This window comes from Mycobacterium sp., assembly GCF_004298145.1.
Taxonomy (GTDB): domain Bacteria; phylum Actinomycetota; class Actinomycetes; order Mycobacteriales; family Mycobacteriaceae; genus Mycobacterium.
Genome location: NZ_SCRH01000038.1, coordinates 1 through 56,418, shown reverse-complemented (window position 1 = coordinate 56,418; position 56,418 = coordinate 1). Strand labels below are relative to the sequence as shown.

Here is a 56,418-nt window from a genome sequence, read left to right as displayed (position 1 = left end):
CGATGAAGAACGGAACCCAGCCCGCGCCCGCTTCGAGGAAAGCGACCCGCAACTCCGGGTGGCGCTCGAAGACGCCGCCGGAGACCAAAGCGGTCATCGCGGTCATCTGGTCAAAAGGAAAACTGATGCAGTGCACCTGAATGTAATTCGTGAAACGGTCCACCCCGATCTTGGGCAGATGGATACCCGGGGCGCCATGCACGCCCAGCGGCATCCCGAGCTCGACCGCGGCGGCGTAGAACGGGTCGAGGTCGGGGTGGTCGAGGTTGCGGGTCTTGAGCGCCGGCGGCACCAAAGTCGCCACCAGCCCAAGGTCCTTGGCTTCGGTCATGACGTCGATCGCCAGCTGTCCATGCTCGATCGGAGTTACCGCGACGCCTCGTAGCCGCCCGCCCGACGAGGCGCAGTAATCGGCGATCCACTCGTTGTAGAGGCGGGCGAATCCGGCGGCGAAGTCGGGATCCTCCAGACTCGGCGCGCACAGGCCGAGGCTGGGGTACAGCACCATCGTGTCGATGTGATCGCGATCGGCGTCGCCCAGCACGCCTTCGGCCGACCGGCAGTTGATATCGGGTGCCTTACTGATCCCATGTTCGGGCGGACAGCCGGCGCCCGGCCCACGGTCCTCGGGATAGTTGCGGCCTTCGACCGTCAACCCGAGCCGCCCGTGCGTGCTGGGCCTGACATGTTCCGGCCATCGTTTGATCGCTTCGACTGCCAGCGAAGAATTTTCGGCGACATGGCCGTCGGCGTCGATGATCCGCATGTATCCGGAACTTACTCTCGGACGGTGCGTGGCGAAACAGGTCGCGCCGGCGGGCCCGGTAGGCCACGATGCTGACGTGACCACACCGAGTCCTCAACAGAAGTTGACCGCCGATCAGCGAAACTCGTTCATCGCGGCGTTGTTGGGCTGGACGATGGACGCCTTCGATTACTTCATCGTGGTGCTCGTCTACGCCGACATCGCAAAGACGTTCCACCACAGCAAGGCCGAGGTCGCGTTCGTCACCACGGCCACCCTGATCATGCGTCCCGTCGGCGCGCTGCTGTTCGGGCTGTGGGCCGACCGCGTCGGTCGGCGGCTGCCCCTGATGGTCGACGTCATGTTCTATTCCGTCGTGGGCTTCCTGTGCGCCTTCGCGCCCAACTTCACCGTGCTGGTCATCCTGCGACTGCTGTACGGCATCGGCATGGGCGGTGAATGGGGGCTTGGCGCCGCGCTCGCCATGGAGAAGGTTCCCGCCCAGCGACGCGGATTTTTCTCCGGGCTGCTGCAGGAGGGCTACGCATTCGGCTACCTGCTGGCGACCGTCGCCTCCCTGGTGGTGATGGATTGGCTCGGGCTGTCCTGGCGCTGGCTGTTCGGCCTGAGCATCGTCCCCGCCCTGATCAGCCTGGTCATTCGCTACCGGGTGGAGGAGTCCGAGGTGTGGGAGGCCGCCCAAGACCGGATGAAGCTCACCAGCACCAGAATCCGCGACGTGCTGCGCAACGGCGCGATCATCCGGCGATTCGTCTACCTGGTGTTGCTGATGACGGCCTTCAACTGGATGAGCCACGGCACACAGGATGTCTACCCCACGTTCTTGGGTGCGCACGCCAATCAAGGCCCCGGCCTGTCCAGCACGACGGTCAAGTGGATCGTGGTGGTCTACAACGTCGGCGCCATCATCGGAGGCCTGGTGTTCGGCACGCTGTCGCAGCGATGGGGTCGCCGCTACACGGTCGTCTTCTGCGCGGTTTTGGCGCTACCGGTCGTGCCGCTGTTCGCATACTCACGCAGCGCGGCCCTGCTGTGCCTGGGTTCGTTTGCGATGCAGCTCTTCGTGCAGGGCGCGTGGGGCGTGATCCCCGCCCACCTCACCGAGATGTCCCCCGACGCCATCCGCGGCCTCTACCCCGGCGTGACCTACCAACTGGGAAACCTGTTGGCGGCGTTCAATTTGCCGATCCAGGAACGTCTCGCCGAGACCCACGGCTACCCGTTTGCGTTGGCGGCGACGATCGTGCCGGTGCTGATCGCGGTCACGGTGCTGACGCTGATCGGGAAAGACGCCACGGGAATCCGCTTCGGCACGACGGAAAGCGCTTTTCTTGCAACCGAAGTGAGGTGAAGTTATTCGGTGTCGCTCAGCAAGCGCAGCAGCAGGTGCATGGCCACCGTCGTCGAGCGCTCCCGGATATCCGACCGGTTGCCGGGAAGACGCAGTGTGCGGGTATCCGTGCGGCCCGCTGAACCGGGCGGACCCACCGTCACGCTGAAACAGACCGTGCCCACCGGCTTCTCCTCCGTACCCCCACCCGGTCCGGCGATTCCGGTGATCGCGACCGCGGTGTCGGCGCCGAAGCGTTGCAGCGCGCCCGCGGCCATCGCCTCGGCCACCGGCTCGGACACCGCGCCATGCGTCTCGATCAGCGCCGGGGCGACGCCCAGCAACTCCGCTTTCGCCTCGTTCGAGTACGACACCACGCCGCCGGCCACATAGTCCGACGATCCGGGCCGGTCGGTCAGCCGCGCCGCGAGTAGCCCCGCGGTGCAGGACTCCGCCGTCGCAATCCGGTGGCCGGCCAGCAGTTGGGCAACCAGATCGTCGACGCGCGAGCCGTCCTCGGAGTAGAGCTGACGCCCGTGCCTTTCTCGCAGTAGCTTGGTGAGCCGGGCGTACGCGTCGGCGGCGTCCGGCTCGTAGCGGGTGACCATTTCGATCTCTCCCCGCCGCAGGCAGGTGGTGATCTCGAGTTGCCCGAAGCCGGGCACGACCTTTTCGGCATCGCGCAGCGTTTCGGCCAGCCCCGATTCGGGCAGCCCGAACATCCGCAGCATCTGCTGCCGATAGATGGTCCGGCCGGCGATCGCGTCCTGCGCCGCCGATGTCTGGATCGCCGTGTGCCACATCGGCTGCAGTTCGCGCGGCGGCCCCGGGAGCACGACCACGGTGGGTCTGCCGGGCACGACCACCCCGGGCGCGGTGCCAACCGGGTCGAGCACCTGCGCCCCGGCCGGAACCATCGCCTGTTTACGATTGGCGGCCCGCAAAGACTCGAAAGTGCCGGGATCCAAGGTGGATTGGAACGCGGGATTGCGCGCCATCAGCTTTTTGAGGATGTTCGCGATCTTCTCTTCGACCTCGGCGTCCAACACCAGCTCCCGCTCGCAGAAGCGCGCCACCACCTCGACGGTCATATCGTCGGCCGTGGGCCCCAGGCCGCCGCTGGTGACGATCAGGTCCACACCCTGATCAGCGAGGAAACGCAGCTGGGCCTCGATGTCGGCCGGGCGGTCGCCGCAGATCGTGATGTGCGCCAGCTCGACACCCAGCTCCAGGAGGCGATCGGCGATCCAGGGACCGTTTGCGTCTTGGACACGGCCGGTGAGGACCTCTGTTCCGGTGACAACGATGCCCGCGCGTGCGCTCACCGGGATGAGCCTACGCACGGACTGCGGGACGCTTTTGGGAGCCTAAGAGCCGATGATCGGGTTAGAGGTACTTCAGGCCGGCGTGACCAAGCTCGAAGTCGACACGATCACCGACGGGGCCGAGCGAGCGTTTCGGGCGGCGGTGCGGGCCTAGCCGTCAGAGAGGTAACGCTCGACCGAGGCGACCTTCCGCGTCATGGCGTCGGTGGCGCCGGTGCGCCAGTCGACCTTGATCACGGTACTGACCCTGGGCGCGCGGGCGGCCACAGCCTCGACCGCGCGCTGCACGACGGCCATGACTTCTTCCCACGTTTCACCCTCGATCACCGTGAACATCGAATCGGTCTTGTTGGCCAGGCCGGACTCGCGCACCACCCGAACCGCGTCGGCGACGATTTCGCCGACACCCTCGCCGACCCCCATCGGGGTGACGGAAAACGCGACGAGCACGGACACTCACCGAGCGTACCCAACCGGGTGCCGGCCGGTCTGGCAGCATCGAGGCCCATGCGGGTGTTGGTGCAACGGGTCTCGTCGGCAACGGTGTCGGTCGGCGGCGCGGTGGTGGGCGCGATCCGGCCGGATGGGCAGGGCCTGTTGGCGTTCGTCGGCGTCACCCATACCGATGATCACGACAAGGCACGGCGGCTCGCCGAGAAGCTTTGGAACCTAAGGATTCTCGCCGAGGAGCGGTCCGCGTCCGACGCCGGCGCCCCCATCCTGGTCGTCAGCCAGTTCACCCTCTACGCCGATACCGCCAAGGGCCGCCGCCCGTCATGGAATGCGGCCGCGCCGGGGGCGGTCGCCGAGCCGCTGGTGGCGGACTTCGCGGCGGTGTTGCGGGAGCTGGGCGCCGACGTACAGACCGGGGCGTTCGGCGCCAACATGCAGGTCGAGTTGGTGAACGACGGTCCCGTAACGGTGTTGCTGGAACTTTGAGACCGGCCCGCGGGTACGTTGGGAAAGCCGGCTTTTCCTGGCCGCGGCGACGGGAGGGCGACCTTGGGCGCGACACCTGAATTCGGATCGATGCGCGCCGACGATGACAACTGGGACATCGTCACCAGCGTCGGTTACACCGCGCTGCTCGTGACGGGTTGGCGGGCGCTGCATGCCGTGAGCCCGCAGCCATTGGTGCGCGACGAATACGCGAAAGTCTTCATTGCCGCCTCGCGCGACCCGTATCTGGCGGGGGTGCTCGCCAATCCGGGTAGCTCCGAGGATGAGATGGCCTTCCCGCGCCTGTACGGCGTGCAGACCCGATTCTTCGACGACTTCTTCGTCGCCTCCGCGCAGGCGGGCATCCGGCAGGCGGTGATTGTCGCCGCCGGGCTGGATTCGCGCGCGTTCCGCCTGGAATGGCCCGAGGGCACAAAGGTCTTCGAAGTCGATTTGCCGAAGGTGCTCGAATTCAAGGCACGCGTGCTCGGCGAGCAGGGCGCCGCGCCGAAGGCGCACAGAATCGCGGTCGCCGCCGATCTGCGCACCGACTGGTCGCGGCCGCTCGAGGCGGCCGGATTCGACGTCGAGAGCCCGAGCGCCTGGTCGGTGGAGGGGGTGCTCCCCTACCTGACCGACGAGGCGCAGCACGCGCTCTTCACCCGGATCAGCGGGCTCAGCGCGCCGGGCAGCCGGGTCGCGATCGGCGCACTGGGGTCGCGGCTGGACCGCGACCAGATCCACGCCTTGGAGGCGACTCACCCGGGGGTCAATGTGTCCGGCAATGTCGACTTTTCGGCGCTGACATACGAACCGCAGTCCGACCCCGCGGAGTGGCTCGCCGCGCACGGATGGGCCGTCGAACCCGTCCGCAACACGCTCGTCCTACAGGCCGGTTACGGAATGACCCCGCCGGATGTCGACGTGAAGATCGACGGTTTCATGCGGTCCCAATACATCACGGCCACCCGGTAACCACTCAGGACGCGGCTCGCGCGATGTGGCGACGGTAGTACCGCCGGCCATGCAGGCGTTGGTAGTGCCATGTCATCGTGGCCAGCGCGCCGCGCCGGTGCAGCCAGAAACCCTTGGGGGCGTGGGCAATCGGGGCGCGGCGTCCCACCTCGACGTCGGCGACCGCGATGCCTTCGCCGTCGGTCCGGTCTCGGCAGGCCAACACCGTGCCGTCGGCGGCGACGATCATGGTGCCCCCCTCGAACCGGCCGGCGTAGTCCAACGGTAGCCACGGCATGCGGCAGTGCAGCGCGCCCGCGTGCGCCGCGTGCAGCACAGGGGCCCCGACATAGCCCGCGAACGAGGCTGCGGCACGCGTGGCGGTCGCCGCGTTGCGCGCCTCCATCCGGCGGAAGCTAGCCCTCGGCCACCAGTCGGGGATCGACCACCAGCCCGAACCGGTCATCGCCAGATCGATACGTCCACGCAGGCGGCGCACTGTTTGGGTGCGCATCAACTCCCAACAGACCGCCGCGCCCACTGTCAAAGTCCCCGTCTCGATCACGCCGTCGTCGTGGCCGCCCACGTAAAACGCGTTCTCCCACATCGTCGGCAGGTCTTTGTCGTGGCGGCCGGCGACGCCCTCCGCGGTGACGAGAAGGTAGGCATTGCGCACGTTTCCGTCAGGATCCCGGATCAGCAACGAACCGCCGATCATGACGCCGTGGCGCTGCGCAAGGCTCAGCAGAAGTTCGGTGGCTTTGCCGTCGGGCGGTAATGCGGCGTCGGCGAGTTCGGGCCAGAAGCCGACTCCGGTGGTGAAGAACTCCGGCAACGCGATGGTCTCCGCACCCGCGGCAACCGCCTGTTCGACGAGACGTTCGGTGGTGGCCAGGTTGGCGTCGACGTCGGCGGGCACGGCTTCGAGCTGAATTGCGGCACAACGCATGATGATCATGCTGCCATAAAAAGCTAAGGCTTCAACAGGATCTTCACATCATCGCCCGTTCGCGACTCCGCGGTCGCGTAGCCTTTGGCCGCTTCGTCCAAGCGCATTGTCGTGGTGAAGATGCCGTCGACATCGAGGCGGCCGGACTGCAGCAGCGGGATCAATTCCGGCCAGGTGCGCTGCACCGGCGCCGTCGTCATTCGCAGCGTGATGCTGCGAATCAGGCAGCCCAGGGCGTTGAGGGGAAACGGATTCATATCGTGCACACCGACGACCGAGACGGTTCCACCCGGCCGTACGGCGTTCAGCGCCTCGGTGAGGGACGCGTCCGTGGCGACGGCGTCGATCACCGCGTCGGCGCCGCGGCCCCCGGTGACGTCGAGGATGGCCTCGAGCGCCGGCGCTTTGACGGGCGTTGCCCCCCACTGGGCGGCGCGCTGCAACCGGCCGTCGACCTGGTCAACCGCGAAAACTGTTGCGGCGCCCTGAAAGATCGCGCTGCGTAGTGAGCACAGGCCGACCGCCCCCAGGCCGATGACCGCCACGGTGCCGCCGAAGGGAATGTCGGCGCGCTGCGCCGCGGCCCAGCCGGTGGCGAGATTGTCGGTGAGCAGCAACGCCTGTTCGGTGCTGATCCCCTCGGGCATCTTGCACAGCTGGAAATCGGCGGCGGGCACTGCCAGCAGATCGGCCTGCGCGCCGCCGAGCACGCCGCCGCCGAAGATCTGAAAGCCGGAGTGGCACATGACCGGATCGCGGGTGGCACACCCCGCGCAGGTGCCGCAGCCCGCGACCGACGACACCATGACCTGATCGCCGACCTTGACGTTGCGCACCTGAGGTCCGGCGTCCACGACAGTGCCGACGGCTTCGTGGCCGAGGGCGATCGCGGCGGGCATCGGAAAGTCGGCCTCGTAGAAATGCAGGTCGGATCCGCAGATTCCGGCGGCACTCACCTCGACGATCGCTCCGTCGGGACCGGGAAGCCCCGGATCGGGGCGGGTGTCGACCCGGATGCTACGCGGCCCATCGACCACTACCGTGCGCATATTTGCGTGCTCACTTCCCTTGTCGCGCTTGATCTTTCTGTCGCACCACGAATTGCGACCAATCGGGCTCACGCACCGCCGACCAGTACTCGTTGAGACGCCACGGGCTGACGGTGTGGATCTCGCCGTCGGGGTTCTTGAAATACGAGTGCCTGACCGCCGGATGCGACCACACCATCTTCTTGATCTGGGTCTGCGTCCGTCGGTGCCAATCCGTGGCGGCGTCGGGTTTCGGTTCGATCGAATGCACGTCGGTCTCGGCCAGGTGCGCCAGGCACTGGTCTATGTAGCGCATCTGCAGCTCGGACTGGAAGATCAGGCTGCCGCCGTGGGCGAGGTGGGTCCCGGGCCCGTAGACGATGAAGAAGTTCGGGAATTCCGGAACGGTGATCCCGAGGTAGGCATAGGGCCTGCTCCCCCACATCTCGTGCAGGTCGACCCCGTTGCGGCCGGTCACATTCAGCGGCCACAGCACATCGGTGTGCCGGAATCCGGTGGCGTAGACGATGACGTCGACGTCGTGTGCCACACCGTCTTCGGTGACAATGCCGCGCGGCGTGATCCTCTCGATGGAGGTGCGCACCAATTCGACGTTGTCGCGCTGCAGTGTCCTCAGCCAGCTGCCATTGTCCTGCAGGGTGCGTTTGCCGCAGGCGGGATAGTCCGGCATCACCTTGGCCAACAACTCCGAGTCTTCGCCGACCTGGCTGGTGATCCACTGGGAGAACATCATGTGCGCGGCGGCATTGATGTCGCTGACGGCGTGGTCCTGATCGGCGTAGTCCGGGTCGCCTTCGGCGGCGTCGAGACCCTTGTCCGAGCCGGGCCACAGCACCAGGAAGCGGTACCACCTCCCATAGAACGGCAGGTGGCGGATCGCCCAGCGCACACCGTCGCCGACCTCGTCGTGATACATCGGGTTGGGGAACATCCACTGCGCGGTCCGCTGGAACACGGTGAGGTGCTCGACGTCCCCGGCGATCGCGGGGGCGATCTGGAACCCGCTGGCGCCGGCGCCGACGAGCGCGACCCGCTTGCCTTTCAGATCGACCGAGTGATCCCAGGCCGCCGAATGAAACGACGGGCCCCCGAAGGTCCGCGCTCCGGCGAAGTCGGGAATGTTGGGCCTGTTCAACTGGCCCACTGCGGTGATGAGCGCCCGTGCGCGCAGGGTGGTGGTGTCGCCATCGGCCGATCGCAGCGAAACGTTCCACGTGCCGTCGTCGTCGTTCCATTCGGCCGCGAGAACCTCGGTCTGCCAACGCACCCCGCCGGCCAGGTCGTGGTCGTTGATGACCTTGGTGAAATAGTCCCGCAGCTCGTATTGCTCGGCGAAGAAATGGGTCCAGTCGTTGTTGGGTTCGAAGCTGTAGCAATAGAAATGGTTCGCCACATCCACCCGGGCACCGGGATAGCTGTTCTCCCACCATGTTCCGCCGGGTCCCGCGTTCTTCTCGACGATGGTGAACGGAATGTTGGCTTGCTTGAGGCGCACGCCGGCGAGGATGCCCGATTCGCCGCATCCGACGATCAGCACCGGAAGCTGTGCCGCGCGCTCGGCCGGCAGGGCGGCGGGCCGGCGGGGGTCGACGCCGTCGAGATCCAGCTCCTCGCAGACCAGCGACAGGTAGTCGTCGGGAACGTGCTCACACGCCGCCCAGTCCAGCATTTCCCGGATGAGTTCGGGGCTCAGCGGCTCCGGTTCGGGGCAACCGCGATCCCGATACTCGGTGATCACCGATAGCGCCTCGGCGCGCGCCCGGGCCTTGTCCTCCTCCGACATGAACCCCTGGACCTCGTTGAGGAAGACGCCCATCTGCTTGAAGTCGCGGATGAATCGTGGGTCGCCGGTGATATGGACGAGCGAGAGCAACAGCGTGGGGACGCTGACATCCTCTAGCGCGGCGGCGATCTCGGGTGTGGAAGTGGTGAAGGGATCGCCGGCGTAGCGGCTGCGCATCAGGGAGATCCTCTCGGTGGCCTGGAGGCCAATTACGCTACGCATAGTTTCGTAATTGGCAGCACTACGCTACCCGGTTGCTCGGCGCGGGATCAAGGGATCCGGCAGGCTCGCGGTCCGTCGGCCTCGCGGCGTTGCAGTGGTGGAAGGCGCCGGTACGTGGTGGGCACCGATTTACTCGAGCCCGTATCCGCCACGCAAGTCCTTGTGCGCGGCCTCCAGAGTGCGGTCGCAGAGATCCACGAGTGCGTCGAGATCGAGACCCGATTCCCTGCCCAACCTCTCCAGCCAGACCGTCTCCACCTTCCTCAGCTCGGACCACTTGAGTTCGCCCTCGTAATACACGGTCACGTCCTCACGTGGGGCGGGGCAGGCCGTGGTCTGCGCCAATTCCCGTTTGCACGAATCCAATTGGGTCAGCGAATAGCCATGCTCGCGAAACTGACGATCCCACTCGTCGAGTAGCAGACTCACCAGGTCGCGCACCGGTGGCGCGGCGTAGACCAACAGCTCGGCTACCCCGTCGTCCAGGCCCAGGCGCATGCGGAAGTCGTAGAGCTCCCGGATGGCCTCGGCGCGCCGCTGGCTCGCGATCTCCTCGGCGGTGCCGGCCCCTTCATATTGGGCCGCGCGTTTGACGTATACGGTCGCGGAGATGAGCGACTTCAACACGGCTTTCTTGTCATCGGCCGCCCGCTTCTCGAAGTCGAGCACGCGTTCGTGGCGGCGGTCTTCCACCTTGTTCTTGGCGTCGATGCGCTTCGTCCAGATCGCGACGGTTGCGCTCGAAATCACGGATGCAAGCGGTACGACGGCGTTGACCACCAGCGTCATCCAGTTCATTCGTCGACCCTAGGCTCACGGTCGTCGGTCCGCATGCGAATCGCGACGAGCGACCCCGGGCTTTGCCGGCGCCCCGATGCCGCTTGCGCCGCCGGGAACAATGGGTCCCAGTGGCGACTGCGCTGCCGGCGCGGAGCCGGGGATGGATCGGAGGGGTGAGTGCCATGGCCTCGTTGCTCATGGCCTGCGGCGGGTTCCTGCTCGCCGTGTTGTGGATGGATTTGATCTTTGACGTCCAGGTTCTGCGCCACCGAAAGGCAACCGAGCTGCCCGAGTCCGTGCTCGCGTCCATCGCGGGTTATTACCACCGCGCGACGACGTCATCGCGACCGATGAGCTATGTGATCGCGCTCGTCATGGCCGCGTTGCTGGGAACGCTCGTGCTGGGGGCCGCGCGCGGACACGACCCCGGGTGGTTGCTGGTGACGTCGGCCGCGCTTGCCGGTATTCCGGTCATGCTGGCAATGACGCACACGGTGCCCAACGCGGTGCGACTCGGCCACCGTGAGGACAGCCCGCCCGAGCAGACGCGATTGGCCCGGTCCGTCTGCCGCGACCATCTGCTGTGTGCGGGCTGCATGCTCGCGTTCCTCATCCTCTGGATAGCCAGCAGCACCGCAATCTGACGTCAGCGACGGGTCGTAGTAGTGGGGTGGAGGTCAGGACCGGCTGGCCACGTCAGTGCGCCCCGTACTAAACTAGAACACGTTCCAATTCGGCGAGCATCCCAGGAGTTGTAATGCACACCCCTATTTGCGACGAACTCGGCATCGAGTTCCCGATCTTCGCCTTCACGCACTGCCGCGATGTCGTGGTGGCGGTCAGCAAGGCCGGGGGGTTCGGCGTGCTCGGGGCCGTCGGCTTCACGCCGGAGCAGCTGGAGATCGAGCTCAACTGGATCGACGAGAACATCGGCGACCACCCCTACGGCGTCGACATCGTCATCCCCAACAAGTACGAGGGCATGGACTCGCACCTATCGGCCGAAGAGCTGACCAAGCAGCTTCAGGCGATGGTTCCGCAGGAATACCTGGACTTCGGAAAGAAGATCCTCGCCGACCACGGCGTCCCGGTCGAGGACAGCGACGGCGACACCCTGCAGCTCCTCGGCTGGACCGAGGCGACGGCGACGCCCCAGGTCGAGGTGGCGCTCAAGCACCCGAAGGTGAAGATGATCGCCAATGCGCTCGGCACGCCGCCGGCCGACATGATCAAGCACATCCATGACGCGGGACTCAAGGTGGCCGCGCTGTGCGGCTCCCCCTCGCAGGCCCGCAAGCACGCCGACGCGGGCGTCGACATCATCATCGCCCAGGGCGGCGAGGCCGGCGGCCACTGCGGCGAGGTGGGCTCGATCGTGCTGTGGCCGCAGGTCGTCAAGGAGGTCGCCCCGGTCCCGGTGCTGGCCGCCGGTGGCATCGGCAGCGGCGAGCAGATCGCGGCGGCGCTGGCTCTCGGCGCGCAGGGCGCGTGGACCGGATCGCAGTGGTTGATGGTCGAGGAATCCTCGAACACGCCGGTTCAGCAGGAGGCCTACGTCAAGGCGGGTAGCCGCGACACCGTCCGCAGCCGCTCCTTCACCGGGAAGCCGGCCCGCATGCTGCGCAACGACTGGACCGAGGCGTGGGAGCAGCCGGACAACCCGAAGCCCCTCGGCATGCCGTTGCAGTACATGGTGTCCGGCATGGCGGTGCGGGCCACCAACCGCTACCCCAACGAATCCGTCGACGTCGCGTTCAACCCGGTCGGCCAGGTGGTCGGGCAGTTCACCAAGGTGGAGAAGACGTCGACGGTCATCGAGCGCTGGGTGCAGGAGTACCTGGAAGCCACGAACAGGCTCGACGAGCTCAACGAGGCCGCCTCCGTCTGACGACGAAGGCTTGCCTGGCCAGCCGGGCTAGACGTCGTCGACGTCCTCGCGGCCGGTGAACACTTCCTTCGTCCGGTCCAGCGCATACGTGCCGATGTCGATGGAATTCGCGACGATGCCGCTGGCGCCGCCGGCGATGTCACCCCGGATGATGTCGCTGGCGTGCTCGACGATGTCGGAGGCTTTCTCGACGGCGTTGGTCGCGATGTCCTTCGCCGCGTCGACCGCATCTTTGGGATTGAAGGCCATCTCGAGTCTCCTTTTGTTGCGGGTTCGTTACTTCGACTCTAGACGGGGCAAGCCACCTTTTCTCGCCGGCGCTAAGGCTTAGTAGTGCACCAGGGAGCGCCAGTAGTCTTCGGGAATTTCGGCCCCGGAGCGCATTATTCGGGCCAGCCCCATGGCCATCGCGATGCCCAGCAGCCCCAGCCCAAGCCCGGCCAGCGCGATGATGACCCACAGCACGGTGGTGACTGTGGGCCACGGCGAAACCACGGCCAGCACCGGCGCGAAGAAAAATCCGGCGCCGATGTACCACGCCGACCCGACGCGATCCGAGGCCAGGACGAAACGTAGCCAGCGGGGCACGGGTGACGCGCCGGGCTCACTACGCTTCATCGTCGTACCGATCAGTCGGAGGGCGGGAAAAATCCTGCCCCGGTAAACCATCCGGGTTGCCACCCCTGGTCTCCCAGACACACCATCGGAAGCCCGTCCGGGGTCTGCGCGGCTGCCTGCGAGCCCGGGCATTTCGCGCCGGTCTGCTGGGTTCCATACAGCGGGTAGGAAATCACCCAGTACCCGACGGTGGCCGCCGGGAACTGATTGGGCGGCGGGAAATGACAGGCCTCGGCCTGTCCGCTGGGGCCTCGCCCGAAGATGAAGCGCTCGTAGTTGTCGCACGGAGCGCCCAGCGAAGCTTGGTAATTCAAGCCCGGAACGTCGCCCTCGTAGTGCGGGTCGGCAGCCGCGCACGGCGCCATGCCGATCGTGATGCCCGCTATCGAAGCGGCGCTCAGCAATTCCCGAATCATGTTCCACCCCGCCTGTCGTCACCGGTGACCTGCACCAAGAGCATATCGGTCGGGCCGTCAGCCACAAGGTGGTTTCGGCGCGCGGCCGCGATCCCCGGCGGCGGCCCGGTGCGCACGAAGACGCCCCGGTGAGGAACACGTTCCAATTTGCCCCCGCCGATGTTGTGTCAATGCTTCCCAACCGTGGTGCAGCAATGGTTTCCTAGCACAAGGACGACTAGACCACTTCGTCATCGAGGAGCGGGCCATGCCAACCGTCGAGCCAACCACCACGCCGGTCCCCAACCTGCCTCCCGGCTTCGACTTCACCGACCCGGACATCTACGCCGAGCGGCTACCGGTGGAAGAGCTGGCGGAAATGCGCCGGACAGCGCCGATCTGGTGGAACGAACAACCGCTCGGGGTCGGCGGGTTCGACGACGGCGGCTTCTGGGTGGTGACCAAGCACAAGGACGTCAAAGAGATCTCGCGGCGCAGTGACGTCTTCTCGAGCCTGGCGAAGACCGCGCTGCCGCGCTACAAGGACGGTACGGTCGGCGAGCAGATCGAGCGTGGCAAGTTCGTCCTGCTCAACATGGACGCGCCGCAGCACACCCGGCTGCGCAAGATCATCTCGCGGGCCTTCACTCCCCGGGCCATCGAGCTCCTGCGCCCGGACCTCGCCGAGCGTGCCCGCCGCATCGTCGAGGAAGCGGCCGCCGAGGGCCGCGGCGACTTCGTCGAACAGGTGTCGTGCGAGCTGCCCCTGCAGGCCATCGCCGGGCTGATGGGGGTGCCGCAGGAAGACCGCAAGAAACTCTTCCACTGGTCCAACGAGATGGTCGGCGACCAGGACCCCGAGTTCGCCAACAACGACGCCATCACCGCCTCGGTCGAGCTCATCATGTACGGCATGCAGATGGCCGCCGAGCGGACGAAGAATCCGGGGGACGATCTCGTCACCAAGCTGGTCCAGGCCGACATCGACGGCCACAAGCTGTCCGACGACGAGTTCGGCTTCTTCGTGATCCTGTTGGCGGTGGCCGGCAACGAGACCACTCGCAACTCGATCACCCAGGGCATGATGGCCTTCACCGACTTTCCGGATCAGTGGGAGCTGTTCAAGAAGGAGCGTCCCGGTACCGCGGCCGACGAGATCGTCCGGTGGGCCACCCCGGTCACGTCGTTTCAGCGCACCGCGCTAGAGGACTACGAATTGTCGGGCGTGCAGATCAAGAAGGACCAGCGGGTCGTAATGGTCTATCGCTCAGCCAATTTCGACGAGGAAGTGTTCGACGACCCGTTCACCTTCAACATCCTGCGTGATCCCAACCCGCACGTCGGGTTCGGCGGAACCGGCGCGCACTACTGCATCGGAACCAACCTGGCCCGGATGACGATCGACTTGATGTTCAACGCGATCGCCGATGGCATCCCGGACCTGGAATCGATCGGCAAGCCGCAACGGCTGCGGTCGGGTTGGCTCAACGGAATCAAGCACTGGCAGGTGGACTACCACACCGATGGGTCGGCGAAACCCCCTGTCGCGCATTAAGCTAAGCCGATGCCCACGCATCACGCCGTCCGGATCCAATCCGTAGGCGGCCCCTTAGAGCTGGTCGAGGTCGAGACTCGACCACCGGGCCGGGGCGAGGTGCGCATTGCGGTCACCGCGTGCGGCGTGTGCGGCACCGACCGCGCCTTCGTGCACGGGGGCTTTCCCGACATGTCGTGGCCGTTGACGCCCGGGCATGAAATCGCCGGCAGGATCGCCGAACTCGGCGACGGCGTCCAAGACTTCGCCGTGGGCGATCGAGTCGCGGTCGGGTGGTTCGGCGGCTGCTGTTACCGCTGCGACCCTTGCCGCAGAGGCCTTTTCATCCACTGTGTGAATGGGAAGGTCCCGAGCTGGCACTATCCCGGTGGCTACGCGGAATCCGTCACGGTGCCGGCCAGCGCCATGGCCCGGATTCCGTCGGAGCTCTCCGATGCGGAAGCGGCCCCGATGGGCTGTGCCGGGGTCACCACGTACAACGCGCTACGCCACACCAAAGCGTTGCCGGGCGACCGGGTGGCCATCCTCGGCATCGGTGGGCTGGGACACCTCGGCGTGCAGTTCGCCAGGGCGATGGGGTTCGAGACCATCGCGATCGCCCGGGGCGCCGCCAAAGCCGAGGACGCCCGGAAGCTGGGCGCCCACCACTACATCGACTCCACCAGTGGCGACGTCTCCGAAGCGCTGCAGGCGTTGGGCGGGGCGGCGGTGGTTCTGGGTACCGCCGGCAACGCCCAGGCTATGGCCGACACGGTGGGTGGGCTTGCGCCCCGGGGCGAGTTGCTCACCATCGGCGTCACCCCAGATCCATTGCCTATCAGCCCTGTACAGCTGATCACCCCGGGGCTCAGCATCGTCGGTCATCCCTCCGGCACGGCCAAAGAGGTCGAAGACACCATGGGTTTCGCGGTCCTGTCCGGTGTTCGGGCGTGGATCGAGGAGCTGCCGTTGTCGCAGGCGGCCGAAGGCTATGCGGCATTGGAGCAGGGGCGAGCGCATTACCGCACCGTTTTGACCGTGTGACACAGTCGGTTCGTGACTCCTGACAAAGGCCCGGCATGGACGATCGGCCCCGCCGACGGCGAATTATTGCTCCACACCGGCGTTGCCGGCAGAGCGGCACGGATGGGCCATCGTCTCACCATCGCGATGTCGCGCTGGCGTGCCACGGTGAGCTGGGACGGCTCCCGACCCGTCAGCGCGGAGCTTGCCGTCGAGGTCGATTCGTTCGAGGTGCTGCGCGGTGCGGGCGGCGTCAAAGGGCTGTCTGCGCTCGAGAAGACCCAGGTGCGCTCCAATGCATTGAAGTCGTTGAACGCCAGCCGATTCCCCGAGATACGCTACACCGCGGACGCGATCGAGGAGGCCGACCACGGATACCGCCTCACCGGCACCCTGGAGATCCGCGGCGTCTGCCGTGATCACGTGATCGACTTGCGCACAGAGGATCTCGGAAACTCATGGCGGATGTCGAGTGAATCCACGGTCCGCCAAACCGATTACGGCGTCAAGCCCTACTCGCTGCTGATGGGCTCGGTCCAGGTCGCCGACGACGTGTCGTTGACCTTCACCGCGGTTCACGCCAAGGACGGTTGAATTTCAGCTCGGGAGGAATCAGGGCTGCGGCTCAGCCGCTGAATGCGGCGCCGAATCGACCGCCGGGTCGCCGGTGTCACCGGGAATGTGCTCGAGCACCCGGGTCAGGTAGGGCTGCTGCCGGTTATCGGTATCCAATTGCCGTTCGCCACCGGCGCCCGGCTGGTCTGCCGGAGCGGCCGGTTCGCCGGCCTGCGGCCTGGCCTGTGCCGCGGGCCGCTTGACCGGTGGGGCCGCCGGAAGCGGCGCGACGGCCTTGACGGCCTCGGCCGCCTGCGGCGTGGGCGGATGGGTGGCGTGCTTTGACGCGGTCGCGCTGGCCGGACCCACGTGAATCCCCACCGCAAGTGATACCGAGCCGACGAAGGTGATCGCACCGGCGGCCAGCGCGGTGAGGGCTCCGGCATAAGACAACCGCCGTTGCCGGGCGGGCGCTGATGAAATGGGTTCGCTGTGGCGCGCCACCAGCCGTTCGTCGGTGAACTCGGTGCTGCGGGCCGCGGACAGCGCCGCACCCCGCGCGATCGTCACCTGGGCCATCGACTGTACGAAAACCGGTACCGGCAACGTCTTTTCGAGTTGCCACGAGAAGCCGTCGATGTCGCTGTGTGCGCCGACGACGACAACGCCGCCCGGCTGCCATCCGTTACGGTCGAACATGCCGGTCAGCCAGCGGGTCAGGCCGTCGAGGCCGCCGCGCACGTGCTTGGTCGCCGTCTGGGTCTTCCCGTCGTGGGTGTCGACCATGACGACGGTCGTGACGTCACGGTCGAAAACGCAGACCGCGGTCTGTTCGTGACCGATGACGGGTGCAATGGCCTGCGCCAAAGTCTCGATGGCCTCGAGGAACCGGACCGGCACGACGTTGTCGAAACCCGCGTCGGTCAACGCCTCCAACACGAGCGCAGCCTGTGCGGACGCTTCGTCGTTCCAGGTCACTCCGATGACACGCAGGCGATGATCGTCCGCGGTCGCCGCGGTGTCGACCCGCAATACCTCGTCTACCACTTGCTCCGCGGTACTCACGGCGCGGACACCCCGGCCGGCGCGCAGCGCCAACTCCTGGTGATCCAGGATGGTGCCGTCTGCGCCGTGTCCTTCAGCGAGGACCCACCCAACGGCGGTCGGCGTCACTGACAGGCCAAGTACCGTGTCCAAATCTATGCCCCAATCGGTCCCGCGCCTCGGCTCTCAGACACACCGACGCGCACCATGAAACCGCAGGTGCGGAGGTTCGTGAGAGCCGGAACAGACCCGGGATAGCGTGGTCTTCATCGGCTTGCTTCGACAGAGCCTACGCGGTCGGCGCAAGCCCGGCCGCCCCGGTCGGCATCAGCCCCGCGACACGCGGGGGATCCACGTTCGTGGTTGAACAGCGCTGGGCACCGCGTCGTTTTATCGGTGATGCGAACAATTGCCGCCCTCGGGGGCGCATCGACGGCGCACCGTCCAGCGGTCGAAGGCGCCACGAGTTGTTCATCGCTTACCGTCGCGCCGAAATCCCGGTCCGGGTTCATTGGGGGCGCTCTCTATCGTGCTCTATCACGTGCGCTTTCGGCGCTCCCCCGCTAGACGGCGCCGCTGCCTGTCAGTTTTCGCGGAAGACCGGTTGGTCGGACGTTGAGCGGGTACTCGCCGATCGTCGCCGCCCGGATGTCCGGGTGGCGAAATTGCGAGGTTAAAAGCGATGCGAAACCGAGACGCGTTCGCGTCCTAATCGACATTTGACGGACTGACACGGTAAATTCCTGTGAGACTGCGATCACATCCGACAAGGGGCAGGTATGACAGATCTGAGCGAGATGGTCCGGGCCTGGGGGCGTCGACTTTTGGTCGGTGCAGCAGCGGCTGCAACCCTGCCCGGCCTGATCGGTATTGCCGGCGGCGCGGCGACCGCGAATGCATTTTCGCGGCCGGGCCTGCCCGTGGAGTACCTGCAAGTGCCGTCCGCGGGAATGGGCCACGACATCAAGGTCCAGTTCCAAAGCGGCGGCAACGGCTCCCCCGCGGTTTATCTGCTGGACGGGCTGCGGGCTCAAGACGACTACAACGGCTGGGACATCAACACCCCGGCGTTCGAGTGGTACTACCAGTCGGGCCTGTCGGTCATCATGCCGGTCGGCGGTCAATCCAGCTTCTACGCCGACTGGTATCAGCCGGCGTGTGGAAAGGCCGGCTGCTCGACCTACAAGTGGGAGACCTTCATCACTAGTGAACTGCCGCAGTACCTGGCCTCTAACAAGGGCGTCAAGTCCACCGGTAGCGCCGCGGTCGGCATCTCGATGTCCGGCTCCTCGGCGATGATCCTGGCCGTCAATCACCCCAACCAGTTCGTCTACGCCGGATCGCTATCGGCACTGCTGGATCCGTCCCAGGGCATGGGCCCCTCGCTGATCGGGTTGGCGATGGGAGATGCCGGTGGTTACAAGGCGGACGCCATGTGGGGCCCGTCGAGCGACCCGGCCTGGCAGCGCAACGACCCCAGTCTGCAAATCCCGCAGCTCGTCGCCAACAACACCCGGCTCTGGGTGTACTGCGGTAACGGGACACCGTCGGAGCTGGGCGGGGCGAACATGCCGGCCGAGTTCCTGGAAAACTTCGTGCGCAGCAGCAACCTGAAGTTCCAGGATGCTTACAACGGGGCCGGCGGCCACAACGCCGTGTTCAACTTCAATGCCAACGGAACACACAGCTGGGAGTACTGGGGAGCTCAGCTGAACGCCATGAAGCCCGACCTGCAAAGCGCGCTGGGCGCTTCCCAGGGCGGCGGCGGATAACCTATCGCCCACCCGCGGCCACTACTGCGCTTGACGACAACACCGTCAGGCGCGGTGGTGCGTTAAGGGGCGCGAATCACGTCAGAATCGTCGTCATGCCCCGCAGCACGCGTGCGCGCCGCGTCAACCTCCTTCCGATTTGCGGTGTTGTGGCCGGCAGCCTGGCGATGCTGGCAGCCCCGGCCCGGGCCGACACCGTGAGCCCGCTGGCTCCATTGGTCGACGCCGCCGCGCAACGGTTACACGTTGCCGAGCCGGTGGCCGCTTACAAGTGGAATACGCACGGGGCCGTTGAAGACCCGGTACGCGTCCGGCAGGAGTTGGCCAAACTGGGCGAGGAGGCCGTCGCCGAACACATCGACCGCGACTACGTCTCCCGGGTCTTCGGTGACCAGATCAGCGCTATGGAGGCCATCGAGTACAGCCGGTTCGCGGACTGGAAACTGAACCCGGGTGACGCTCCGGTCGACTCGCCGAACCTGTCGGCGTCACGGTCGGCGATCGATGGCCTCAACCGGGCGATGCTGACTCAGATATCGGCCAACTGGGCCCTGCTGCACTCGCCGGCGTGCGCGCTGCAGCTCGACGCCGCGAGGAGCGGCATCATCGCGGAACGCCAACTCGACGGCCTTTTTCAACGGGCCCTGTGGTCAGCGACACACTCGTATTGCCAGCAATAATTTAGTTTTTCCTCACCAATCTCTAACCGTTTCTTTCGGCCTCGCAATATGGCGATTCCCGCAGATAGAAGGCATATCTCGCGCCATTTTCGAATAGGTAACGCTTTGGCCACACGCGCCGAAAAGCTTGACATGAAGAATCTCTGCAAGCTTCTCGTCAAGTCCGTAGCGGTCGGCGGGTTCGTTGCAGCATCGATGGCTTCGTCCACAGGTGTGGTGAGCGCGGACGCCGCTCCCAACTGGGACGCGATCGCTCAATGCGAATCCGGTGGCAACTGGCACGCCAACACCGGCAACGGCAATTACGGTGGACTGCAATTCAAACCAGGCACCTGGGCCCGCTACGGCGGCGCCGGAAACCCGGCGGCCGCATCCAGGGAGCAGCAAATCGCTGTGGCCAACCGGGTTTTCGCTCAAGAGGGCGTGGAGCCCTGGCCAAAGTGCGGTGCGCAGTCAGGCCTTCCGATCGGTTGGTATTCGCACCCCGCCCAGGGCATCAAGCAGATCATCAACGGGCTGATCCAGGCGGCCATCCCGCGCTGACGAAACGCCCGCGTGGTCTATGACCCAGCACGAAGCTGTGTTTGGATCAGCCCATGGAAGGTTCGGCGACTGTTCACATGGCGGCGCCCGCGGCCAAGATCTGGGATCTCATCGCGGACGTGCGCAACATCGGACGCTTTTCCCCGGAAGTTTTCGAAGCCGAGTGGCTGGGCGATGCGACCGGCCCGGCCCCCGGCGCGAAATTCCGCGGTCACGTCCGGCGTAATGAAATGGGACCGGTGTACTGGACGACCTGCAAGGTCACCGCGTGCGAACCGGGTCGCGAATTCGGCTTTACGGTTCTGCTCGGCGATCGGGAGGTCAACAACTGGCACTACCGACTGGCGCCCAGCGGTGGCGGGACGGACGTCACCGAGTCGTTTCGGCTCAACCCGGCGCCATGGCTCGGCGTGTACTGGTTGTTCGGCGGCTTTCTGCGCAAGCGCCGCAACATCCGCGATATGACCAAGACGCTGAACCGCATCAAAGACGTGGTCGAGGCTGACGCGTCGTGAAATCGGTCTTCATCACCGGCGCGGGCAGTGGCATGGGTCGCGAGGGCGCAAAGCTGTTCCACGCCAAGGGTTGGCGGGTCGGGGCGGTGGACCGCAACGACGACGGCCTGGTCACGCTGAAGGAAGAACTGGGTGACGATCGGCTGTGGACCCGCGCCGTCGACGTGACGGACAAGGCGGCCCTCGATGGCGCCCTCGCCGACTTCTGTGCCGGCAATACCGGTGGCGGGCTCGACATGATGTGGAACAACGCCGGAATCGGCGAATCCGGCTGGTTCGAGGACGTACCCTATGACGCCGCGATGCGCGTCGTCGACGTGAACTACAAAGCCGTGCTGACCGGTGCGTACGCCGCGCTGCCCTACCTGAAGAAGGCCCCCGGCAGCCTGATGTTCTCGACGTCGTCCTCCTCGGGGACCTACGGCATGCCCCGCCTCGCCGTCTACTCATCGACCAAACACGCGGTCAAGGGGCTGACCGAGGCCCTGAGCGTGGAGTGGCAGCGACACGGCGTGCGCGTCGCCGACGTGCTGCCCGGTCTGATCGACACCGCCATCCTCACCACGACGACCAACCACTCCGACGACGGCGGCGCGCCGAGAACAGCCGAAGAGTTGCGCGCCATCGCGCCCAAAAAGGGCATGCTCCGGTTGATGCCGGCAAGCAGCGTGGCAGAGACGGCGTGGCGGGCCTACCACAATCAGAGGCGGTTGCATTGGTACGTGCCCAAGAGCATTCGCTTGATTGATTTGTTCAAGGGCCTGAGCCCGGAATTCGTGCGACGCAGTATCGTCAAGTCCCTACCCGCGCTGATGCCAAAGCGGCAGTAGGGAGTCGGCTGGTGCAAAACCGCTTGTGCACAGTGGCTTTGGCGATGGCAGCGGTTGTCGTCGGCGTCGCGGGGTGCAGCGCGGCGCAGACGACACCGCGTCGGGCCGCCCGTCTGACCATCGATGGCGCCACGCACATGACGCGTCCCCCGGCGTGCCGGCAAGACCAGATGTATCGGACCATCAACATCGGCGACCACGATGGCGGCGTCGAAGCGGTGGTGCTGCTCAGTGGTTACCGGGTCATGCCGCAGTGGATCAAGATTCGTAATGTCGACGGCTTCACCGGCAGCTTTTGGCAAGGGGGGGTGGGCGATGCGCATGTCGACCTCACCAACGACGCGTACACCATCACAGGTAGCGCGTACGGCATCAACAGCAGCAACCCCAACAAGGTCGTGACCACCGACTTCAAAATCGTTGCGGAGTGCTGATTCTCTCGACGCTCGAGGCCTACGCTCGTAACGACACCTGAGCGAAGGAGGGGCCGGTGAAGGAGCGACTGCACTGGTTCGCGATGCACGGCTTCATCCGGGGCGTCGCCGCGTTCGGAGCCCGCCGCGGTGACGTCCAGGCCAGGTTGATCGCCGATCCGGCGGTGGCCGCCGACCCGGTGCGCTTCTACGACGAAGTACGGGCCCGGGGCAAGCTGGTGAAGGGCCGTGTCGCGTACCTGGCGGCCGACCACGCACTCGCCCACGAGCTGCTGCGGTCCGACGACTTCCGGGTGCTGATCTTCGGATCGAATCTGCCGGCACCGTTGCGATGGCTGGAGCGCCGCACCCGCGACGACCTTCTGCATCCGCTGCGGGCGCCGTCCTTGCTGGCCGTCGAGCCGCCCGACCACACCCGCTACCGCAAGACCGTGTCGGCCGTGTTCACGCCCAGGGCGGTCGCCGCGCTGCGAGACCGGGTCGAGCGGACGGCCACCGACCTGCTGGACCAGTTGACCGGCGAGTCCGGCGTGGTCGACATCGTCGGACGCTATTGCTCGCAGCTTCCAGTGTCGATCATCAGCGAGATCCTCGGCGTGCCCGAGCCGGACCGGCCGCGTGTCCTGGAATTCGGTGAGCTGGCCGCGCCGAGCCTTGACATCGGATTGCCGTGGCGGCAGTACCGCAGCGTGCAGGACGGGATCGCCGGCTTCAGCTCCTGGCTCACCGAGCATCTGCGGCGGCTGCGCCTGGACCCCAGCGACAATTTGATGAGCCAGGTGATCCAGACCGCCGAAAGCGGCTCTGCGGAAACCTATCTCGATGAGAACGAGCTTCAGGCGATCGCCGGACTGGTGTTGGCGGCCGGCTTCGAGACCACGGTGAACCTGCTCGGCAACGGGATTCGCATGCTGTTGGACGCGCCCCAGCACCTCGAGACGCTACGACGCCGCCCGGAATTGTGGCCCAACGCGGTCGAAGAGATCCTGCGGCTGGAATCGCCGGTGCAGCTGACCGCGCGGATGGCGCTCGACGATGTCGAGATAGCGGGGCGGCAGCTCGCACGCGGCGACCTGGTGCTGGTGTATCTGGCTGCCGCCAACAGGGATCCGGCCGTGTTCGAGGATCCGCACCGCTTCGACATCGAAAGATCGAATGCTGGAAGGCATCTCGCATTCTCCGGGGGTCGGCACTTCTGCCTGGGTGCGGCCCTTGCCCGCGCGGAGGGCGAAGTCGGGCTGCGCACGTTCTTCGACCGCTTCCCCGAGGTGCGCGCGGCAGGTGCCGGCAGCAGGCGCGAGACCCGCGTGCTGCGGGGATGGTCGTCGCTGCCGGTGCGCTGGGGCCGGCCCGGTCGATGGCCGCCACCGAGAGTTAGCCGTCCGCGCGTCTCAGCACGGGCCGACGCGCGCGGGTCGACGCAGGTGGTTGACACCGACGCGGTAACCGAGTTTATTTGCCCGTATGACAGAGGTATCTATGATCGCGGTCGAGGATGTCGTACGTGGGCTGTGGCAGGCCCTTTCGAGGCGCGATTGGGAAGCGATCACGACGTTTCTGTCCGACGACTGCCTCTATGTCGACATGCCGGTCCCGGCCTTGTCGGCCCGCGGTCCGGAGGACATCGTCAAACGCCTCAAGATGGGGCTCGAGCACCTCGCGGGCTACGAGAACCACACCGGCGTGCTGGTGTCCAACGGTTCCGATGTGCTCTACGAGCACTCTGAGACATGGACATTCGCGACCGGAGAGCAGGGCGTGCTGCGATTCGTGACGGTCCACAAAGTCGTCGACGGCAAGATCACGGTCTGGAAAGACTATTGGGACATGAACAGCCTGGTGGCCTTCGCTCCCCCGAACCACTTCGAGGGCTTGGCAAATGGGGATACCAGTTGGGTATTCGACGCGTCGGCGCTGGTCTGACAATTCCCTTTTTCAGGGAGTGGGCTGCGCCGGTTCGATACGCGGTGCCGTGGAATGCCGGCATGGCCACCCCTCATGGGCCATTCCGGCGATCCCTCGGCACAAACTGCGCTAGGGCTTGACTACAACCTGCCCTGTGGGGGATATGGCACGCAGCCACCAGGACTGGCGGTGTAGCAACCGCCACTGGGTGACGTGTAGGCCGGAGGCGCCAAGGCGGCGGCGACGGGAACGACGGCCGCGGTGACCGCAGCACGGGACAACATGTGCCCAAACCTCCTTGTTGCCTCAGTTTGGTGACGTCGCCCGATTCGTCTTTGGAAAGCCTATGCGCACGGACGGTTGGTTACATCGGATTTTGTGAAAAATTTGTGCCCGAATCCCTTCTCATGGCCGGTTGCCGGGCTACGTGAGGTTGTAGATACGCTCGGCGTTCTCGCGGGCGATGAGATCGACCACCCGGATTGCGTCGGCCTCGCTCCAGTCGCCGTTATCGACGAATTCGCAAAGCACTCGGTGGATACCCCGGCGCCACAAAACCGCTCCGAGAAAGTGCAGTTCCGCGGGGCCGAATCCGTCTGACGAGTAGAGGATCTTGGAGAAGGGCGCCATCTCCAGCAGTCGCGCGAGGAACGCCGGCGACCGCGCCCCCAGGTGGTTCACGCTCAGCCCGCCGTCAAGATAGACGTTGTTGAACGCCTGCGCCAAATAGCCGGCCTCACGCTCGTAGGGATAACAGTGCAACAGCACGATCGGAACGTTCGCCGACTGGCGCAGAAAGTCAAGCAGCAGAACCGGATTGGCCTGATGCAGGTCGCAGTCACGATCGCCGAACCCGACGTGAAATTGCAATGGCTTGCCGAGCCGCAGCGCCTGGTGCAATCCGAACCGCAGCAGGACCCGGTCCCGCAACCGGGTCCCGCCGCCCTCGCGCCACCGGCCGGCGGCCTCGGCAACCTCCGCTGCCGACGGCTCACTGAGGTCGCCCTCGAATCCGCCGCGGTAGGCCAGGATCGATTTGGTGCCAACGGCGCCGGCCGCGCGCTCGCGCAGGATCTCCTCGAATGCCGCCGCATAGTCACCCGGCGCCTGCGCGGCCTGCTCGGCCACCTCCTCGAGGCGCACGATTTCGCGCGCGCGATCGCCGGACAGCCGAGCCATATCCGCAACCCCGGCGACCCCGTCGCTTCCGATCCCGGTATCCACCAACCAGTCGCATACGCCCGCGGCCGACAAGAACAGGCGGGCGAGTTCGTCTTCGCCGAACTGGCGACGACGCTCCCAATACGCCCGCGGGTCGACATGTTTGGGCAGGCCCAGAACGGCAGCGCAGTGAGCTCGCACGGCGAACCCGAGTTGTGAGTCGAAACCCGAATCGGTGATGGGCTCGGTGTTGGCCTCGTTGAGTGCGTTCTCGAATCGTTGCCGCTCCCCGGCCGTCAACCAACAACCGTGGACGTGCTGATCGATCAGCGACACTGTGCCGATGTGCTCGGCCAGGTCACGGGTGTCGGCGGTCATTTCCAGCCCTGTCACAGACTCCAGGCCATGCGGAACTGATCCGCCAGTGGCCCGGGGTCCAGATCGCCGTAGCGCTCGTGTTCCAGCCGGCGAACCGCGACCACCATGTCGACCGCCTGATCGCCCAGAATGCCGCGCATCCGCTCCGAAGCATCAAGTGCCGCAATTGCCTCGGACTGCGAATCGGTCAGGCGCACGATGCCGTCACGCTCGCGGTCGGCACTGGAGAGGGCCGCCGGGTCGACCGTGATCTCCGGCGGCAGCGCGGCCTCGGATTTGATTCCGTCCAGCGCGAGCCCGAGGATGGCCGCGGAAGCCAGGTACGGGTTGGCCGAGGGATCGACGACCTTTACCTCGACATTCCCGCCACGCGGGCTGCCGGGCCCGCCGGTGATGAATCGGACTGCGGCCTCGCGGTTTTCGGTACCCCAGCACGCGTACGCGCCGGCCCAGTTACCGGGCCGCATCCGCAGACCCGAGACAATGGATCCGCACAGCACGCCCTGGGCTTCCGGAAGGCCGCGGACAACACCCGCCACGGCGCTCTCCCCCGCCGGCGCCATGCCCCGGGCGCCCGCGCCGTCGGAGAACAGCGGACCCTCCGACGTAGTCAGCGAAAAGTGTTGGTGAGCACCGGATCCGACGCCGTCGGCAAAAGGTGCGGGCGAGAAGCTGATGCGAAGGCCGTGGCGGCGGACCACGCGGCCGATGATGAGCCGCATCAGGATCAGCTGATCGGCCGCCGCCACCGGGGGTTGCGGTGGCAGCGAGATCTCGAACTGGTTGGCGCCGTACTCGGGATGGATCTGTTCGATCCCGATACGGGCCCCCGTCGCCGACCCGATCACGTCCCGGATGAACGCTTCGTGCTCCAGCACGCCGGCAAGGCCGTACTGGGCCCACGACGTCGACGGCAGCCGTCCGCCATCCGGGCCGACCAGAAGGAATTCGATTTCGTGCCCCATCGTCGCCTCGATACCGGCTTCGGCGAGCGCGGCCTCGATCCGTCGCAGCGTTCCCCTGCCGCACATGGGTACCGGCGTGCCGTCCTGTTCAAAGAACGCGGCGGGCGCCCACGCCAGGCCGTCGCCCACGATGCGCAACGCCGACAGATCGACGCGCAGACGTTGATCCCCCACCACACCTACATCGGCGGTGAAGGCGATGCCGGTCTGGTCGATGGCGAACGCGTGCCAGGAGGGGCTCGCGCCCAGACCGGGATCCGCGAATGTGTTGGTCTGCCGGATCGGAACCGCCTTGGCCAGGGTGAGGCCGGCGGGATTGACGACGGTGCCGATGACCGTGTCGACGCCCTCGGCCTCCAGCTGGGCGATCGCCGCGGCGGCAAGCGGTGTGCCGGTCATGGCAGTCATTCTGCAACCTCGAGGCGGCCCGGTATGGCAAACCGCGTCGTCGCCGGCACGGCCGATCAGTTCTGGCGGCCGACGAGCTCGGAGACGAACCGATCGAGGAAACCGTCCACGGGTGCACTGCCGGCCGGCCGGATGACGAACTTCGTCAACCCCGCCTCGAGGTAGGCGTCCAGCTGGTGGTGCAGCCGATCCCACCCGGCGGCGATCAGCTCATCGGGGTCGAGGTCCGGGCGACGCTTGCGGACCGCCGCGGCCAACTCCGCGGGCAACTCGCCATTGGAGACGGCCAACGAGATCCCGAAGTGGTCGGGTTCGATGCGTCGGCCGGCCTGCGCCGCGGCCCGCTCGATCGCCTCGCGCCCCGCCCTGGCCTCCGCCGGGGTGAGGAAACTGCCCAGCCAGCCGTCGCCCAGCGCACCGATGCGCCGAAATGCCGCCGGTGCCGCCCCGCCCAGCCAGATGTCCAGCGGCGGTGTCGGTCTCGGCGCGACCGCCGCCCCGGTCACGGTGAAGTATCGGCCCGCGAACGTCGTCGAATCCTCGATGAGCGCCGAGCGCAGCACCCGCAGCGATTCGTCGAAGACCGCCGCCCGTTGGCCGTCGGGAACCACAAACACCTCACGCTCGGCCGGAATCGCCGAACGCAAACCGAACACCGGAAGGACCCGCTTCGGCGCCACGGCCGCCAACGACGCCAACTGCTTGGCCACCAGCACCGGATGCCGCCCCGGCAGCACGGCCACCGAGGTGCCCACCTTCAACCGAGTCGTCCGGGCGAGCGCATAGGCCATCCCGACCACCGGATCCACCGCCGGTGAGTACACCAGCTCGGAAAACCACAGCGAGTCCACGCCGTTGGCCTCGAGATGATCGACGATGGCGGCCAGCTGATTCGGAGCGGTGTCCGCACCCAGCCCGACGCCGAAGCGAACCTTCACCGGCGTCTCCCTCTGCGTTGTCTCACCCGTAGCGCAACATCGTGGCGCCACACTTTGTGCCCCCGGCGCGCGTCATCGCCGGTCGCCCGGAACGTGCGGAGCGGGAAACGGCTACACGCGGCTGGGTATAGTCAGCTTGCAGGCCTGGCCGATGTCGAGGGTCCGCAACACCCGGCCCATACCCACCCACAACGCGCAGGACAGCGCCAGGTCGGCGAGCAGCTCATCGGAGAGGTGTTCGGCGCAGCGGCTCCAGAAGTCTTCGTCGTCGCGCAGGGCGGTGTGATCGGTCGCGAAACGGTCGGCGAACTCGGCCGCCAGCCGCTCCTGGCCGCTGTAGCCGGGCCAGGTGCGCCACTCGTGGGCGTGGTCGTACAGCTCTTCGTCGACGCCCGCGGCGGGCCCGTCTTCGTCGCGGGTGTTGGCGCAGACGACGCATTCGTTGCGGCGGGCGATCACCGCGCGCGCCAATTCGCGAGTGCGCAACGGCAACCGGTTTTTCGTGTACACCGCCTGGCTCAAGGCGCCGAGCGCGCCGCCGATGTCCGGAGACTTCGCGAACCAGCCGGCCAGGTCGTCGTCAGCAAAAGTTCCGATTCGGCTCATGGCGCGATGGTACGCCCGCGCAAGGGCCGCGGTTGCGGTTGTCGGGAAACGGGCATCGCCACCGGCTAGCGAGCGCCCGCGTTGATAGCCGTGGTTGGCGCTTCGTCATGCCAATCTCGTTGGGCGAGAACTCGATGCGCGACGCGTTCGAGCGCGGCCTGCACCGCGCGGCGGTCCGGTCGGCCCTCGAAGCCCGGTGACCGGGCGAGCTTGTCGACGAGCCAGGCCACCAGCAGCGAGTGCACGTAGCCGACTTGCTGAGCCCCGGCCGGGGTGAGCCACATCCGTTCGCCGTCACCCTGCGCGTAGCCGTCAGCCACCAGGCGCGAGAAGGTGGGCTCGAGAACCTCGAACGGTATCCGGAGATAGTCGGCAATGTCGGTGAGACGAGCGGCCCCGTACATCTGCGTGTAGCGATTGATGCGCAACACTCCCCACAGCCCGGCGACGTCGAGCCGGCAATCGGGTCGCATCGCGATGCTGCGCAACCGCATGCCGGTTTCGCCGCGCAACATCCGCGCGATCGCGATCTCCAGCATCTGGTCAGGTGTCTCGGTGGTCGGCATGCCGAACGCGTCACCGAGATCCACTGTGCTGTCGTGAATATCCCTGAGCGGAACCTCGCGCAGGAACAGCGCCAGTACGAAACCGACCAGGGCGACCGGTGCGGCCCAGAAGAAAACCGCGGTGAGAGACTCCGCGTAGGCCGCCACGATGGGCGCCGCCACCTCATGTGGCTGCCGGTGCAGGGCCCCGGGCGAACTGGCCGCGCTGGGTGGGACGCCGCTGGCCGCCAGGGCCGGGCCGATTCTGCTGTTGAGGAAGTTCACGAACAGCGAGCCGAATATCGCCGCGCCGAACGAACTTCCGATGGTGCGGAAGAACGTCACCCCCGACGTGGCGACACCGAGGTCCTCGAAGTTCGACGTGTTTTGCACGATGAGAACCAGCACCTGCATGGACAACCCGATACCGGCTCCCAGGATGACCAGGTACAGCGACTGGATCAGGGCGGACGTGGACGGCTCCATCCGCGACATCAGAAGAAACGCCAGCGCCATCAGCGCGGTACCGGTCACCGGAAACACCTTGTAGCGGCCGGTCCGGCCGACCAGGGTGCCGCTGCCGGTCGAGGTGATCAGCATCCCCACCACCATCGGCAGCGTGCGCAGGCCCGAGGTGGTCGCCGAAACGCCGTTGACGTATTGCATGTAGGTCGGCAGGAACGTCAGTGCGCCGAGCATCGCAAAGCCCACGACGAAGGACAGCACGCAGCACACGGTGAACACCGGACTGGCGAACAACCGGATGGGCAGGATCGGCTCGGCGGCGCGACGTTCCACCACCATGAAAACGCCCAGCGCCAGCACGGCGCCGACGAACAAGCCGATGATCGTCGGCGACCCCCACGGATACAGCGTGCCGCCCCAGCTGGTCGCCAGCGTCAGGCCCGTTGCGCCCAGGCCGATGAACACGATTCCGGGATAGTCGATGACCGGCTTGGCGGACGCGGCCAGCGCCGGAATCGCCGCGGCGGCAACGAAGATCACGATCACCGAGATCGGCACGTTGACCCAGAACGCCCACCGCCACGTCAGGTAGTCGGTGAAGTAGCCGCCCAGCAGTGGGCCGATGACGGTGGTGACGCCGAAGACCGCTCCGAGGATGCCCTGGTATCGGCCCCGATCCCGCAGCGGAACGACCTCGCCGATCAGCGCGCTGGCGGTGACGGTGATCGCACCGCCGCCGATCCCTTGCAGGGCACGCGATCCCACCAGCATGGTCATCGACTGGGACAGCCCGCACAACGCCGATCCGATGACGAAGAAAACGATGGCCGCCTGGAATACCCGCTTGCGGCCATACAGATCCCCGAGCTTGCCGGCCAGCGCGGTGACGACGGTCGATGCGAGCAGATAGCTGGTGACAACCCAGGATTGATGTCCGGCATCGCCCAAGTCGGCGACGATTGTTGGCAGCGCCGTCGCGACGATGGTCTGATCCAGCGCCGCGAGCAGCATGCCGAGCGCGATCGCGACAAAGATCAGGTTCCGCCGTTGCGGACTGATCAGCTCGCCGCTGGCTGCGGAATCCGCCGCCGGGGCCGCCTGGTTTACCGCTGCTCTCGGGCTCGTCATGCCAGCCCGAGATTACCTATTTCGTGCGGCCCAGGTCAGCTGGGTGGCCGGGAGACGCACTGCGCCGAGTACAGCTCCACGCCCAGCTTGTCCATCAACTCCAGCTGCGTCTCCAGGTAGTCGATGTGCTTTTCCTCGTCGGCGACGATGTCCTCGAAGAGGGTGGCGGTGGTGGAATCCTGCTTTTCCCGGCACAGGATGATGGCGGGCTTGAGCCGGTCCATCACCTCGTACTCGATGGCCAGGTCGGCCTCGAACTGCTCGCGCAACGTCTGGCCGATGCGCAGCGAGAAGAGGCGCTGGTAGTTCGGCAACCCGTCGAGCAACAGGATGCGGTCGGTGATCGACTCGGCGTGGCGCATCTCATCGAAGGACTCGGCACGGGTGTGCTCAGCTAACTCGGTGAACCCCCAGTTGTCCTGCATCTTGGAATGCAGAAAGTATTGGTTGATCGCGGTGAGCTCGCTCGTCAACTGTTCGTTGAGTAGACGCAAAACGTCCGGATCCCCTTGCATTTTCACTCCTACGGTGGCTGCGGCTGTCATGTTCGGCCGCGGTCGATGCGCTGGGCTGGAGCGCACAAACTTGGGCTGTACCAGCACTTTGCCACGGCCGCCGCAAATGTTCCAGCAAGGTTTGGCTGCACTCAGTGCGTTGCCGAAGTGACCTAGGTAACCCTTTATTAGGTTAGACTTCTCTAATCAAGTTAGGTTAGACTCCACTAATATGCGGCACGTTCGTTCGGCACCTTCGCCGGGACGCCCGAGGATACGGGAGGCCAGGCGCGGAGCTGACACGCGCTCGCATGACCGAGTCTTCGACCAGGGACATACCCGCATGCAGGGGGTGCGCTGATGTACGTGTGCCTGTGCGTCGGGGCCACCAGCCAGACCGTGTGCGACGTCGTGGCGCAGGGCGCATCGACATCCAAAGAAATCGCCGCGGCATGCGGGGCGGGCGGTGACTGCGGTCGCTGCCGGCGCACACTGCGGGCGATCCTCGCCGACTCGGCGAAATTAGAGACGGCGCCGTCGGCCTGACCCCGGACGCCGCATCAGCCGCTATCGAAACGCGTTTATCGAAACGCGTCAGCCCTTATTGAAATCAGCCAGCGCCGCTGCGTTGGCTTGCGCGCCCATGAGCTCGGCGAAGTGCGCGTTTTCCCGCGCGGTGGCCGCCGCAATCTCGGGGCGGACCGGTTCCATCATCGTGTGCTTGACGGCCATCAAACTCGAGATCGGCCGTGAGGCAAGGATTTCGGCATGGTGACGGGCCTGCGGCAGCAACTCGTCCGGTTCGCAGACACGCCAGATCAGACCCATCCGCAACGCCTCGCCGGCGTCGACCCATTCGGACGACATCAACAGCCAGGCGGCGTTCTGGCGGCCCACCAGCTGCGGCAGCAGATATGACGACGCCGCTTCCGGCGCTACGCCCAGGCTGGTGAACGGGCACTTCAAGCGGGCCGTCGACGACATGAAGGCCAGGTCGGCATAGCCGAGAATCGTGGCGCCAATCCCCACCCCGACGCCGTTCACCGCGCAGATCAGTGGCTTGGGAAACGCGCTGAGCGCCTTGACGAGCCCGATGAAGCCATGCTTGCCGGGGGTGAAGTCCGGGTCGGTGATGCGGGCCTGCATCTCGCCCAGGTCGGTACCGGCGCTGAAGCCACGACCCGCACCGGTCAGCAGGACGACGGCCACCTCGGGATCGTCGGCGGCGGCCAGCAGCGCCTCGGCGGTGGCGTCGTACAGGGCTTCGTTGAAGGCGTTGAGCGCCTCCGGCCGGTTCAGCGTGAGGGTGCGCACCCGCTTGTCGTCATCGATCTGCAGCGCCACCCCCGCAGCCTAAGCCCGCTCAACCGTTGCTGTAGACGCGGGTTGGGGCGACCAGCACCACGGCGCGTCGCTCCCGTGCCATCACCCGGTCGTACTCGTCCCAGTTGTCGTGGCTGCCGCCCGCGGCGGTGAACACGTCGCGCAGCAGCAACCGCAACCGATCGGCATCCGTCAGCCATGGCTGGGTGTCATCGGGCCCGACCAGCTCCGCGCGTCCCTCGACGGTCGCCCATTGCCACCCGTTGCGGAAGGTGACGGCCAACTGCGGCCGGGCACGCAGGTTAGCCAGCTTGACTCTGCCGTAGGTGGTAAACCCCAGAACCGGTTGACCATTCGCCGGGTGCGACAACAGGCCCACGTTGACCAGCGACGCCTGCACCGTCCCGTCACCGCGAACGGTGGATACCACCGCCAGTCCGCTTTCCGCCGCGGCCAATTCCGCGGCGTCGCGCAGCGTTGTCATCTGAACTCCTCATTGTGTGAATGGCGTGCTGATGAGGTAGCGGCTGGTCGGCACGGTGTCGATGTTCTCGTTGGCGCCAAATGCCGTCGTGCTGGCCACCATTCGTCCTAGCCTGTGCTGCAAATCGTTGTCGTCGGCGGCTCCGAAAAACGCCTGAAGATCGGTGATCGCCTCCGCGGGGAACAACTCCTCGACGATGCCGGCGATTCCCGGTGCGTCCGGCGTGAGCGCGCGCACCACCCAGTTCTGGGTGTAGCCGAACGTCGACTGCGTCTCGATGGCCACCGGCGTGTGGTCGCGTTGCCAACGGGTCAGCCACGTCGCCCGGTCCATGTCGGCGGGCCGGCGCAGCAACGCGATATTGGCCAAACCCGGTGTGCGGGCACCGAACTCGACGGCCGGCGCACTCAGCGGAACCGATTCGGTCACCAGATACGCGGCGAGCTGCTCGCACTCCTGGGCGAGCAACTCGAGCGCCGCCGTCAGCTGCTCGCCGTAGCACTGCTGGGTCCACATGCTCACCACCGCGGCGACCGGCGGGTCCAGCGTCGTGAGAGTCATCAACGACCGGCGCACGGCGTCGTCGCGAACATTGACCGACAGTCCGAGCACGCCCAGCCCCAGCAGCGCCTCGGCGACCGGGCCCCGCTGCCGGGCGCACCAGTCGTCGTCGGAGTCGGCGCGCATGAGCACCGCGATCACCTTTTCCATAGGGCGAACCTACCGCCGGCGGGCGTCGGGTAGGTCTACTTCACCAGCCGCACTTGGTGTTGGCTGCTGATCAACTTCCCGATGAGCCCGGCCAGCTGGCGGTAGGACTCGTCGCGGCCACTCGACGAGCGGTAGACCAAGCCGATCCGCCGCCCCGGGCGCGGCGCCGCGAACTGCGCAAGGCCCAGGCGGCTTCTCGAGGCCTCGACCGGCACGGCGCTCTGCGGAATCAGCGTCACACCCAAACCGCCTGTCACGCATTGGACCGCGGTCGCCAGTGACGCCGCCCTGGTGTTGGCCAGCTCCGCTCGCACCCCCGCCTTGTGGCAGACCTCCAGCGCCTGGTCGCGCAGGCAGTGCCCCTCGTCCAGCAGCAGCAGCGGCAGGTCGGCAAGCACCGTCGCAGGAACTCGACGCTTGCCCGCCAGCCGATGGCCGGGAGGCAGGGCGAGAACGAAATCCTCGTCGTAGATGGGAATCGCGCTGACCCCGGCGGTCGCGGCCGGCAGGGCGATCAATGCCGCGTCCAGTGCCCCCTCACGCAAGACCGCCAACAACCGTTCGGTCTGGTCTTCCGTCACCCGCAACGTCAGCCCCGGTAATTGCTCGGCGACCCCGGCCAGCACGGTCGGCAGCACGTAGGGCGCCACGGTGGGAATCAGCCCCAGCCGCATACCGGCCCGCAATGGATCCGAGGCGCCCGCGGCGGCTGCGGTGAATACGTCGGTCGCCTCGACGACGGCCTGGGCGCGCGGCAGCAGCTCCGCGCCTTCGGGTGTCAAGAAGACACGCCGTGTCGAGCGTTCTACGAGCCGGGTACCCAGGCCCGCCTCGAGTGCCGAGAGGGCCTGCGACAAGGTCGACTGGCTGACGCCGAGAGCGACTGCCGCACTACTGAATTGACGCTTTTCGGCCACCGCGACGAACGCGCGAAGCCCGGCTAGTGTCGGCTGATAAGTCTTATCGGTCATACCTATAAGTATAGTGGGAAGTATCACCTTTACTTCAAGAAGGGTACGCGGCAATATGGTGGGAAGACAGCTAATTTTGAGTTAATCCAGATAAGGAGCGGACATGCCTCTGCTAACCATCGGCGACCAGTTCCCCGACTACGAGCTCACTGCGCTGATCGCGGGCGACCTGTCCAAGGTCGACGCCAAGCAGCCTGACGACTACTTCACCACCATCACCAGCGAAGACCACGCCGGCAAGTGGCGCGTGGTGTTCTTCTGGCCGAAGGACTTCACCTTCGTGTGCCCGACCGAGATTGCCGCCTTCGGCAAGCTCAACGACGAGTTCGAGGACCGCGACGCTCAGGTTCTGGGCGCGTCCATCGACAGCGAGTTCGTGCACTTCAACTGGCGTGCCCAGCACGAGGACCTCAAGAACTTGCCCTTCCCGATGCTCTCGGACATCAAGCGGGAGCTGAGCCTGGCAACCGGTGTGCTCAACGCCGAGGGCGTGGCCGACCGGGCGACCTTCCTCGTGGACCCCAACAACGAGATCCAGTTCGTTTCGGTCACCGCGGGTTCCGTGGGCCGCAACGTCGAGGAAGTGCTGCGCGTTCTGGACGCCCTGCAATCCGACGAACTGTGCGCTTGCAACTGGCGCAAGGGTGACCCGACGCTGGACGCCACCGAGCTGCTCAAGCAGTCGGCCTGATTTGGACCCGATCGCATAAGGTCTCATGAGGAGGCGGGATGAGCGTAGAAAACCTCAAAGAAGCGCTGCCCGAGTACGCCAAGGACCTCAAGCTCAACCTGGGTTCGATCACTCGCACGACCGAGCTCAATGAGGAGCAGCTGTGGGGCACGCTGTTGGCGAGCGCCGCGGCCACCCGGAACGCGCAGGTGCTCAACGAGATTGGCACCGAGGCGGCCAACACCCTGTCCGCCGAGGCATACAACGCGGCGCTGGGAGCCGCATCGGTCATGGCCATGAACAATGTGTTCTACCGCGGCCGGGGCTTCCTCGATGGCAAGTACGACGACCTGCGCGCGGGATTGCGGATGAACATCATCGCCAATCCCGGCGTGGCGAAGGCGAACTTCGAGCTGTGGTGCTTTGCCGTGTCGTCGATCAACGGATGCCCGGATTGCGTGGCCTCGCATGAGCACACGCTGCGCGAAGCCGGTGTCAGCCGGGAAACCATCCAGGAGGCACTGAAGGCCGCGGCGATCGTTTCCGGCGTGGCCCAGGCGATTGTCGCTTCCCAGACGCTGGCAACCGTCGGCTGATCGTGCCGTCGTGACCGGTGCCGTGTCGGGACCCAGCTGGGTCCCGGACGCGATCTGGTGGCAGGTCTACCCCCTGGGGTTCGTGGGCGCGTTCCCCGTGCCGCAGTCAAACGAGCCGCCGCAACCGGACGAACACCGGTTGCGGCGGCTCGTCGACTGGTTCGACCACGCCATCGAACTCGGGGCATCCGGCATCGCGCTCGGCCCGATCTTCGCCTCGCGCACACACGGTTACGACACCACCGACCACTACCGCATCGATCCCCGACTCGGTGATGACGCCGATTTCGAACACCTCGTCGCCGAAGCGCACCGGCGCGGCCTGCGCGTGCTGCTCGACGGCGTGTTCAACCATGTCGGGGTGGATTTCCCGCGCTACCGGGAGGCGCCCGACGACGCCGCCGCCGCGCGGTGGTTCCGCGGACGTCCGGGACGCTTTCACACGTTCGAAGGCCACGACGGGCTGATCACCCTCAACCATGACAATCCCGAAGTCGTGGATTACACCGTCGAGGTGATGGCGCACTGGTTGGGGCGCGGCGCCGACGGCTGGCGTCTCGACGCGGCTTACGCGGTTCCGCAACGCTTCTGGGCGTCCACGCTGCCTCGGGTGCGCGAGCGGTATCCGGAGGCTTGGTTCGTCGGCGAACTCATCCACGGCGACTACGCCACCGTCGTCGAGGCCGCCACGTTCGACTCGGCCACCCAATACGAGTTGTGGAAGGCGATCTGGAGCAGCCTCAACGACGGCAACTTCTTCGAGTTGGATTGGGCGCTGCAGCGCCACAACGACTTTCTGCGCCGCTTCGCGCCACTGACGTTCATCGGCAATCACGACGTCACCCGCATCGCCAGCCGGCTGGGAAACCCCGCGCATGTGGCCCACGCGCTGGTGCTCCTGCTCACCATCGGCGGGGTGCCCTGCATCTACGCCGGCGACGAGCTCGGGTTTCACGGCGTCAAGGAAGAACGGTTTGGCGGTGACGACGTCGTGCGCCCGGAATTCAGCTCTCCCCCACTGCAACTGGATGACTTCGGTATCGAGGTCTGGGCGTTGCACCAGTACCTGGTCGGGTTGCGTCGGCGCCACCCGTGGCTGCATGCGGCATCCACCACCGCGTTGCGGCTGGAAAACCGGCACTACGTCTATGAGACGCGTAACGGCCACGATGCCCTGCTGGTGGTGCTCAACATCGACGGCGAACCGCTGCATGTTTCGTTGTCAGAGCTGGGCAGGGGGCGCGCACAGGTCATCGGCGGATCGGCGGTGCCGCCGCCAGAGGTGGTCGACGCACTGGTCGTGGACCCGCACGGCTGGCGAATTCTACGTCTGGCCTAGGGGCGATCGCGAGCGCGGTGTAGCCGGGTGAAGCGGGTCGTCCCCATCGGGCCTAGGGGCGATCGCGAGCGCGGTGTAGCCGGGTGAAGCGGGTCGTCCCCATCGGGCCTAGGGGCGATCGCGAGCGTGGTGTAGCCGGGTGAAGCGGGTCGTCCCCATCGGGCGTAGGCGCCCCAGGGTCAGCTCGTCCTGGCGGCCGTCGTAATACTTCTCGAGCACCGCGAGGAAGTCGCGGTTGTCGTCGCTGGCGCGGGCGAACAGCGTCATCGACGAGCGCAGCTTGAGGTCGTCGGGCGAGCCGAATATCTGTCCGATCGTTCGTCCTTGCACCGTGGTGACCAGCCGGGCGCATTCGCGCAGTCGCGGCCCCAGCAGTTCATGGCGCAGGTACGCGCGAGCTTCGTCCAGCGAGGAGATACCGTAGTGGACTGCGGTCGGGCTGCCGCCCAGACCGCGCAGCTGCGGGAAGACAAACCACATCCAGTGACTGCGCTTACGTCCGTCGCGGAGTTCGCCGACGACGTTGCCGTAGACCGGATCCTGCGCCTCCACAAAACGTTGGAGATCGAAGGGGTCGCCTGCCGATTCCATCTGACTACGGTTGCACACATGTCCTCCCAACGACGAGTGCCCACAGTGCGCGACCTCGCCCCGCTCATGCATTTCAAGCGGCCCGAGTTCAACGCGACCAAGCGCCGCCTCGCCGCCGCCTACACCATCGAGGATCTGCGGCGTATCGCCAAACGACGCACTCCGAAGGCGGCGTTCGACTACACCGACGGTGCCGCCGAAGACGAGCTGTCCCTCGAGCGTGCCCGACAAGCCTTCCGCGACATCGAATTTCATCCGACGATCCTGCGCGACGTCAGCAACGTGACTGCCGGATGGAATGTGTTCGGCCAACCGGTCGTCCTGCCGTTCGGGATCGCGCCCACCGGGTTCACCCGGCTGATGCACACCGAAGGCGAGATCGCCGGCGCGCAAGCGGCGGCCCGAGCAGGGATCCCGTTTTCCCTGTCCACGCTGGGCACCTGCGCGATCGAGGACCTGGTCACCGCCGTCCCGCAGGGCCGCAAGTGGTTTCAGCTCTACATGTGGCGCGACCGCGAACGCTCGATGGCGCTGGTGAAACGGGCCGCCGACGCCGGCTTCGACACCCTGCTGGCCACCGTCGACGTCCCGGTCTCCGGCGCGCGACTGCGCGACAACCGCAACGGGATGACGATCCCGCCCACGCTGACGCTGCGAACCGTACTGGACGCGGTGCCCCACCCCAGGTGGTGGTTCGATCTGTTGACCACCGAGCCGCTGGCGTTCGCGTCGCTGGACCGCTGGCCCGGCACCGTCGCCGAGTATCTGAGCACGATGTTCGACCCCAGCCTGACCTTCGATGACTTGGAGTGGATCAAGGAGCAATGGCCCGGCAAGCTCGTCGTGAAAGGGATCCAGACGCTTGACGATGCCCGCGCGGTCGTCGACCGCGGCGTCGACGGCATCGTGTTGTCCAACCACGGTGGGCGCCAACTGGACCGGGCCCCGGTGCCCTTCCACCTGCTGCCCACGGTGGCCCGCGAGCTGGGTCGGCACACCGAGATCCTGGTGGACACCGGCATCATGTCGGGCGCCGACATCGTCGCCGCGGTCGCGCTGGGGGCCCGGTGCACACTGGTCGGGCGGGCCTACCTGTACGGCCTGATGGCCGGCGGTGAGGCGGGGGTGAGCCGGGCGATCGACATCCTGCGCGAGGGCGTGACCCGCACGATGCGCCTGCTCGGAGTCACGTGCCTGGAGGAGCTGTCGCCCAAGCACGTCACGCAGCTGAAGCGGCTGGGCCCCATTTCGCCGCCGGTGTGAGGCCGGCCGCACCCTCGTTGCCCGGTGTGAGGCTGGCCGCACGCTCGTGACGGCCGCGGCTCACGGGAACAAACCGGCGCCCGGCTGGGTTAAGCGCATCAGACTCAACTTTTGGAGGATTTGATGGCTGAAGCCACATCGGTGCCGGTGTTAGTTGTCAACGACACCATCGTGCTGCCCGGAATGGTGGTGCCGATCGCGCTGGACGACGCTGCCCGCGCGGCGATCGACGCCGCCCAGGCCAGTGAATCGGGACAGCTGCTGATCGCCCCTCGGCTCGAGGACCGCTATCCATCGCACGGCGTGATCGCGAAGATTCTGCAGGTCGGACGGGTCGCCGGTGGTGGCACCGCCGCGGTGGTGCGCGGTGAGCGCAGGGTCCAGATCGGGGCGGGCGCATCTGGTCCCGGAGCGGCGCTGTGGGTCGAGGTGACCGAGGTCCCCGAGACCGAGACCACCGAGGAGATCACGGCCCTGGCGGCGGAGTACAAGAAGCTGCTGCTGGCCATGCTGCAACGCCGTGAGGCCTGGGAGATCATCGATTACGTCAACAGGCTGTCCGATCCGTCGGCGCTGGCGGACACCTCCGGGTACGCCTCCTACCTGACCAACGTGCAGAAGCGGCAACTGCTGGAGACCGTCGATGTCGCCGATCGGCTGCGTGTGCTGATCGACTGGACCAGCGACCACCTCGCCGAGGTCGAGGTCAGCGACAAGATCGCCGAAGACGTGCGCGAGGGCATGGAGAAGACGCAGAAGGAGTTCCTGCTGCGCCAGCAGCTGGCCGCCATCCGCAAGGAACTCGGCGAGGGCGAGCCGGACGGATCAGATGACTACCGCACCCGCGTCGAGGCGGCCGACCTACCCGAGACGGTGCGCGACGCCGCGTTGCGCGAAGTCGGCAAACTGGAACGCTCCAGCGACCAGAGCCCGGAAAGCGGCTGGATTCGCACGTGGCTGGACACCGTGCTCGACCTGCCCTGGAACGTCAAGACCGACGACGCCACCGACCTCAAGGCCGCGCGGGAAGTCCTGGACGCCGATCACCACGGGCTGGAAGACGTCAAGGACCGCATCGTCGAATACCTGGCCGTGCGGGCCCGTCGCGCCCAGCGCGGACTGCAGGTGGTCGGCGGCCGCGGCTCCGGCGCGGTGATGGTCCTGGCCGGTCCCCCCGGCGTCGGCAAGACGTCGCTGGGTGAAAGCGTGGCCCGCGCGTTGGGCCGCAAATTCGTGCGCGTCGCCCTGGGCGGAGTGCGCGACGAGGCCGAGATCCGCGGGCACCGTCGTACCTATGTGGGCGCGTTGCCGGGCCGGATCGTGCGTGCGATCGGCGAGGCGGGATCGATGAATCCCGTTGTGCTGCTGGACGAAATCGACAAGGTCGGTTCCGACTACCGCGGCGACCCGAGCGCTGCGCTGCTCGAGGTGCTCGACCCGGCGCAGAACCACACCTTCCGTGACCACTACCTGGATCTGGACCTGGACCTGTCCGATGTGGTGTTCCTGGCCACCGCCAACGTGATCGAGAACATCCCGTCGGCCCTGCTGGACCGCATGGAGCTGGTGGCTATCGACGGCTACACCGAGGACGACAAGGTCGCCATCGCGCGGGATTACCTGCTGCCCCGGCAGCGCGAGCGGGCGGCGCTGACCGAGGACGACGTCGCGGTCACCGATGCCGCGTTGCGCAAGATCGCCGCCGACTACACCCGCGAGCCGGGTGTGCGACAGTTCGAACGGTTGCTGGCCAAGGCGCTGCGCAAGGCGACCACCAAGCTGGCCTCTGAAACGGACGGGGATCCCGAAGCGCTGAGGATCGACGAGCCGGATCTGGTTGACTACCTGGGCCGTCCGCGCTTCATGCCGGAGTCGGCCGAGCGCACCGCCGTGCCCGGCGTGGCCACCGGCCTGGCCGTGACGGGCCTGGGCGGTGACGTGCTCTACATCGAGGCCGGCGCCACCGACGGTGAGGCGGGTCTGCAACTGACCGGTCAGCTGGGCGACGTGATGAAGGAGTCGGCGCAGATCGCGCTGTCCTACGTGCGGTCACACGCTCGCGAACTCGGCGTCGACCCCAAGGCGCTGGACCGGCGCATCCACGTGCACGTGCCCGCCGGCGCTGTGCCCAAGGACGGCCCGTCGGCCGGTGTCACCATGGTGACCGCCCTGGTGTCCATGGCCACCGGCCGCCAGGTCCGCTCCGACGTCGGCATGACCGGCGAGGTCACGCTGAACGGTCGGGTGTTGCCCATCGGCGGGGTGAAGCAGAAGCTGCTGGCGGCCCAACGTGCCGGACTGTCAACGGTCTTCATTCCGTCGCGCAACGAGCCGGATCTCGACGACGTGCCCGCCGAGGTGCTCGAGGCGCTGGACGTGCGGCCGATGACCGACGTCGCCGAGATCGTGGCCCAGGCGCTGGAGCCTGGGGCCGCCGCCGCCGCGGTGGCCGCCTGATGCCGCTGGGCACCTGATACTGAGCACCGTTGAACCCATGTTCAGTCACGCCTGACGTGATGCCCCGGGGTGGTTGAGAAGTTTTGGCCTCCCCCGGGGACGGGTACGCGATAGCGCAGAGGGAAGACCGCCGAGGGGGGATGACCTCTATCCGACGTCGAAAAGGCGTGGGTGACGAACAACAAATCACTGCTGCGAGGCCGCCGGATGGCAGCCAAGCGGCTCGATAAGGAGTTCATCATGAGGTTGAACAGAATCGCTGCTAGCGCCGTAGTTGCAGGTGCTCTGACGTCCGGTGCGCTCGGAATTGGTGCCGGCTTGGCGCAAGCCGATCCGAATGGGCCGAATGTGCCGGGACCGGTGCCTGGCCCGAATATGCCGGGACCGGGGCCGTTGCCGGGCCAGAATGTGCCGGGCCCGGGGCCGTTGCCGGGGCAGGGGGTACCAATTTGTAACGCCGGACCCGGCGTCAACTGCATCGGTCCGGGCACCCCGCTTCCGCCGGGGCAGCGCGGATTCCCGCCGCCGGGCCACTACAACGATCCGATCGGGTACGGGTATCCCGCCAACTGGATGCCGCCAGGCCAACCGGGCGAATACCCAGTCGTATTTAACCCGGCCGTAAACCAGTGGGGCGTTTTCCTGCCCGGCGGTCAATTCGTCGCCTACGCGACCTAACCGGCACGACGAGACAGCCGCCGCTCACCCGCGGCGGCTGTTCTCGTGCGGCAGAATCGCGAGATATGACTGACATCCGGGATCTGAAACGGCAAGTGGTTCATCGAGTTCAACGGATGGTGGTGAACCCCGTGGGCCGGCAGCTGCCGGTGACGATGCTCGAGACCATCGGCCGCAAGTCGGGACAGCCGCGGCGCACCGCGGTGGGCGGGCGTGTCGTGAACAACCAGTTCTGGATGGTCTCCGAGCACGGAGAGCGTTCCGATTACGTCCGAAACATCAAGGCCAACCCCGCCGTCCGGGTGCGCCTCGGCGGTCGGTGGGCAAACGGAACCGCTCACCTGCTGCCCGACGACGACCCACGGCAGCGGCTGGGCAACCTGCCCAAGCTCAACAGCGCGGCGGTGCGTCTGATGGGTAGCGATCTGCTGACCATCCGAGTGGATCTGGACTGACACCGCCGCGTGTGTCGGCGGCCGGCCTTAAGGTCGGGCATGGCCTACGACGAAGACCTGGCCAACCGGATCCGCGAACTCCTCGGATCTCAGCCGGGCATCGAGGAAAAGCGCATGTTCGGCGGTCTGGCGTTTCTGGTCAACGGCAACATGTCGGTGGCTGTGAGCGGCCAGGGCGGGCTGCTGGTGCGGGTGCCGCCGGAGGACACCGAAAAACTCGTCGAGCGCGCCCACGTCAGCCCGATGGTGATGGCCGGGCGGGAAGCCCGGGGCTGGTTGCGTGTCGAGGCGGCCGGGGTGCGAACCAAGCGCCAGCTGCACGGTTGGGTCACCCGCGGGGTCGGCCACGCGCGCGGCCTGCCGCCCAAATAGCCCAAATAGCCCAAATAGCGAGCGCCGTTTGCCCCGGCACCGTCGGGGTACGCGGTGCGATATGGACAATCGCGACCGACGGCTGCGACGACTGCTCGACGTTGCCGGCACGACGTATGCGGCGCAGGCGCGCATCACGATGAGCGACAAGCCGATGCCGCTGTTCCAGCTTCTGGTGCTGTGCATGCTCGCCAGCAAGCCGATCGATGCGGCCATCGCCATGGGCGCCGCGCGCGAACTCTTCAAGGCGGGCCTGCGGACTCCCAAATCCGTGCTGGCATCGGATCGCCAAACCATGATCGACGCCTTCGGGCGCGCGCGCTACGTGCGTTACGACGAGAGCTCGGCCACCCGGCTCACCGACATGGCCGAACGCCTTCGCGACGACTACTCCGGTGATCTGCGTGAATCGGCCGATCGCAGTGGGCGCGACGTGGCAGCGGTGAAACGGATGCTCAAGAAGTTCAAGGGCATCGGTGATACCGGCGCCGACATCTACCTGCGCGAGGTTCAGGACGTGTGGACGTGGGTGCGGCCCTATTTCGATGACCGGGCCACCGGCACCGCCAAGCGATTGGGCTTGCCCGCCGAACCGGCGGAGCTGAGAACCCTTGCGCCGAAGGCCAATGCGCGGCTGGCCGCCGCCCTGGTCAGGGCGTCGCTGGACAACGACGTGCGTCAGCAGGTGACCGGCTGAGCGCCCAGTGGTCATACGCATCGGTACCTCGGGGTGGTCGTACAGCCACTGGATCAATGTGCTGTACCCGCCGGGAACCCCGTCGGGGCGCCGGCTCGCCCGCTACGCCGAGGTGTTCGACACGGTCGAACTGAACGCCAGTTTCTACCGGTGGCCGCAGGATTCGACGTTCGAGGGCTGGCGCGATCAACTGCCGGACGGCTTCACCATGTCGGTCAAGGCGCATCGCGGATTGACGCACTACCGCCGGTTGGCCTCACCCGAACCGTGGATCGAGCGATTCGAACGCTGTTGGCAACTCCTGGGTGATCGCCACGGAGTGCTGCTGGTGCAGTTGCACCCCGAACAACAGCGCGACGACACGCGCCTGGACACGTTCCTCGAGCGCATGCCCGGATCGATCCGCGTCGCCGTCGAACTCCGTCACCCGTCGTGGAATGACCCCGCGGTGTTCGAGATATTGAAACGCCATCGCGCCGCGTATGTGGTGATGAGTGGCCTCGGGCTCCACTGCGTCCCCCGGACGACGACGGACCTGGTGTACATCCGGATGCACGGCCCGGATCCGGACGCGGACTACGCCGGCTCCTACCCGGCCGACGACTTGCGGTGCTGGGCCGATCGGATCGCCCAGTGGGATGCCGAAGGAAAGGACGTGTGGATGTATTTCAACAACGACCTGGGCGGCCACGCGGTCCGCAACGCACTCGACCTGCGCGAGCTGTTGAGGTGAGCGCTCAAGTAGGCTGAAGCTTCGACAGAACGGAGCACCCACCATGGCCAGCTCGACCGGTTTCGTCATCATCGGCGGCGGACTCGCCGCAGCTAAAGCCGTAGAAGCATTGCGCGACAATAAATTTGATGGACACATCACTGTGTTCGCCGAGGAGGAGCATCTGCCCTACGAGCGGCCCCCGCTGTCCAAGGAGTATCTGGCCGGTAAAAAGTCGTTGACCGATTTCACCGTGCAGAACTCCGACTGGTATCGGGACAACAACATCGACTTACGGCTCAAGACGCGGGTGACCACCCTGGATGCCGCCGGCCACACCGTGGGGTTGCTCGACGGCACCACCGTCCCGTACGACAAGCTCTTGCTGGCGACGGGATCGGCCTCGCGGCGCCCACCGATACCGGGATCGGACTCCAGCGGCGTGCATTACCTGCGCACCTACGAAGACGCCGCGGCCCTGGATGCTGTTCTGACCGAGGGGGCTTCGCTCGCGGTCGTCGGTGCCGGGTGGATCGGGCTGGAAGTGGCCGCGAGTGCGCGCCAGCGGGGCGTGGAGGTCACCGCGGTGGAAGCCGCCAAACAGCCGCTGATGGCCGCGCTGGGTGAGACCGTCGGCGAGGTGTTCGCCACCCTGCATCGCGAGCACGGGGTGGATCTGAGGCTCGAGACACAGGTCGAGGAGATCACCCGGACCGATGGCTCGGCGACCGGCGTGCGGACCCGGGACGGGGCGACGATCACCGCCGACGCCGTGCTGGTGGCCGTCGGAGCCAAGCCCAACATCGAGCTCGCCGAACAAGCCGGGTTGTCCCTGGGTGACGGCGGGGTGCTGGTCGACGCGTCGTTGCGCACCAGCGATCCCGACATCTATGCGGTCGGCGACATCGCCGCCGCCGAACATCCGCTGTTCGGTACCCGCATCCGCACCGAGCACTGGGCCAACGCGCTCAAGCAGCCGGCCGTGGCGGTGGCTGGGATGCTCGGCACGCCAGGCGAATACGCGGAGCTGCCCTATTTCTTCACCGACCAATACGACCTCGGCATGGAATACGTCGGCCACGCCCCCAGCTTCGAGCGAGTGGTGTTTCGCGGCGACGTCGCCGGCCGCGAATTCGTCGCGTTCTGGCTCGACGGCGACAACCGGGTGCTGGCCGGAATGAACGTCAACATCTGGGACGTGCTCGACGACGTCAAGGCGCTGATCAACTCCAGGGTTTCCGTCGACGCCGACAAACTGGCCGACCCGCAGTCACCCCTGGGTGAGCTGCTCGGCTGAGCCGTCGCCGGCGGCGGGCTCGGCGTCCGAGCCGTCAGCGCCGTGCGGAATGGGCGCCCACGTCCCGTCGATGACGTCCGGTGGTCGTTGCGCCTGCAAGCGTTCGCGTTCGGTGCGGCGGCGTTTGATCCGCAGCCGCGCATCGCCCGGCATGGTGACCAGTTCATTGCATGTCAAGTAGTGCATGTCGTCGACGGCATCGATCAGGTCCGCCTCGACTCGCAGGGACCCCAACGCCCGCAACGTCATTCGCATCTCGTGCGTGAACCGCATCGTGGTGTCGTGGGCCAGCTCCCGTGAACCGCGGGCGTTGGCGGCCAGCCGCTCGGCCAGCGTGACCGGCGCGGGTTCCTGGGGGGCGGCTGCGGCGGCGGCGGTCAGCAACATCGTCGGGTCGTCGGCGAATGTCTTGCTGGCCAGCTCGGCCTCGCCCGGGCCGCGGTGTCCGATCCGTGCGACGACGGCATCCACGGCGGCAGCGGTCTTCGGGGACAGCGCACGAATGCTCGCGAGGTTGCCCTCGGCGGCCAGCGCGCGCAACGGTGGGTCGGCCCGCAACGCCGACGCCAACTCGGCCGTCTCCGCAGCGACGAACCCGCTGTCGGTGATCATGCCCAGCCCGGGCACGCTGCGCCCCGCCTGGCTGCGGACCAGCGCTGCGGCTGCGACACCGGTGTCGATCAACCAGAGCGCGTTGAGGATCCAGCCTTGGTGAATGCGGTCGCGCAACAGCCGGAGCCGAACCTCCAGAGCGGCTTCCGGCAGCAGCGCCAGTTGAGCGGCATCAACGTGCTCCGCGCCCGCGGCGGCGCAATACGCCCGGGTGTTCGCCCGCAGGTGACGCAAGAGGGCAACCGATCGTCCCGCGGCGACCGCCTTGGCGACCGAACCAAGCGCTCCCGCCGTCATTGCCGGCTCGCCGAACGGTAGTGGATCCCCGACCTGAGGCTGGCCGGCAAGCGCGTCGCGGGTGACGGCTTCCTGGTCCCAGCCGGGCAGCTGACTGGCCGCGACCATGTTGACCGACACCCCGACGTAGGGGCGGTGGCCGAACACCGCGATGGCCCTGCTGCCCCATTCGGCGTCGGCCGCGCCGCCGAGCGCGAGCGCCTGTCCCAATACCCGGCTCGCAGTGCGCAATCCGCTCAATTGCACGTCCAGCGTGATCGGGGTGAGCGGTCCGGGCAGCGCGTCGGCCAGTGCGGTGCCGCTGAAGACCGGGAACCGCGGATCGATCTGGTCGTCGAATTCGCCTTCCATGCCGTCCGGCGCGGCGGTGTGCACGTCGTCGTCGCCGGCCGGCCGCCGAGGGTGCGGCAGCACCTCGACGGGCAGCGCAAGCTGACCGCCGTGATTGATCGCGCCGGCGCTATCGAGCCGGCGACCGACGAGTCCACGCGCGGTGTCGGCGACCGCGTCAAGCGCGTGCCAGCCGTATTCGAACATCCAATCCTCTTGTGCCGCAGCAACATCGAATTCCGGTATCAGCTGCGCCCAGCTGCGAACCCGGCGCAGCCGGGAACGCGGGTCGGCGGCGCGCAACACCCGCCAGGCGGTGACCATGTTGACGGTGTCCGGACTGGCGAGGTCCACCACACCGGTGCGGTCGGTGTTCAGCGACAAGACCAAAAAGCGCATCAGGTCGTCGAGGTGCAGCACGCGCATGGGCTGCGCCGAGACCTTGGTGCGCAACAGCGTGGCCACGGTACGGCACACCATCCAGTCGAGTTGACGACCGACCGGCGGTGCGATCCGGATGACCGCGGTCGGCCCCCAACTCGAGGACACCAGTTCATCGGCCGGTCGATACAGCTCGGGCCGGCCGGTGGCCTGCGACACGAACAACAGACGGGAACCGGCGCGGGCGGCCGCATCGGTCACCCGCGCGAGCCCGTCCATGCCGGCGCTGCCGGGCGCGGTCGGATCGATGGGGGCCAGGTGGATGACCGCGTCGGCCTCGTCGGTGAGCTCTCGCAAGACGGGGTCGCGCAGCGATGCGCAAACAAACTCGACGTTGCCGTCCAGGCAGGCGTGCGGGAGTTCAGCAATGCCGCTGACCGTGTGCCCGGCAGCGATGAGCTGCCCAGCGACCAGCCGCCCGAGTGCGCCGGTGGCGTCGGTAACCAGGATGTGCACCTGGCCTCACCTCCCCCAACCCTCAGCACTCAACAATAGGCAAGTTGACATGGGCTACGCGACCGTTACCCCACGATCGGCGCACCGGCCCGGCGTCATGCCCAGGGACGGGGCTACTGCAGCGTCGCGCTGCCGTCCGCGGCGACGGCAACCTTGGCGCCACCGATATCTTCCCGCACCGATGCCTGTACCGCGGCGCCATCAGTGACCACGGCCAGGGCGCGCGACCCATCGGGTGTGCGCACGGCCAGAAAGGCCTTCTCCGGCGCTCCCTCGCGGTCGTACGGTGTCGTCCAGGCTTCGACCGTGCCAACGCCTTCCCACGCGACCACCGCGTCGGTCGTCGGCTCCCGATCGACGGCTGGTTGCGTGTCCTCCCAACGAAATTCGGCGGGCGGCTCGGTGCTGTAGACGCCGAAGCTGTGCTTGGCCAGGTAGCCGCCGTTGGCGGTGACCAGACCGCGCTTGCCGGGATTGGCCACCAGCAACTCTGCCATAGTGGCAATCGAATGCATCACGTAGTTGCTCCACGGGCCGCCCGCGAACGTCAGCCCGCCGGTCACGGTCAGCGGCCGGGCGGGGTCGTCGACCCTCAATCCGAGTTCGGCCGCCGCCACTTGGACCGCGGAGGGAAAGCATGAGTACAGGTCCACGTAATCGACGTCGTCGATGCCCAGGCCGGCCAGCTCGAGCACGCGCGCACCGGCGATCCGGATCGCCGCGGACCGGTGCAGTTCGTGACGCTCGGCGATGGACGGTGTGTCGTGCGCGTCGGTGCCCGCGTGCGGGTACACCCACCGCTGCGCCGGGATCCGCAGCCTTCTCGCCTGTTCGACCGAGGTCAGAACGAGCGCCGCGCCCTGGTCAACCATGTTGTTGGAGTTCATCAGCTTGGTGTAGGGCCAGCTGATCATCCGGTTCTGCGGGCCGGCCCGGCGGAGGTCGTCGGCGGTCGACGGCTTGCGGATCCATGCGTGCGGGTTGTCCACCGCCACGGCGTTGAACCGTGCCCACAGCTCCCCGATGCTCTTGAGGTGGTCGTCGATCGACTCGTCGTTCGCCACGCGCAGCGCCTGCTCGAACAGGGGGTAGACGTAGGCCGGCCGGTCGAGCTGGATCCTGATCTCGGCGTCACCGGCCATCGGGACGTCGTCGCCGCTGACCTCGGCCATCGGGACGGAGCGGTCCTGCTCGGTCCACACCAGTCTGGCGCCTTTGGCCCGCAGGCCCCGCCGGGTGCGCCAGGTTTCGGCGCCGGCCAGCAGCACGACCCCCGCGCGGCCGCGCTGGATGTCCAGGCATGCTTGGTTGAGCAGCGATTGCGGCACGTTGCCGCCGACCGGGCTGTACAGCGTGGTGAAGCCGGAGGCGCCGATTCGCTGGCCGAGCAACAGGCCGGGATCCCGATACTGGGCCGACAGGATGTTGACCACCCGGATCGAGTCGACCGCCTCGATCACCGCGGCGCCGGCGGCCCGCTCGACCGCGGCTGCCATCAGGTCGATGGGCTCGACGGACCGCTTCGCCGGATCGATGTCATCGTGATGGTTGACCTGGCCATAGCCGATCAAAACCGGGGTCCTGGGGTCAACGGTCATACGACGAATTTATCGGACCCCGAGTGTGCGGCTGGCCGCACACTCGGGCGCGAGCGTGCGGCTGGCCGCACATTCGGGCGATGGGGGTGGCTCAGGCGTCGTCGGTCGCGCCGAACAGCACACGGTCGTCGATCAGTCGCTGGATGTCGGCGGTGTTCATTCCCAGCACGTTTCGGCAGATCTCGACGGTGTCCTGCCCGGGCCGAGGCGCCGGGGCCTGCCGCGCCGGCGGAATGTGGCGGTACGGCGCCGGTCCCGTCTCGGCCGGCAGCGGATTCTCGATCAGCGGATGAGTCATGGGGCTGTACACGTTGCGCGCGATCAGCTGCGCGTCCTCGAGTATCTCAGGTGGGCGGTTCATCGGCCCGGCCGGAACTCCGGCCGACTGCAACAGTTCGGCGGCCCGCAGCGGGGTGCGGGTGCGCGTCCAGGCGGAGACCAGTCCCACCAACTCGCCACGGTGGGCCAGCCGCGCTTCGCCGGTGGCGAAGCGCGGGTCCTCCGCCCAGTCGAGGTGGTCAAAAACCGATGTGGCACGGCACCATTCGTCATCCGACCGGATCGAGATGACGCACCATTCGTCGTCACCGGCACAGGGGCAGACCGCGTGCAGGCCGGTGTCCTCGCGGATCTGGGCGATGCCCGCGGACAGGGCGGCTTGCGTGACATAGAGCGTGTCGAGCTGATTGACCACGACTTCGGCCTGCGAGATGTGGACGTGCGCTCCCCTGCCGGCCCGGTCGCGGTGGATCAGCGCGGCGAGCGCCGCGATCGCGGTGACCCGGCCCACCACGTGGTCGGGGAACACCGTCGTCGCGTCGTAAAACGCGTGCCGGGCCCCGTCGGCCTCGTCCTCCGCGCCGTCGGACGTCCAGAGCCGGGTGACACCGGTCGTGGCGCGTACCAGCGGGCCGTAACCCAACCGCGCGCTCCACGGCCCCGCGTCGCCGAACGCGCTGCTTTCGGCGAGCACGATCCGCGGGTTGATGGCGCGTAGCTCATCATAGGAAAACCCCAGTGCGGCAAGGGTCCCCGGTTTGAAGTTGGCGAAAACCGCGTCCGCCTCGGCGACCAGCCGGCCGAAGATCTTCTTGCCCTCCGCGCTGCGCAGATCCAGCCCCAATCCCCGATTGTTGCGGTGCGTCCAGGCGAAGGACTCGCTCATGGCCTCACCGACGCGGGCCTGCCGCAATCCGTCGGGGTAATCGGCGCTTTCGACTTTGATCACGTCGGCGCCCAGATCGGCGAACAACCGGCTCAGCTCACCACCGGCCACGATGATGCCCAGATCCAAAATCCGCAGTCCCGCAAAGGGATAGTCGCCGAGCCGGCCCGAGGTGGACGGCACCACCGAGGGATTGCCACGCCAGCACGGTTCGTCGTACCCCGCGGCGGGCACCGGTGTGCGAAAACCCGCGCGCCGGCCGTCGACCACGAAATATCCGGTCGGCACGCTGGTGCGCACGCCGGGTACGAGCTCGACGTCGGTGATCGCGCCCACCGCCTGGAAATGTTCGGACCCCAGGATCCGCGGCGGCGTCAGCACCGCGGCGATGGGCACCCCGTGCGCCTGTCCGGCGGCCACCAAATCCTTCATGGCCTCATCGGCGAAGAGTGTCTGCAGTAGCTCGCTGATCTGCGGCCAGGCCGCAAAGCGCGCGCCGATCACGTCGTATTTGGGGTCTTGAAAGTCTTCCGGCTCCCCCAGCCAGCGCCGCAGTCCGCGCCACTGCCGCGGCGCCATCACGCACAGCCGGACGTAGCCGTCCCGGCACGGATAGATCGGGTAGGCATCCTGGTTCTTCGGTCGACCCCGCCACCGCCCGGTGCGCCGGGTGCCGGCGGCGGCCTGCCCGTGCGCACCGAAGGCCGGGTCGAGGGCCATGACGACGGCATCGAACCACGAGAAGTCGATGTAATCGCCTGTGCCGCAACGCAGTCGGTTGTAGTACGCGGCGAGTGCGGCCCACGCCGCCTGGACGGCCGCGGTGGCCGAAGCGATGCCGTCCGGCGGCAGCACCGGGGTGCCGGTGGCGGGGCCGGACCGCGACAGCGCGCCACACATCGCGTACAGCACCGGATCCGTTGCGCGCCAAGTGGACCGCGGGCCGGTCGCACCGAAGTCGGTGATCGAGAGCACCACCAGGTGCGCGTAGCGGGCGGCCAGCTCCTCGCCGGAGGTTCCGAACATGGCGCCGCGCTCGTCGGAGCCGGCGTCCACGACGATGTCGGCCTGCGCGGCCAGGTCCAGGAAGCGGGCACAGTCCTCGTCGTCGAACGGATCGAGCACCGCACTGCGCTTGTTGGCGTTGTGCACGGCGAACGGGATGCTGGCACCGCGCAGCGTCGGCAGGGCGTCGCGTCCGAGGCAGCCGCCCGGCGGTTCCACCTTCAGGACATCGGCACCCAGGTCGGCAAACAGTCGGGTCACCGCGTCGGCGGCGCCGCTCGACAAGTCGAGGACGCGCACGGCATCAAGCAACCCGTCGGCCATCTGCACACCGTACCTGCCTGGTCAGGGCGCTGCATGGTGAGCGTTCACCCGCCCGACCGGGCGACGCAGCGGCCAAAAGGCCGGGTGGGCAAGCGGATTCGGCGCCCACCCGCTCGGCTCGGGCCGAACGCTCAGTCGGGGACCCGCGTCGGCGCGGCGTGGGCTATCGTCACAGGCCGACCGCGACCTGTCGTCCGATGGAGGCATCCCCTATGACCGCGCACCTGAGCTACGTCGAGGCCGTGGTGGTCGGCGCGTTCCAAGGCGTCACCGAGCTGTTCCCGGTCTCGAGCCTGGGGCACGCGGTGTTGGTGCCGGCGCTCGTGGGCGGGCGATGGGCCCAGGATCTCAGCGTCTCGGCTCCCCACTCGCCCTATCTGGCGTTCATCGTGGGCCTGCATGTGGCCACCGCCGCCGCCCTGCTGCTCTTCTTCTGGCGTGACTGGGTGCGCATCCTGGCGGGGTTCTTCTCCTCACTGCGGTATCGCCGGATCCAGACACCCGGCGAACGGTTGGCCTGGCTGATCGTGGTGGGCACCATCCCGGTAGGTCTGGCCGGCCTGGCGCTGGAGCAGCTGTTCCGCACCACGCTGGGCAAGCCCTTCCCGGCGGCCGCCTTCCTGTTGCTCAACGGCGTCGCCCTGTATGTGGGTGAGGTGCTCCGGCGCCGCATCGCGCCCGCGCCCGGACCGGGCCAGCCCGCGGTGGCCGACGCCGAGCTCGAACACGGCGACGAGGCCTCGGATCTTCGGCTCGCCCAACTCCCGCTGTCCCGCGGCCTGGTGATCGGCGCCGCGCAGATCCTTGCCCTGTTCCCCGGCATCAGCCGTTCGGGGATCACCATCGTGGCGGGCCTGTGGCGCGGCCTGTCGCACGAGGATGCGGCCCGCTTCTCCTTCCTGCTCGCGACACCGATCATCCTGGCCGCCGGGGTGTACAAGATCCCCGAACTCTTCGGGCCGCTGGGCGCCGGCATCGGTGGCCAGGTGCTGGCCGGCAGCGTCGCTTCGTTCGTCTGCGCCTACCTCGCCGTGCGCTTCCTCACCCGGTACTTCCAGACCCGGACGCTGACCCCGTTCGCGATCTACTGCGCCCTGGCCGGTGGCGCCAGCCTGGTGTGGCTGGCCGTGCGCTGAACCGGTGCTGTATCGGGCCTGAGCCCTTCCGCGGGAGCGCTGGCCACCGAAGGTTGTTGCGCGGTGGAACTTCGAGTGCTGTGCTTACCGGGTTGTCTAGTTGACACCCGTCAAGAATCGGGAGGGGACCGAACATGGCAGACACGGCTTCCATTGGCCTCAAGGTCCGCGGAAGGGTCGTCGTCATCACCGGCGGCGCCCGGGGAATCGGGCTGGCCACCGCGACCGCACTGCATAAGCTGGGCGCCAAGGTCGCGATCGGCGACGTCGACGAGGTGCGGGTGAAGGAGTCCGGCGCCGACCTGGGCCTCGACGTCTACGGGAAACTCGACGTCACCGACCCGCACTCCTTCTCGGACTTCCTGGACGAGGTCGAACGCCGGCTCGGCCCGATCGACGTGCTGATCAACAACGCCGGCATCATGCCGGTCGGCCGCATCGTCGACGAGCCGGACGCGGTCACCCGGCGGATTCTGGACATCAACGTCTACGGCGTGATGCTGGGCAGCAAGCTGGCGGCACAACGCATGGTGCCCCGCGGCAAGGGGCATGTCATCAACGTCGCGTCGCTGGCCGGTGAGCTCTACATCGTCGGTTTGGCCACCTATTGCGCCAGCAAGCACGCGGTGGTCGCGTTCACCGATTCGGCCCGCCTGGAGTACCGCTCGGCCGGGGTGAACTTCTCCATGGTGTTGCCGACGTTCGTCAACACCGAGCTGGTCGCCGGGACGCCCGGGATGAAGGGCTTCCGCAACGCCGAGCCCGCCGAGATCGCCGACGCGATCGTCAAGCTGGTGGCCCACCCGAAGCCGCGGGTGCGGATCACCAAGGCGGCGGGCGCGATGGTGGTGTCCCAGAAGTTCTGGCCGCGCCGGATCGCCGAGGGGCTCAACCGGATGCTCGGCGGCGACCACGTCTTCACCGACGACGTCGACGCCGAAAAGCGCCAGGCGTACGAAGCCCGCGCCCGCGGCGAAGAATAGCCGCGCGCGAACATTGTTCACCGAAGGCGCGGACAATCGGCCGGGTGAGCCTAGAAACCCGAACCACCGCGCCCGCTGGATCTCCGCTCTCCGACGACGAATTGGCCCTGATCGACGAGTATTGGCGCGCCGCCAATTATTTATCGGTCGGGCAGATCTATCTGCTGGATAACCCGCTGCTCACCGAGCCGCTGACGACCGATCACATCAAACCGCGGTTGCTGGGGCATTGGGGCACCACCCCCGGGCTCAACCTCGTCTACGCGCACCTGAACCGGATTATCCGCAACCGTGACGCCGACGTCATCTACGTGACCGGGCCGGGTCATGGTGGCCCCGGGCTGGTCGCCAACGCCTACCTCGAAGGCACCTACAGCGAGGTGTACACCGGCATCGAGGAGGACGCCGAAGGGCTGCGGAAGCTGTTCCGGCAGTTCTCCTTCCCCGGCGGCATCCCCAGCCACGTCGCGGCCCAGACGCCGGGATCCATCCACGAGGGCGGTGAGCTCGGCTACGCGCTGGTGCACGCCTTCGGCGCCGCCCTGGACAACCCGCATCTGGTGGTGGCCTGCGTCGTCGGTGACGGCGAGGCCGAAACCGGGCCCCTGGCCGCCAGCTGGCACTCCAACAAGTTCCTCAACCCGGTCACCGACGGCGCCGTGCTGCCCATCCTGGCCCTCAACGGCTACAAGATCGCCAACCCCACGGTGCTGGCCCGCATCCCGCACACCGAACTCGAAGCGCTGCTGCGCGGCTACGGCTACCGGCCGATCACGGTCGCTGGTGACGACCCGGCCGACGTGCACCGGCAGTTGGCCGCCGCCCTCGACGACGCCTTCGACGACATCACGGGCATCCAGAGCGCGGCGCGCGCCGGCAACGAGGTGCAGCGGCCGGTGTGGCCGATGATCGTGCTGCGCACCCCGAAGGGCTGGACCGGGCCAAAGATGGTGGACGGCAAGAAGGTTGAGGGCACCTGGCGCTCGCACCAGGTCCCGCTGTCCCAGACGCACGACAATCCCGAACACCGCGCCCAGCTCGAAGAGTGGCTGCGCAGCTACCGGCCCGAGCAGCTTTTCGACGATGACGGCAGGCTGCGGGCCGAGCTGCGGGCGCTGGCGCCCACCGGTGATCGGCGGATGAGCGCCAACCCGCACGCCAACGGCGGGCTGTTGCTGCACGACCTCGACCTGCCGAACTTCCGCGACTACGCCGTGGCGGTCGAGCGGCCGGCGGCCGTCACACACGAGGCCACCCGGGTGCTCGGCACATTCTTGCGCGACGTGATCGCCCGCAACCGGGACCGGTTCCGGCTCATGGGTCCGGACGAAACCGCCTCCAACCGGCTCGACGCCGTCTACGGATCGACCGACAAGGTATGGCTGTCCGAGATCGACCCCGACGACGAGCACCTGGCGCCCGACGGCCGCGTGATGGAGGTGCTGTCCGAACACCTGTGCCAAGGCTGGCTGGAAGGTTACCTGCTGACCGGGCGGCACGGCCTGTTCAACTGCTACGAGGCGTTCGTCCACATCGTCGACTCGATGATGAACCAGCACGCGAAGTGGCTTGCCACCAGCCGCGAACTGCCGTGGCGGCGACCGGTGGCGTCGTTGAACTACCTGCTCAGCTCGCATGTTTGGCGCCAGGACCACAACGGCGCGTCGCATCAGGATCCCGGATTCATCGACCTGGTCGCCAACAAACGGCCGGAGGTGATGCGGGTGTACCTGCCGCCGGACGGCAACACACTGCTCTCGGTGGCCGATCACTGCCTGCGCAGCCGCGACTACATCAACGTCATCGTCGCCGGCAAGCAGCCCGCGCTGGCGTATCTCGACATTGACCAAGCCATCGCGCACTGCACCCGCGGCCTGGGCATCTGGGAATGGGCGAGCACGGCTACCGACGAACCCGACGTGGTGCTGGCGTGCGCCGGGGACATCCCGACGCTGGAGACGCTGGCCGCCGCCGACATCCTGCGGTCCGAGCTGCCGGAGCTGGCCGTCCGGGTGGTCAACGTCGTCGACCTGATGCGGTTGCAGCCGGATTCGGAGCACCCGCACGGCTTGCCGGACCGCGAGTTCGACGCGCTGTTCACCCGCGACCGGCCGGTCATCTTCGCCTACCACGGCTATCCGTGGCTGATCCATCGACTCACCTACCGCCGCACCAACCACGCGCATATGCACGTGCGGGGGTTCAAGGAACGCGGCACCACGACGACGCCCTTCGACATGGTGATGCTCAACGACCTGGACCGCTTCCATCTGGTCATCGACGTCATCGACCGGGTCGACGGATTGGCCAGTCGCGCCGCCATGCTGCGGCAGCGCATGGCCGACGCCCGTCTCGCCGCGCGGATGTACACCCGCGAGCATGGTGAGGACGACCCGGCGATCTCGGGGTGGACCTGGGAGGTGAGCGAGCAGAACGAGCGTGGTGAGTGATGCGAGGGAGTCGACCCCTCTGACGTGGGAGGTGAGCGAGCAGAACGAGCGTGGTGAGTGATGCGAGGGAGTCGACCCCTCTGA

At 67.0% G+C, this 56,418-nt stretch carries 55 protein-coding genes and 1 pseudogene (1 of these 56 only partly in view); 31 read left to right on the top strand and 25 right to left on the bottom strand.

What is annotated here, in order from left to right; all coding sequences use genetic code 11:
- On the bottom strand, positions 1-766 hold the 5' portion of the coding sequence (locus EPN51_RS13925) for an amidohydrolase family protein (RefSeq protein ID WP_293043501.1). 302 nt of this gene lie to the left of the window's left edge; only the first 766 of its 1,068 coding nucleotides appear in the window; its start codon is at positions 764-766; its stop codon lies off the left edge, out of view.
- On the opposite strand from EPN51_RS13925, the gene EPN51_RS13920 reads away from it, so the two are divergent.
- A complete protein-coding gene (locus tag EPN51_RS13920) occupies positions 765-2,117 on the top strand; it encodes an MFS transporter (protein WP_293043499.1) in 1,353 nt (450 codons plus the stop codon). The genes EPN51_RS13925 and EPN51_RS13920 overlap by 2 nt on opposite strands.
- Positions 2,118-2,119: 2 nt before the next feature.
- Here EPN51_RS13920 and EPN51_RS13915 read toward each other — a convergent pair whose 3' ends face one another.
- Positions 2,120-3,427 carry a competence/damage-inducible protein A gene (locus EPN51_RS13915; protein WP_293044055.1) on the bottom strand — a complete coding sequence of 436 codons (1,308 nt, stop codon included), beginning with the start codon at positions 3,425-3,427 and terminating at the stop codon, positions 2,120-2,122.
- 144 nt (positions 3,428-3,571) lie between these two features.
- Complete coding sequence (locus EPN51_RS13910; protein ID WP_293043497.1) at positions 3,572-3,877, bottom strand: MTH1187 family thiamine-binding protein; 306 nt, start codon at positions 3,875-3,877, stop codon at positions 3,572-3,574.
- A 51-nt stretch (positions 3,878-3,928) separates the two neighbouring features.
- On the opposite strand from EPN51_RS13910, the gene dtd reads away from it, so the two are divergent.
- Both dtd and EPN51_RS13900 read left to right on the top strand, forming a co-directional pair.
- On the top strand, positions 3,929-4,360 hold the full coding sequence (dtd, locus tag EPN51_RS13905) for a D-aminoacyl-tRNA deacylase (RefSeq protein ID WP_293043495.1): 432 nt from the start codon (positions 3,929-3,931) through the stop codon (positions 4,358-4,360).
- Positions 4,361-4,450: 90 nt separating this feature from the next.
- Positions 4,451-5,335 carry a class I SAM-dependent methyltransferase gene (locus EPN51_RS13900; protein ID WP_293043493.1) on the top strand — a complete coding sequence of 295 codons (885 nt, stop codon included), beginning with the start codon at positions 4,451-4,453 and terminating at the stop codon, positions 5,333-5,335.
- Between the two features lie 4 nt (positions 5,336-5,339).
- Here the strand turns inward: EPN51_RS13900 and EPN51_RS13895 are convergent, their stop codons facing one another.
- The 4 genes from EPN51_RS13895 to EPN51_RS13880 all read right to left on the bottom strand — a co-directional run bounded on the left by EPN51_RS13895 (position 5,340) and on the right by EPN51_RS13880 (position 10,115).
- Positions 5,340-6,266, bottom strand: coding sequence for a carbon-nitrogen hydrolase family protein (locus EPN51_RS13895; RefSeq protein ID WP_293044053.1), 927 nt, complete (start codon positions 6,264-6,266; stop codon positions 5,340-5,342).
- A gap of 20 nt (positions 6,267-6,286) precedes the next feature.
- A complete protein-coding gene (locus tag EPN51_RS13890) occupies positions 6,287-7,312 on the bottom strand; it encodes an alcohol dehydrogenase catalytic domain-containing protein (protein ID WP_293043491.1) in 1,026 nt (341 codons plus the stop codon).
- Between the two features lie 10 nt (positions 7,313-7,322).
- Positions 7,323-9,272 (bottom strand): NAD(P)/FAD-dependent oxidoreductase, encoded by a 1,950-nt coding sequence (locus tag EPN51_RS13885; protein WP_293043489.1) that lies wholly within the window; start codon positions 9,270-9,272, stop codon positions 7,323-7,325.
- 174 nt (positions 9,273-9,446) lie between these two features.
- The gene (locus tag EPN51_RS13880; RefSeq protein ID WP_293043487.1) at positions 9,447-10,115 is read right to left on the bottom strand and encodes a hypothetical protein; all 669 of its coding nucleotides are present in this window, start codon (positions 10,113-10,115) and stop codon (positions 9,447-9,449) included.
- Positions 10,116-10,279: 164 nt separating this feature from the next.
- Here EPN51_RS13880 and EPN51_RS13875 point away from each other — a divergent pair, with 164 nt between their 5' ends.
- Both EPN51_RS13875 and EPN51_RS13870 read left to right on the top strand, forming a co-directional pair.
- Positions 10,280-10,741 carry a hypothetical protein gene (locus EPN51_RS13875; protein WP_293043485.1) on the top strand — a complete coding sequence of 154 codons (462 nt, stop codon included), beginning with the start codon at positions 10,280-10,282 and terminating at the stop codon, positions 10,739-10,741.
- A gap of 113 nt (positions 10,742-10,854) precedes the next feature.
- Positions 10,855-11,985: a nitronate monooxygenase family protein gene (locus EPN51_RS13870; RefSeq protein WP_293043483.1), complete on the top strand. Its 1,131-nt coding sequence runs from the start codon at positions 10,855-10,857 to the stop codon at positions 11,983-11,985.
- Positions 11,986-12,012: 27 nt separating this feature from the next.
- Here the strand turns inward: EPN51_RS13870 and EPN51_RS13865 are convergent, their stop codons facing one another.
- From EPN51_RS13865 to EPN51_RS13855, 3 genes are all read right to left on the bottom strand, one after another.
- Complete coding sequence (locus EPN51_RS13865) at positions 12,013-12,234, bottom strand: hypothetical protein (RefSeq protein WP_293043481.1); 222 nt, start codon at positions 12,232-12,234, stop codon at positions 12,013-12,015.
- 78 nt (positions 12,235-12,312) lie between these two features.
- Positions 12,313-12,603: a hypothetical protein gene (locus EPN51_RS13860; protein WP_293043479.1), complete on the bottom strand. Its 291-nt coding sequence runs from the start codon at positions 12,601-12,603 to the stop codon at positions 12,313-12,315.
- Between the two features lie 11 nt (positions 12,604-12,614).
- A complete protein-coding gene (locus EPN51_RS13855) occupies positions 12,615-13,019 on the bottom strand; it encodes a hypothetical protein (RefSeq protein WP_293043477.1) in 405 nt (134 codons plus the stop codon).
- A 247-nt stretch (positions 13,020-13,266) separates the two neighbouring features.
- Here EPN51_RS13855 and EPN51_RS13850 point away from each other — a divergent pair, with 247 nt between their 5' ends.
- From EPN51_RS13850 to EPN51_RS13840, 3 genes are read left to right on the top strand one after another with little or no spacing between them, the layout of a single operon-like run.
- On the top strand, positions 13,267-14,553 hold the full coding sequence (locus tag EPN51_RS13850; protein ID WP_293043475.1) for a cytochrome P450: 1,287 nt from the start codon (positions 13,267-13,269) through the stop codon (positions 14,551-14,553).
- Positions 14,554-14,562: 9 nt separating this feature from the next.
- The gene (locus EPN51_RS13845) at positions 14,563-15,576 is read left to right on the top strand and encodes an alcohol dehydrogenase (protein WP_293043473.1); all 1,014 of its coding nucleotides are present in this window, start codon (positions 14,563-14,565) and stop codon (positions 15,574-15,576) included.
- A gap of 12 nt (positions 15,577-15,588) precedes the next feature.
- Entirely contained in the window at positions 15,589-16,149 is a 561-nt protein-coding gene (locus tag EPN51_RS13840) for a YceI family protein (RefSeq protein WP_293043471.1), read from the top strand.
- 18 nt (positions 16,150-16,167) lie between these two features.
- Here the strand turns inward: EPN51_RS13840 and EPN51_RS13835 are convergent, their stop codons facing one another.
- Positions 16,168-17,307: a hypothetical protein gene (locus EPN51_RS13835; protein ID WP_293043469.1), complete on the bottom strand. Its 1,140-nt coding sequence runs from the start codon at positions 17,305-17,307 to the stop codon at positions 16,168-16,170.
- A gap of 626 nt (positions 17,308-17,933) precedes the next feature.
- Here EPN51_RS13835 and ag85B point away from each other — a divergent pair.
- From ag85B to EPN51_RS13795, 8 genes and pseudogenes are all read left to right on the top strand, one after another.
- A complete protein-coding gene (gene ag85B / locus EPN51_RS13830; RefSeq protein ID WP_293043467.1) occupies positions 17,934-18,926 on the top strand; it encodes a diacylglycerol acyltransferase/mycolyltransferase Ag85B in 993 nt (330 codons plus the stop codon).
- Positions 18,927-19,021: 95 nt separating this feature from the next.
- Positions 19,022-19,606, top strand: coding sequence for a chorismate mutase (locus EPN51_RS13825; RefSeq protein ID WP_293043465.1), 585 nt, complete (start codon positions 19,022-19,024; stop codon positions 19,604-19,606).
- Between the two features lie 48 nt (positions 19,607-19,654).
- Positions 19,655-20,149, top strand: coding sequence for a resuscitation-promoting factor RpfC (gene rpfC, locus EPN51_RS13820; protein ID WP_293043463.1), 495 nt, complete (start codon positions 19,655-19,657; stop codon positions 20,147-20,149).
- A gap of 35 nt (positions 20,150-20,184) precedes the next feature.
- Entirely contained in the window at positions 20,185-20,664 is a 480-nt protein-coding gene (locus EPN51_RS13815; RefSeq protein ID WP_293044051.1) for an SRPBCC family protein, read from the top strand.
- Entirely contained in the window at positions 20,661-21,494 is an 834-nt protein-coding gene (locus tag EPN51_RS13810) for an SDR family oxidoreductase (protein WP_293043461.1), read from the top strand. The genes EPN51_RS13815 and EPN51_RS13810 overlap by 4 nt, the downstream gene beginning before the upstream one ends.
- A gap of 11 nt (positions 21,495-21,505) precedes the next feature.
- The gene (locus tag EPN51_RS13805) at positions 21,506-21,928 is read left to right on the top strand and encodes a lipoprotein LpqH (protein WP_293043459.1); all 423 of its coding nucleotides are present in this window, start codon (positions 21,506-21,508) and stop codon (positions 21,926-21,928) included.
- A 56-nt stretch (positions 21,929-21,984) separates the two neighbouring features.
- A pseudogene (locus EPN51_RS13800) lies at positions 21,985-23,306 on the top strand (cytochrome P450).
- A gap of 101 nt (positions 23,307-23,407) precedes the next feature.
- The gene (locus tag EPN51_RS13795; protein WP_293044049.1) at positions 23,408-23,851 is read left to right on the top strand and encodes a nuclear transport factor 2 family protein; all 444 of its coding nucleotides are present in this window, start codon (positions 23,408-23,410) and stop codon (positions 23,849-23,851) included.
- A 405-nt stretch (positions 23,852-24,256) separates the two neighbouring features.
- On the opposite strand, the gene EPN51_RS13790 is transcribed toward EPN51_RS13795, so the two are convergent.
- The 6 genes from EPN51_RS13790 to bfr all read right to left on the bottom strand — a co-directional run bounded on the left by EPN51_RS13790 (position 24,257) and on the right by bfr (position 30,942).
- Positions 24,257-25,372, bottom strand: a complete 1,116-nt coding sequence (locus EPN51_RS13790) for an amidohydrolase family protein (protein WP_293044047.1) — start codon at positions 25,370-25,372, stop codon at positions 24,257-24,259.
- An 11-nt stretch (positions 25,373-25,383) separates the two neighbouring features.
- Positions 25,384-26,736: a glutamine synthetase family protein gene (locus tag EPN51_RS13785; RefSeq protein WP_293044045.1), complete on the bottom strand. Its 1,353-nt coding sequence runs from the start codon at positions 26,734-26,736 to the stop codon at positions 25,384-25,386.
- Positions 26,737-26,801: 65 nt separating this feature from the next.
- A complete protein-coding gene (locus EPN51_RS13780) occupies positions 26,802-27,683 on the bottom strand; it encodes a TIGR03854 family LLM class F420-dependent oxidoreductase (protein ID WP_293043457.1) in 882 nt (293 codons plus the stop codon).
- Between the two features lie 111 nt (positions 27,684-27,794).
- On the bottom strand, positions 27,795-28,289 hold the full coding sequence (locus tag EPN51_RS13775) for a carboxymuconolactone decarboxylase family protein (protein ID WP_293043455.1): 495 nt from the start codon (positions 28,287-28,289) through the stop codon (positions 27,795-27,797).
- Positions 28,290-28,354: 65 nt separating this feature from the next.
- Positions 28,355-30,427 (bottom strand): MDR family MFS transporter, encoded by a 2,073-nt coding sequence (locus tag EPN51_RS13770; RefSeq protein WP_293043453.1) that lies wholly within the window; start codon positions 30,425-30,427, stop codon positions 28,355-28,357.
- Between the two features lie 35 nt (positions 30,428-30,462).
- On the bottom strand, positions 30,463-30,942 hold the full coding sequence (gene bfr / locus EPN51_RS13765) for a bacterioferritin (RefSeq protein ID WP_293043451.1): 480 nt from the start codon (positions 30,940-30,942) through the stop codon (positions 30,463-30,465).
- A 339-nt stretch (positions 30,943-31,281) separates the two neighbouring features.
- Between bfr and EPN51_RS13760 the strand changes: the two genes are divergently transcribed.
- On the top strand, positions 31,282-31,467 hold the full coding sequence (locus EPN51_RS13760; RefSeq protein ID WP_064934839.1) for a (2Fe-2S)-binding protein: 186 nt from the start codon (positions 31,282-31,284) through the stop codon (positions 31,465-31,467).
- Between the two features lie 48 nt (positions 31,468-31,515).
- Here EPN51_RS13760 and EPN51_RS13755 read toward each other — a convergent pair whose 3' ends face one another.
- From EPN51_RS13755 to EPN51_RS13740, 4 genes are read right to left on the bottom strand one after another with little or no spacing between them, the layout of a single operon-like run.
- Positions 31,516-32,265 (bottom strand): enoyl-CoA hydratase-related protein, encoded by a 750-nt coding sequence (locus EPN51_RS13755; RefSeq protein WP_293043444.1) that lies wholly within the window; start codon positions 32,263-32,265, stop codon positions 31,516-31,518.
- A 19-nt stretch (positions 32,266-32,284) separates the two neighbouring features.
- Entirely contained in the window at positions 32,285-32,728 is a 444-nt protein-coding gene (locus EPN51_RS13750) for a TIGR03618 family F420-dependent PPOX class oxidoreductase (protein WP_293043442.1), read from the bottom strand.
- A gap of 9 nt (positions 32,729-32,737) precedes the next feature.
- Positions 32,738-33,439 carry an EthD domain-containing protein gene (locus EPN51_RS13745; protein WP_293043441.1) on the bottom strand — a complete coding sequence of 234 codons (702 nt, stop codon included), beginning with the start codon at positions 33,437-33,439 and terminating at the stop codon, positions 32,738-32,740.
- Positions 33,440-33,474: 35 nt separating this feature from the next.
- On the bottom strand, positions 33,475-34,410 hold the full coding sequence (locus tag EPN51_RS13740) for a hydrogen peroxide-inducible genes activator (protein ID WP_293043439.1): 936 nt from the start codon (positions 34,408-34,410) through the stop codon (positions 33,475-33,477).
- A gap of 103 nt (positions 34,411-34,513) precedes the next feature.
- Between EPN51_RS13740 and EPN51_RS13735 the strand changes: the two genes are divergently transcribed.
- Genes EPN51_RS13735 through EPN51_RS13725 form a run of 3 tightly spaced genes read left to right on the top strand, consistent with a single transcriptional unit; the run spans position 34,514 to position 37,015 of the window.
- Complete coding sequence (locus tag EPN51_RS13735; RefSeq protein ID WP_293043437.1) at positions 34,514-35,101, top strand: peroxiredoxin; 588 nt, start codon at positions 34,514-34,516, stop codon at positions 35,099-35,101.
- 38 nt (positions 35,102-35,139) lie between these two features.
- Positions 35,140-35,676, top strand: coding sequence for an alkyl hydroperoxide reductase (locus tag EPN51_RS13730; RefSeq protein ID WP_293043435.1), 537 nt, complete (start codon positions 35,140-35,142; stop codon positions 35,674-35,676).
- Positions 35,677-35,698: 22 nt separating this feature from the next.
- Positions 35,699-37,015 carry an alpha-amylase family glycosyl hydrolase gene (locus tag EPN51_RS13725; RefSeq protein WP_293044043.1) on the top strand — a complete coding sequence of 439 codons (1,317 nt, stop codon included), beginning with the start codon at positions 35,699-35,701 and terminating at the stop codon, positions 37,013-37,015.
- 108 nt (positions 37,016-37,123) lie between these two features.
- Here the strand turns inward: EPN51_RS13725 and EPN51_RS13720 are convergent, their stop codons facing one another.
- Positions 37,124-37,606, bottom strand: coding sequence for a DUF1810 domain-containing protein (locus tag EPN51_RS13720; RefSeq protein ID WP_293043433.1), 483 nt, complete (start codon positions 37,604-37,606; stop codon positions 37,124-37,126).
- Between the two features lie 18 nt (positions 37,607-37,624).
- On the opposite strand from EPN51_RS13720, the gene EPN51_RS13715 reads away from it, so the two are divergent.
- From EPN51_RS13715 to EPN51_RS13680, 8 genes are all read left to right on the top strand, one after another.
- Positions 37,625-38,869 carry an alpha-hydroxy acid oxidase gene (locus EPN51_RS13715; protein WP_293043431.1) on the top strand — a complete coding sequence of 415 codons (1,245 nt, stop codon included), beginning with the start codon at positions 37,625-37,627 and terminating at the stop codon, positions 38,867-38,869.
- 123 nt (positions 38,870-38,992) lie between these two features.
- Positions 38,993-41,326, top strand: coding sequence for an endopeptidase La (gene lon, locus EPN51_RS13710; protein WP_293043429.1), 2,334 nt, complete (start codon positions 38,993-38,995; stop codon positions 41,324-41,326).
- A gap of 360 nt (positions 41,327-41,686) precedes the next feature.
- Positions 41,687-42,004 carry a hypothetical protein gene (locus tag EPN51_RS13705; RefSeq protein ID WP_293043427.1) on the top strand — a complete coding sequence of 106 codons (318 nt, stop codon included), beginning with the start codon at positions 41,687-41,689 and terminating at the stop codon, positions 42,002-42,004.
- 65 nt (positions 42,005-42,069) lie between these two features.
- Positions 42,070-42,459 (top strand): nitroreductase family deazaflavin-dependent oxidoreductase, encoded by a 390-nt coding sequence (locus EPN51_RS13700; protein ID WP_293043425.1) that lies wholly within the window; start codon positions 42,070-42,072, stop codon positions 42,457-42,459.
- Between the two features lie 39 nt (positions 42,460-42,498).
- Positions 42,499-42,831, top strand: a complete 333-nt coding sequence (locus EPN51_RS13695; RefSeq protein WP_293043423.1) for a TfoX/Sxy family protein — start codon at positions 42,499-42,501, stop codon at positions 42,829-42,831.
- Between the two features lie 61 nt (positions 42,832-42,892).
- Positions 42,893-43,528, top strand: coding sequence for an endonuclease (locus EPN51_RS13690; protein ID WP_293043421.1), 636 nt, complete (start codon positions 42,893-42,895; stop codon positions 43,526-43,528).
- A gap of 7 nt (positions 43,529-43,535) precedes the next feature.
- Positions 43,536-44,261, top strand: coding sequence for a DUF72 domain-containing protein (locus EPN51_RS13685; protein WP_293043419.1), 726 nt, complete (start codon positions 43,536-43,538; stop codon positions 44,259-44,261).
- Between the two features lie 43 nt (positions 44,262-44,304).
- Complete coding sequence (locus EPN51_RS13680) at positions 44,305-45,537, top strand: FAD-dependent oxidoreductase (protein WP_293043417.1); 1,233 nt, start codon at positions 44,305-44,307, stop codon at positions 45,535-45,537.
- Here the strand turns inward: EPN51_RS13680 and EPN51_RS13675 are convergent.
- The 3 genes from EPN51_RS13675 to EPN51_RS13665 form a co-directional block, all read right to left on the bottom strand.
- Positions 45,511-47,673 (bottom strand): NAD-dependent epimerase/dehydratase family protein, encoded by a 2,163-nt coding sequence (locus EPN51_RS13675; protein WP_293043415.1) that lies wholly within the window; start codon positions 47,671-47,673, stop codon positions 45,511-45,513. The genes EPN51_RS13680 and EPN51_RS13675 overlap by 27 nt on opposite strands.
- A 113-nt stretch (positions 47,674-47,786) precedes the next feature.
- Positions 47,787-49,271, bottom strand: coding sequence for an acetyl-CoA acetyltransferase (locus EPN51_RS13670; protein ID WP_293043413.1), 1,485 nt, complete (start codon positions 49,269-49,271; stop codon positions 47,787-47,789).
- 91 nt (positions 49,272-49,362) lie between these two features.
- The gene (locus tag EPN51_RS13665; RefSeq protein ID WP_293043411.1) at positions 49,363-51,771 is read right to left on the bottom strand and encodes a CoA transferase; all 2,409 of its coding nucleotides are present in this window, start codon (positions 51,769-51,771) and stop codon (positions 49,363-49,365) included.
- Between the two features lie 206 nt (positions 51,772-51,977).
- On the opposite strand from EPN51_RS13665, the gene EPN51_RS13660 reads away from it, so the two are divergent.
- From EPN51_RS13660 to EPN51_RS13650, 3 genes are all read left to right on the top strand, one after another.
- Positions 51,978-52,901, top strand: a complete 924-nt coding sequence (locus EPN51_RS13660; protein ID WP_293043409.1) for an undecaprenyl-diphosphate phosphatase — start codon at positions 51,978-51,980, stop codon at positions 52,899-52,901.
- Between the two features lie 134 nt (positions 52,902-53,035).
- The gene (locus EPN51_RS13655; protein WP_293043407.1) at positions 53,036-53,884 is read left to right on the top strand and encodes an SDR family oxidoreductase; all 849 of its coding nucleotides are present in this window, start codon (positions 53,036-53,038) and stop codon (positions 53,882-53,884) included.
- 44 nt (positions 53,885-53,928) lie between these two features.
- The gene (locus EPN51_RS13650; RefSeq protein ID WP_293043405.1) at positions 53,929-56,334 is read left to right on the top strand and encodes a phosphoketolase; all 2,406 of its coding nucleotides are present in this window, start codon (positions 53,929-53,931) and stop codon (positions 56,332-56,334) included.
- The last annotated feature ends 84 nt before the right edge of the window (positions 56,335-56,418 follow it).

What these genes read in the sequence shown, in the direction of transcription:
- lon (WP_293043429.1), top strand. Translation starts at nt 38,993, where the DNA reads ATGGCTGAAGCCACATCGGTGCCGGTGTTAGTTGTCAACGACACCATC.
- EPN51_RS13855 (WP_293043477.1), bottom strand. Translation starts at nt 13,019, where the DNA reads ATGATTCGGGAATTGCTGAGCGCCGCTTCGATAGCGGGCATCACGATC.
- EPN51_RS13700 (WP_293043425.1), top strand. Translation starts at nt 42,070, where the DNA reads ATGACTGACATCCGGGATCTGAAACGGCAAGTGGTTCATCGAGTTCAA.
- EPN51_RS13865 (WP_293043481.1), bottom strand. Translation starts at nt 12,234, where the DNA reads ATGGCCTTCAATCCCAAAGATGCGGTCGACGCGGCGAAGGACATCGCG.
- EPN51_RS13885 (WP_293043489.1), bottom strand. Translation starts at nt 9,272, where the DNA reads ATGCGCAGCCGCTACGCCGGCGATCCCTTCACCACTTCCACACCCGAG.
- EPN51_RS13845 (WP_293043473.1), top strand. Translation starts at nt 14,563, where the DNA reads ATGCCCACGCATCACGCCGTCCGGATCCAATCCGTAGGCGGCCCCTTA.
- EPN51_RS13775 (WP_293043455.1), bottom strand. Translation starts at nt 28,289, where the DNA reads ATGAGCCGAATCGGAACTTTTGCTGACGACGACCTGGCCGGCTGGTTC.
- EPN51_RS13750 (WP_293043442.1), bottom strand. Translation starts at nt 32,728, where the DNA reads ATGACAACGCTGCGCGACGCCGCGGAATTGGCCGCGGCGGAAAGCGGA.
- EPN51_RS13880 (WP_293043487.1), bottom strand. Translation starts at nt 10,115, where the DNA reads ATGAACTGGATGACGCTGGTGGTCAACGCCGTCGTACCGCTTGCATCC.
- EPN51_RS13870 (WP_293043483.1), top strand. Translation starts at nt 10,855, where the DNA reads ATGCACACCCCTATTTGCGACGAACTCGGCATCGAGTTCCCGATCTTC.
- bfr (WP_293043451.1), bottom strand. Translation starts at nt 30,942, where the DNA reads ATGCAAGGGGATCCGGACGTTTTGCGTCTACTCAACGAACAGTTGACG.
- EPN51_RS13680 (WP_293043417.1), top strand. Translation starts at nt 44,305, where the DNA reads ATGGCCAGCTCGACCGGTTTCGTCATCATCGGCGGCGGACTCGCCGCA.
- EPN51_RS13695 (WP_293043423.1), top strand. Translation starts at nt 42,499, where the DNA reads ATGGCCTACGACGAAGACCTGGCCAACCGGATCCGCGAACTCCTCGGA.
- dtd (WP_293043495.1), top strand. Translation starts at nt 3,929, where the DNA reads ATGCGGGTGTTGGTGCAACGGGTCTCGTCGGCAACGGTGTCGGTCGGC.
- EPN51_RS13690 (WP_293043421.1), top strand. Translation starts at nt 42,893, where the DNA reads ATGGACAATCGCGACCGACGGCTGCGACGACTGCTCGACGTTGCCGGC.
- rpfC (WP_293043463.1), top strand. Translation starts at nt 19,655, where the DNA reads ATGGCGATTCCCGCAGATAGAAGGCATATCTCGCGCCATTTTCGAATA.
- EPN51_RS13745 (WP_293043441.1), bottom strand. Translation starts at nt 33,439, where the DNA reads ATGGAAAAGGTGATCGCGGTGCTCATGCGCGCCGACTCCGACGACGAC.
- EPN51_RS13795 (WP_293044049.1), top strand. Translation starts at nt 23,408, where the DNA reads ATGATCGCGGTCGAGGATGTCGTACGTGGGCTGTGGCAGGCCCTTTCG.
- EPN51_RS13875 (WP_293043485.1), top strand. Translation starts at nt 10,280, where the DNA reads ATGGCCTCGTTGCTCATGGCCTGCGGCGGGTTCCTGCTCGCCGTGTTG.
- EPN51_RS13850 (WP_293043475.1), top strand. Translation starts at nt 13,267, where the DNA reads ATGCCAACCGTCGAGCCAACCACCACGCCGGTCCCCAACCTGCCTCCC.
- EPN51_RS13770 (WP_293043453.1), bottom strand. Translation starts at nt 30,427, where the DNA reads ATGACGAGCCCGAGAGCAGCGGTAAACCAGGCGGCCCCGGCGGCGGAT.
- EPN51_RS13730 (WP_293043435.1), top strand. Translation starts at nt 35,140, where the DNA reads ATGAGCGTAGAAAACCTCAAAGAAGCGCTGCCCGAGTACGCCAAGGAC.
- EPN51_RS13715 (WP_293043431.1), top strand. Translation starts at nt 37,625, where the DNA reads ATGTCCTCCCAACGACGAGTGCCCACAGTGCGCGACCTCGCCCCGCTC.
- EPN51_RS13790 (WP_293044047.1), bottom strand. Translation starts at nt 25,372, where the DNA reads ATGACCGCCGACACCCGTGACCTGGCCGAGCACATCGGCACAGTGTCG.
- EPN51_RS13860 (WP_293043479.1), bottom strand. Translation starts at nt 12,603, where the DNA reads ATGAAGCGTAGTGAGCCCGGCGCGTCACCCGTGCCCCGCTGGCTACGT.
- EPN51_RS13825 (WP_293043465.1), top strand. Translation starts at nt 19,022, where the DNA reads ATGCCCCGCAGCACGCGTGCGCGCCGCGTCAACCTCCTTCCGATTTGC.
- EPN51_RS13890 (WP_293043491.1), bottom strand. Translation starts at nt 7,312, where the DNA reads ATGCGCACGGTAGTGGTCGATGGGCCGCGTAGCATCCGGGTCGACACC.
- ag85B (WP_293043467.1), top strand. Translation starts at nt 17,934, where the DNA reads ATGACAGATCTGAGCGAGATGGTCCGGGCCTGGGGGCGTCGACTTTTG.
- EPN51_RS13720 (WP_293043433.1), bottom strand. Translation starts at nt 37,606, where the DNA reads ATGGAATCGGCAGGCGACCCCTTCGATCTCCAACGTTTTGTGGAGGCG.
- EPN51_RS13900 (WP_293043493.1), top strand. Translation starts at nt 4,451, where the DNA reads ATGCGCGCCGACGATGACAACTGGGACATCGTCACCAGCGTCGGTTAC.
- EPN51_RS13670 (WP_293043413.1), bottom strand. Translation starts at nt 49,271, where the DNA reads ATGACCGTTGACCCCAGGACCCCGGTTTTGATCGGCTATGGCCAGGTC.
- EPN51_RS13660 (WP_293043409.1), top strand. Translation starts at nt 51,978, where the DNA reads ATGACCGCGCACCTGAGCTACGTCGAGGCCGTGGTGGTCGGCGCGTTC.
- EPN51_RS13920 (WP_293043499.1), top strand. Translation starts at nt 765, where the DNA reads ATGTATCCGGAACTTACTCTCGGACGGTGCGTGGCGAAACAGGTCGCG.
- EPN51_RS13735 (WP_293043437.1), top strand. Translation starts at nt 34,514, where the DNA reads ATGCCTCTGCTAACCATCGGCGACCAGTTCCCCGACTACGAGCTCACT.
- EPN51_RS13740 (WP_293043439.1), bottom strand. Translation starts at nt 34,410, where the DNA reads ATGACCGATAAGACTTATCAGCCGACACTAGCCGGGCTTCGCGCGTTC.
- EPN51_RS13785 (WP_293044045.1), bottom strand. Translation starts at nt 26,736, where the DNA reads ATGACCGGCACACCGCTTGCCGCCGCGGCGATCGCCCAGCTGGAGGCC.
- EPN51_RS13655 (WP_293043407.1), top strand. Translation starts at nt 53,036, where the DNA reads ATGGCAGACACGGCTTCCATTGGCCTCAAGGTCCGCGGAAGGGTCGTC.
- EPN51_RS13760 (WP_064934839.1), top strand. Translation starts at nt 31,282, where the DNA reads ATGTACGTGTGCCTGTGCGTCGGGGCCACCAGCCAGACCGTGTGCGAC.